Origin of the sequence: Actinosynnema pretiosum, assembly GCF_024171695.1 — a bacterium.
Taxonomy (GTDB): domain Bacteria; phylum Actinomycetota; class Actinomycetes; order Mycobacteriales; family Pseudonocardiaceae; genus Actinosynnema; species Actinosynnema pretiosum.
In genome coordinates this window covers 228,339-285,322 of record NZ_JAMTCF010000004.1, presented here as the reverse complement: position 1 = coordinate 285,322, position 56,984 = coordinate 228,339, and the positions used below count along the sequence as shown (strand labels likewise).

Annotated in this window: 57 protein-coding genes (2 of these 57 cut by a window edge); 15 read left to right on the top strand and 42 right to left on the bottom strand. The window is 73.2% G+C overall.

What is annotated here, in order from left to right:
- Positions 1-959 carry the 5' portion of a DNA polymerase IV gene (locus LV78_RS10450; RefSeq protein ID WP_253844646.1) on the bottom strand. It extends 334 nt beyond the left edge of the window, so only the first 959 of its 1,293 coding nucleotides appear in the window; the start codon lies at positions 957-959; the stop codon falls past the left edge of the window.
- 48 nt (positions 960-1,007) lie between these two features.
- Positions 1,008-2,102, bottom strand: coding sequence for an amidohydrolase family protein (locus tag LV78_RS10445; RefSeq protein ID WP_253844645.1), 1,095 nt, complete (start codon positions 2,100-2,102; stop codon positions 1,008-1,010).
- A gap of 38 nt (positions 2,103-2,140) precedes the next feature.
- On the opposite strand from LV78_RS10445, the gene LV78_RS10440 reads away from it, so the two are divergent.
- Positions 2,141-3,469 (top strand): type I glutamate--ammonia ligase, encoded by a 1,329-nt coding sequence (locus LV78_RS10440; RefSeq protein WP_253844644.1) that lies wholly within the window; start codon positions 2,141-2,143, stop codon positions 3,467-3,469.
- A 19-nt stretch (positions 3,470-3,488) separates the two neighbouring features.
- Here LV78_RS10440 and shbA read toward each other — a convergent pair whose 3' ends face one another.
- The gene (gene shbA / locus LV78_RS10435; RefSeq protein ID WP_253844643.1) at positions 3,489-4,082 is read right to left on the bottom strand and encodes an RNA polymerase sigma factor ShbA; all 594 of its coding nucleotides are present in this window, start codon (positions 4,080-4,082) and stop codon (positions 3,489-3,491) included.
- A gap of 10 nt (positions 4,083-4,092) precedes the next feature.
- Positions 4,093-4,824: a class I SAM-dependent methyltransferase gene (locus LV78_RS10430; RefSeq protein ID WP_253844642.1), complete on the bottom strand. Its 732-nt coding sequence runs from the start codon at positions 4,822-4,824 to the stop codon at positions 4,093-4,095.
- A gap of 34 nt (positions 4,825-4,858) precedes the next feature.
- Between LV78_RS10430 and LV78_RS10425 the strand changes: the two genes are divergently transcribed.
- From LV78_RS10425 to LV78_RS10415, 3 genes are read left to right on the top strand one after another with little or no spacing between them, the layout of a single operon-like run.
- Positions 4,859-5,695 (top strand): ParA family protein, encoded by an 837-nt coding sequence (locus LV78_RS10425; RefSeq protein ID WP_253844641.1) that lies wholly within the window; start codon positions 4,859-4,861, stop codon positions 5,693-5,695.
- A gap of 12 nt (positions 5,696-5,707) precedes the next feature.
- The gene (locus LV78_RS10420) at positions 5,708-6,505 is read left to right on the top strand and encodes a DNA-formamidopyrimidine glycosylase family protein (protein ID WP_253844640.1); all 798 of its coding nucleotides are present in this window, start codon (positions 5,708-5,710) and stop codon (positions 6,503-6,505) included.
- Between the two features lie 10 nt (positions 6,506-6,515).
- Entirely contained in the window at positions 6,516-7,544 is a 1,029-nt protein-coding gene (locus LV78_RS10415) for a quinone-dependent dihydroorotate dehydrogenase (RefSeq protein ID WP_253844639.1), read from the top strand.
- Between the two features lie 6 nt (positions 7,545-7,550).
- On the opposite strand, the gene LV78_RS10410 is transcribed toward LV78_RS10415, so the two are convergent.
- Positions 7,551-8,201, bottom strand: a complete 651-nt coding sequence (locus LV78_RS10410; protein WP_118947697.1) for a TetR/AcrR family transcriptional regulator — start codon at positions 8,199-8,201, stop codon at positions 7,551-7,553.
- Between the two features lie 103 nt (positions 8,202-8,304).
- On the opposite strand from LV78_RS10410, the gene LV78_RS10405 reads away from it, so the two are divergent.
- Entirely contained in the window at positions 8,305-9,018 is a 714-nt protein-coding gene (locus LV78_RS10405; protein ID WP_253844638.1) for an SDR family NAD(P)-dependent oxidoreductase, read from the top strand.
- 36 nt (positions 9,019-9,054) lie between these two features.
- Here LV78_RS10405 and LV78_RS10400 read toward each other — a convergent pair whose 3' ends face one another.
- The 7 genes from LV78_RS10400 to rimO all read right to left on the bottom strand — a co-directional run bounded on the left by LV78_RS10400 (position 9,055) and on the right by rimO (position 16,078).
- The gene (locus tag LV78_RS10400) at positions 9,055-10,302 is read right to left on the bottom strand and encodes a uracil-xanthine permease family protein (RefSeq protein ID WP_253844637.1); all 1,248 of its coding nucleotides are present in this window, start codon (positions 10,300-10,302) and stop codon (positions 9,055-9,057) included.
- Positions 10,303-10,799: 497 nt separating this feature from the next.
- Positions 10,800-11,588 carry a phage shock envelope stress response protein PspM gene (gene pspM, locus LV78_RS10395; protein WP_253844636.1) on the bottom strand — a complete coding sequence of 263 codons (789 nt, stop codon included), beginning with the start codon at positions 11,586-11,588 and terminating at the stop codon, positions 10,800-10,802.
- A gap of 14 nt (positions 11,589-11,602) precedes the next feature.
- Positions 11,603-12,469, bottom strand: a complete 867-nt coding sequence (locus LV78_RS10390; protein ID WP_096496489.1) for a PspA/IM30 family protein — start codon at positions 12,467-12,469, stop codon at positions 11,603-11,605.
- A 287-nt stretch (positions 12,470-12,756) separates the two neighbouring features.
- Complete coding sequence (locus LV78_RS10385) at positions 12,757-13,173, bottom strand: helix-turn-helix domain-containing protein (protein WP_253844635.1); 417 nt, start codon at positions 13,171-13,173, stop codon at positions 12,757-12,759.
- Between the two features lie 165 nt (positions 13,174-13,338).
- Positions 13,339-13,824, bottom strand: a complete 486-nt coding sequence (locus LV78_RS10380; protein ID WP_253844941.1) for a CinA family protein — start codon at positions 13,822-13,824, stop codon at positions 13,339-13,341.
- A 263-nt stretch (positions 13,825-14,087) separates the two neighbouring features.
- Positions 14,088-14,621: a CDP-diacylglycerol--glycerol-3-phosphate 3-phosphatidyltransferase gene (gene pgsA, locus LV78_RS10375; protein ID WP_253844939.1), complete on the bottom strand. Its 534-nt coding sequence runs from the start codon at positions 14,619-14,621 to the stop codon at positions 14,088-14,090.
- 47 nt (positions 14,622-14,668) lie between these two features.
- Positions 14,669-16,078, bottom strand: coding sequence for a 30S ribosomal protein S12 methylthiotransferase RimO (gene rimO, locus LV78_RS10370; protein ID WP_372494844.1), 1,410 nt, complete (start codon positions 16,076-16,078; stop codon positions 14,669-14,671).
- 259 nt (positions 16,079-16,337) lie between these two features.
- On the opposite strand from rimO, the gene LV78_RS10365 reads away from it, so the two are divergent.
- The 3 genes from LV78_RS10365 to LV78_RS10355 all read left to right on the top strand — a co-directional run bounded on the left by LV78_RS10365 (position 16,338) and on the right by LV78_RS10355 (position 18,442).
- Positions 16,338-16,838 (top strand): amino-acid N-acetyltransferase, encoded by a 501-nt coding sequence (locus tag LV78_RS10365; RefSeq protein ID WP_015804499.1) that lies wholly within the window; start codon positions 16,338-16,340, stop codon positions 16,836-16,838.
- Positions 16,839-16,962: 124 nt separating this feature from the next.
- Complete coding sequence (locus LV78_RS10360; RefSeq protein ID WP_253844634.1) at positions 16,963-17,817, top strand: MerR family transcriptional regulator; 855 nt, start codon at positions 16,963-16,965, stop codon at positions 17,815-17,817.
- 169 nt (positions 17,818-17,986) lie between these two features.
- The gene (locus tag LV78_RS10355; RefSeq protein ID WP_253844633.1) at positions 17,987-18,442 is read left to right on the top strand and encodes a phospholipase; all 456 of its coding nucleotides are present in this window, start codon (positions 17,987-17,989) and stop codon (positions 18,440-18,442) included.
- A gap of 9 nt (positions 18,443-18,451) precedes the next feature.
- Here LV78_RS10355 and LV78_RS10350 read toward each other — a convergent pair whose 3' ends face one another.
- Positions 18,452-21,013, bottom strand: a complete 2,562-nt coding sequence (locus tag LV78_RS10350; protein ID WP_253844632.1) for a DNA translocase FtsK — start codon at positions 21,011-21,013, stop codon at positions 18,452-18,454.
- A gap of 132 nt (positions 21,014-21,145) precedes the next feature.
- Between LV78_RS10350 and LV78_RS10345 the strand changes: the two genes are divergently transcribed.
- The gene (locus tag LV78_RS10345; protein ID WP_253844631.1) at positions 21,146-21,952 is read left to right on the top strand and encodes a lysophospholipid acyltransferase family protein; all 807 of its coding nucleotides are present in this window, start codon (positions 21,146-21,148) and stop codon (positions 21,950-21,952) included.
- A 78-nt stretch (positions 21,953-22,030) separates the two neighbouring features.
- On the opposite strand, the gene LV78_RS10340 is transcribed toward LV78_RS10345, so the two are convergent.
- The 6 genes from LV78_RS10340 to thyX form a co-directional block, all read right to left on the bottom strand.
- On the bottom strand, positions 22,031-23,710 hold the full coding sequence (locus LV78_RS10340) for a ribonuclease J (protein ID WP_308208696.1): 1,680 nt from the start codon (positions 23,708-23,710) through the stop codon (positions 22,031-22,033).
- The gene (dapA, locus tag LV78_RS10335) at positions 23,707-24,603 is read right to left on the bottom strand and encodes a 4-hydroxy-tetrahydrodipicolinate synthase (RefSeq protein ID WP_253844630.1); all 897 of its coding nucleotides are present in this window, start codon (positions 24,601-24,603) and stop codon (positions 23,707-23,709) included. Before dapA ends, LV78_RS10340 begins: the two co-directional genes overlap by 4 nt.
- Positions 24,604-24,640: 37 nt before the next feature.
- Positions 24,641-25,261 carry a TIGR03085 family metal-binding protein gene (locus LV78_RS10330; RefSeq protein WP_253844629.1) on the bottom strand — a complete coding sequence of 207 codons (621 nt, stop codon included), beginning with the start codon at positions 25,259-25,261 and terminating at the stop codon, positions 24,641-24,643.
- 70 nt (positions 25,262-25,331) lie between these two features.
- Entirely contained in the window at positions 25,332-26,795 is a 1,464-nt protein-coding gene (locus LV78_RS10325; protein ID WP_253844628.1) for a serine/threonine-protein kinase, read from the bottom strand.
- A gap of 81 nt (positions 26,796-26,876) precedes the next feature.
- Positions 26,877-27,266, bottom strand: coding sequence for an ACT domain-containing protein (locus LV78_RS10320; protein ID WP_253844627.1), 390 nt, complete (start codon positions 27,264-27,266; stop codon positions 26,877-26,879).
- Positions 27,263-28,015 (bottom strand): FAD-dependent thymidylate synthase, encoded by a 753-nt coding sequence (thyX, locus tag LV78_RS10315; RefSeq protein ID WP_253844626.1) that lies wholly within the window; start codon positions 28,013-28,015, stop codon positions 27,263-27,265. The genes LV78_RS10320 and thyX overlap by 4 nt, the downstream gene beginning before the upstream one ends.
- Before the next feature lie 166 nt (positions 28,016-28,181).
- Between thyX and LV78_RS10310 the strand changes: the two genes are divergently transcribed.
- On the top strand, positions 28,182-28,739 hold the full coding sequence (locus LV78_RS10310; RefSeq protein WP_253844625.1) for a toxin-antitoxin system HicB family antitoxin: 558 nt from the start codon (positions 28,182-28,184) through the stop codon (positions 28,737-28,739).
- 21 nt (positions 28,740-28,760) lie between these two features.
- On the top strand, positions 28,761-29,663 hold the full coding sequence (locus LV78_RS41530; RefSeq protein ID WP_253844624.1) for a DUF4097 family beta strand repeat-containing protein: 903 nt from the start codon (positions 28,761-28,763) through the stop codon (positions 29,661-29,663).
- Positions 29,664-30,322: 659 nt separating this feature from the next.
- Here the strand turns inward: LV78_RS41530 and LV78_RS10300 are convergent.
- From LV78_RS10300 to LV78_RS10290, 3 genes are all read right to left on the bottom strand, one after another.
- The gene (locus LV78_RS10300) at positions 30,323-30,901 is read right to left on the bottom strand and encodes a TetR/AcrR family transcriptional regulator (protein ID WP_253844623.1); all 579 of its coding nucleotides are present in this window, start codon (positions 30,899-30,901) and stop codon (positions 30,323-30,325) included.
- 1,792 nt (positions 30,902-32,693) lie between these two features.
- Entirely contained in the window at positions 32,694-33,692 is a 999-nt protein-coding gene (locus LV78_RS10295) for an aldo/keto reductase (protein ID WP_253844622.1), read from the bottom strand.
- 75 nt (positions 33,693-33,767) lie between these two features.
- Positions 33,768-34,988, bottom strand: coding sequence for a winged helix-turn-helix domain-containing protein (locus LV78_RS10290; RefSeq protein ID WP_301306311.1), 1,221 nt, complete (start codon positions 34,986-34,988; stop codon positions 33,768-33,770).
- Positions 34,989-35,043: 55 nt separating this feature from the next.
- On the opposite strand from LV78_RS10290, the gene LV78_RS10285 reads away from it, so the two are divergent.
- Positions 35,044-35,610, top strand: a complete 567-nt coding sequence (locus tag LV78_RS10285; protein ID WP_253844620.1) for a GNAT family N-acetyltransferase — start codon at positions 35,044-35,046, stop codon at positions 35,608-35,610.
- A 10-nt stretch (positions 35,611-35,620) separates the two neighbouring features.
- Positions 35,621-36,121, top strand: a complete 501-nt coding sequence (locus LV78_RS10280) for a hypothetical protein (RefSeq protein WP_253844619.1) — start codon at positions 35,621-35,623, stop codon at positions 36,119-36,121.
- 102 nt (positions 36,122-36,223) lie between these two features.
- Here the strand turns inward: LV78_RS10280 and LV78_RS10275 are convergent, their stop codons facing one another.
- The 18 genes from LV78_RS10275 to rimP all read right to left on the bottom strand — a co-directional run bounded on the left by LV78_RS10275 (position 36,224) and on the right by rimP (position 54,770).
- Positions 36,224-36,676: a DUF485 domain-containing protein gene (locus LV78_RS10275; protein ID WP_253844618.1), complete on the bottom strand. Its 453-nt coding sequence runs from the start codon at positions 36,674-36,676 to the stop codon at positions 36,224-36,226.
- Positions 36,673-37,440, bottom strand: coding sequence for a 4-hydroxy-tetrahydrodipicolinate reductase (dapB, locus tag LV78_RS10270; RefSeq protein WP_301306227.1), 768 nt, complete (start codon positions 37,438-37,440; stop codon positions 36,673-36,675). The genes LV78_RS10275 and dapB overlap by 4 nt, the downstream gene beginning before the upstream one ends.
- Entirely contained in the window at positions 37,437-38,753 is a 1,317-nt protein-coding gene (locus tag LV78_RS10265) for a M16 family metallopeptidase (protein WP_372494843.1), read from the bottom strand. The genes dapB and LV78_RS10265 overlap by 4 nt, the downstream gene beginning before the upstream one ends.
- Positions 38,754-38,818: 65 nt before the next feature.
- Positions 38,819-41,077: a polyribonucleotide nucleotidyltransferase gene (locus LV78_RS10260; RefSeq protein ID WP_253844617.1), complete on the bottom strand. Its 2,259-nt coding sequence runs from the start codon at positions 41,075-41,077 to the stop codon at positions 38,819-38,821.
- 245 nt (positions 41,078-41,322) lie between these two features.
- Positions 41,323-41,592, bottom strand: coding sequence for a 30S ribosomal protein S15 (rpsO, locus tag LV78_RS10255; protein ID WP_096498046.1), 270 nt, complete (start codon positions 41,590-41,592; stop codon positions 41,323-41,325).
- Between the two features lie 125 nt (positions 41,593-41,717).
- Positions 41,718-42,179: a 2'-5' RNA ligase family protein gene (locus LV78_RS10250; RefSeq protein WP_015804521.1), complete on the bottom strand. Its 462-nt coding sequence runs from the start codon at positions 42,177-42,179 to the stop codon at positions 41,718-41,720.
- Entirely contained in the window at positions 42,176-42,655 is a 480-nt protein-coding gene (locus LV78_RS10245) for a helix-turn-helix domain-containing protein (RefSeq protein ID WP_015804522.1), read from the bottom strand. Before LV78_RS10245 ends, LV78_RS10250 begins: the two co-directional genes overlap by 4 nt.
- Positions 42,656-42,755: 100 nt before the next feature.
- Positions 42,756-43,688 carry a bifunctional riboflavin kinase/FAD synthetase gene (locus LV78_RS10240; protein ID WP_253844616.1) on the bottom strand — a complete coding sequence of 311 codons (933 nt, stop codon included), beginning with the start codon at positions 43,686-43,688 and terminating at the stop codon, positions 42,756-42,758.
- Between the two features lie 365 nt (positions 43,689-44,053).
- On the bottom strand, positions 44,054-44,953 hold the full coding sequence (gene truB, locus LV78_RS10235) for a tRNA pseudouridine(55) synthase TruB (protein ID WP_308208695.1): 900 nt from the start codon (positions 44,951-44,953) through the stop codon (positions 44,054-44,056).
- A 70-nt stretch (positions 44,954-45,023) separates the two neighbouring features.
- A complete protein-coding gene (locus LV78_RS10230) occupies positions 45,024-46,343 on the bottom strand; it encodes an MFS transporter (RefSeq protein ID WP_253844615.1) in 1,320 nt (439 codons plus the stop codon).
- Between the two features lie 91 nt (positions 46,344-46,434).
- Entirely contained in the window at positions 46,435-47,739 is a 1,305-nt protein-coding gene (locus tag LV78_RS10225; protein ID WP_253844614.1) for an MATE family efflux transporter, read from the bottom strand.
- Between the two features lie 61 nt (positions 47,740-47,800).
- Positions 47,801-48,808, bottom strand: coding sequence for a DHH family phosphoesterase (locus LV78_RS10220; RefSeq protein WP_253844613.1), 1,008 nt, complete (start codon positions 48,806-48,808; stop codon positions 47,801-47,803).
- 10 nt (positions 48,809-48,818) lie between these two features.
- Complete coding sequence (gene rbfA / locus LV78_RS10215; protein WP_015804528.1) at positions 48,819-49,268, bottom strand: 30S ribosome-binding factor RbfA; 450 nt, start codon at positions 49,266-49,268, stop codon at positions 48,819-48,821.
- A 19-nt stretch (positions 49,269-49,287) separates the two neighbouring features.
- Positions 49,288-49,584 carry a DUF503 domain-containing protein gene (locus tag LV78_RS10210; protein WP_015804529.1) on the bottom strand — a complete coding sequence of 99 codons (297 nt, stop codon included), beginning with the start codon at positions 49,582-49,584 and terminating at the stop codon, positions 49,288-49,290.
- A 98-nt stretch (positions 49,585-49,682) separates the two neighbouring features.
- Positions 49,683-52,781 (bottom strand): translation initiation factor IF-2, encoded by a 3,099-nt coding sequence (gene infB / locus LV78_RS10205; RefSeq protein ID WP_253844612.1) that lies wholly within the window; start codon positions 52,779-52,781, stop codon positions 49,683-49,685.
- 60 nt (positions 52,782-52,841) lie between these two features.
- Positions 52,842-53,108: a YlxR family protein gene (locus LV78_RS10200; protein ID WP_253844929.1), complete on the bottom strand. Its 267-nt coding sequence runs from the start codon at positions 53,106-53,108 to the stop codon at positions 52,842-52,844.
- Between the two features lie 127 nt (positions 53,109-53,235).
- Positions 53,236-54,249: a transcription termination factor NusA gene (nusA, locus tag LV78_RS10195; RefSeq protein WP_253844611.1), complete on the bottom strand. Its 1,014-nt coding sequence runs from the start codon at positions 54,247-54,249 to the stop codon at positions 53,236-53,238.
- Complete coding sequence (gene rimP / locus LV78_RS10190) at positions 54,246-54,770, bottom strand: ribosome maturation factor RimP (RefSeq protein WP_015804532.1); 525 nt, start codon at positions 54,768-54,770, stop codon at positions 54,246-54,248. Before rimP ends, nusA begins: the two co-directional genes overlap by 4 nt.
- 155 nt (positions 54,771-54,925) lie before the next feature.
- On the opposite strand from rimP, the gene LV78_RS10185 reads away from it, so the two are divergent.
- Both LV78_RS10185 and LV78_RS10180 read left to right on the top strand, forming a co-directional pair.
- Entirely contained in the window at positions 54,926-55,363 is a 438-nt protein-coding gene (locus LV78_RS10185) for a hypothetical protein (protein WP_253844610.1), read from the top strand.
- Positions 55,360-55,800: a ferritin-like domain-containing protein gene (locus tag LV78_RS10180; protein WP_253844609.1), complete on the top strand. Its 441-nt coding sequence runs from the start codon at positions 55,360-55,362 to the stop codon at positions 55,798-55,800. The genes LV78_RS10185 and LV78_RS10180 overlap by 4 nt, the downstream gene beginning before the upstream one ends.
- A gap of 201 nt (positions 55,801-56,001) precedes the next feature.
- Here LV78_RS10180 and LV78_RS10175 read toward each other — a convergent pair whose 3' ends face one another.
- Entirely contained in the window at positions 56,002-56,772 is a 771-nt protein-coding gene (locus LV78_RS10175; RefSeq protein WP_253844608.1) for a hypothetical protein, read from the bottom strand.
- A gap of 187 nt (positions 56,773-56,959) precedes the next feature.
- On the bottom strand, positions 56,960-56,984 hold the final stretch of the coding sequence (locus LV78_RS10170; protein WP_253844607.1) for an aminotransferase class V-fold PLP-dependent enzyme. Its footprint extends 977 nt past the window's final position; the window shows 25 of its 1,002 coding nt (coding positions 978-1,002); its start codon lies beyond the right edge, outside the window — the gene reads right to left on this strand; the stop codon is at positions 56,960-56,962.

The following is a 56,984-nucleotide window of genomic DNA, read 5'->3' as shown; positions in this document are numbered from 1 at the left end:
AAGTCCGCGAACCGCACCTTGATCGACACCGTCCTGCCGCGCAGGCCCTTCGCGCGCAGCGACGCCGCCGTCCGCTCGGACAGGCGCAGCAGCTCCAGCTTCAGCACCGCGCGGTCGAAGTGGTCGACCTCGAAGGTCTCCTCTGCGCCGATCGACTTCTCCCTGGTGTACGGCACCACCGGGCGGTCGTCGTGGCCGCGTGCCAAGGCGTAGAGGTGTTCGGCCAGCGCCACGCCGACCGCCTTGCGCAGCCTCAGCAGCGGGGCCGCCGCCACGTCCCCGACCGTCTCCAGCCCCAACCGGTCCAACTGCTCGGCGGTGCGCTTGCCCACGCCCCACAGCGCCCCCACCGGCAGCGGGTGCAGGAACTCCAGCGACCGGTCCTTCGGCACCACCATCAGGCCGTCCGGCTTGCACATGCCCGAGGACAGCTTCGCCAGGAACTTCGTCGACGCCACCCCGACCGAGCAGGTGATGCCGTGCTCCCGCTCCACGTCGACCCGCACGCGCGCGGCGATCTCGGCGGGCGTGGCCTTGAGCCTGCGCAGCGCGCCGCCGACGTCCAGGAACGCCTCGTCCAGGCTCAGCGGCTCGACCAGCGGCGTGACCTGCCGGAACAGCTCCATGACGCCGCGCGAGACGTCCTGGTACTTGGTGAAGTCCGGCGGCAGGAACACCGCGTGCGGCGCGAGCCGCTTGGCGTGCGCGGTGGGCATGGCGGAGCGGACGCCGTACTCGCGCGCCAGGTAGTTCGCCGACGCCACGACGCCCCGGTGCGCGGTGCCGCCGACCACGACCGGCAGGCGCGCCAGCTCGGGCCGGTCGCGGATCTCGACCGACGCGTAGAAGGCGTCCATGTCCACGTGCAGCATCCGGCAGCCCGCGTCGTCCGGGACGTCCCCCTCGCGCACGCGGAACCGCTCGACCAGCCCCTTGGGCAGGTTGGCGCTGCGCCCCACCGGATCCCCTCCGCACAACCCCTGAGACTCGAACTGCTGTTCGACAGATTAGTCGATCCGGTAGACGCGGCGCGCGTTGCCACCGCTCATCATCCGGGTGATCCGCAGGGCGTCTTCATCCGAAAGAGCACCGCTGGTGAGCTTGCCCCGCAGGACCTCCGACAGCCCTCGCCGGAACAGCAGCGCGCCCAGGTGGTGCAGCTCCGCCAGCGCGCAGGCGTCCGACGAGTAGAGGAACTTCCCGAACGGCACCAGCTCCAGGGCCTCGGCGAGCACCGCGGCGGCCCGGTCGCCCACCCCGTGCGTGGCCAGCCCGAGATCGGCGTGGACGTGCGGGAACACCTGGGCGAGGTACCCGGCGGTCCGGTGGAACGGGTAGTTGTGCAGCAGCAGCACCGGGACCCCGAGCGGCTGGACCGCCCGCAGCAGCGGGGTGAGCAGCGCCGGATCGGCCCGGTGCAGGTCGAGGTCCGAGTCCCCGTAGCCGACGTGGAACTGCACCGGCAGCCCGCGCTCCAGCGCCTCCCACACCAGGAACCGGGACAGCACCGGGTCCGCGCACCGCCCGGAACCCGAGGCCGACCAGCGCGAAGCGGCCCGCGCCACCTCGGCGTCCGACGGCCGCGCGGGGTCGAGGTCGAGCCCCACCCGGTAGGCCGCGATCGACTTGGCCGCCACCGACCGGGAGCGCTCCAGCGCCGAGCGCACCCGGTCCGGGAACCCCGCCGCCGTCCCCTCCCCCACCACCAGCTCGGCCAACCGCTCCAGCCGCAGCACGTCCAGCGAGCGCCCCCCGAACGCCGAGGGGTCGACCAGCTCGCCGGGCAGCCCGGCGTCGACCAGGAACACCTCCACCCCGGCCGCCCCGATCAACCGCCGGTTGACCTCGTCGGCCCCCAGCTCGGCCCGCCGCTCCAGGTAGGCGTCCGGGGAGGCGTGCGCCGGGAGGTCCAGCACGGGCGCGCACCACCGCCGCACCGCGAACCCCACCGCCGTGTCGAACAGGCTCGTCCCCGGCGCCGCGACCGGGGCCTCCGTCAGGCGCGCCTCGAACGCGGCCCGGTCCAGCTCCCCGCCGAGCACCCCGTGGCAGTGGTGGTCGATCAATGGGGTGGTGTCGACCACCGCCAACGGCGTTTCCACTTGTCGCACCCTAGCCGCGCCCGGTAGCCAACGCCGTCATGGACGCAGCCGAGCGGGAGCACCGCAGGGACCGCGCTTCGGGCGTGGTGGACGAGCTGGGCAGGCGCGGCGTGGTCGCGGTGGCGATCACCTGGGTGGACCACAGCGGCATCACGCGGGTGAAGTCGGTCCCGGTGGCCCGCCTGCCGTGGGCCGCCGCCGAGGGCCTGGGGTCGGCCGAGGTGTTCGACGCCTTCCTGCTGGACGACAGCATCGTGCCGTGCAGGCACGCGGGCGGCCCGGACGGCGACCTGCGGCTGCACCCGGACCTGGACCGCCTGGTGGTGCTGGCCGGTCAGCCGGGCTGGGCCTGGGCGCCCGCCGACCGGCACGCCCAGACGGGTGAGCGGCACCCGCAGGACGAGCGCGGTTTCGCGCGGGTGATGACCGAGCGGCTCGCCGAGCGGGGGTACCGGGTCAAGGCCGGGTTCGAGGTCGAGTGGGTGCTCGCCGAGCGCTCCGACGACTTCAGCCCCGTCACGACCGCCCCCGCCTACGGCCACGCCAGGCAGGTCGAGCTGTCCGACTACGCGGCCGAGCTGCTGTCGGCGCTGGCCGAGCAGCGGGTGGACGTGCTCCAGTTCCACCCCGAGTACGCGCCGGGCCAGTTCGAGCTGTCCACCGCGCCGGAGGAGCCGGTGCACGCGGCGGACACGGCGGTGCTGGTGCGCGAGACCGTGCGCGCCGTGTCGGCCAGGCACGGGATGCGGGTGTCGTTCTCGCCGAAGGTGGTCGCGGGCGGCGTCGGCAACGGCGGGCACCTGCACACGAGCCTGTGGCGGGACGGCCGCTCGCTGCTGTCCGGCGGCGACGGCCGGTTCGGGCTCGCGCCGGAGGCGGAGGCGTTCTACGCGGGGGTGCTGCGCAGGCTGCCCGCGCTGTGCGCGATCGGCGCGCCGTCGGTGGCCAGCTACCTGCGGCTGGTGCCGTCGCACTGGTCAGGCCCGTTCGCGGCGTGGGGCCTGGAGAACCGGGAGGCGGCGATGCGGCTGGTGGCGGGCCGGTCGGTGGAGGTCAAGTGCTTCGACCTGACCGCCAACCCGTACCTGCTGCTCGGCGCGGTGCTCGCGGCTGGCGCGGCGGGGCTGGCCGAGGGCGGCTCCCTGCCGGAACCGGTGGTCGGCAACCCGGCGGGTCACCCGGACGCGCTGCGGTTGCCGACCTCGCTGGGCGAGGCCGTCGCGGCGTTCGAGGCGGACGGGGCGCTCGCCGAGGCCATGGGCCGCGAGTTCGCGGCGACGGTGGCCGACGTGCGGCGCGGGGAGATCGCCCTGTTCGAGGACGTCGACGAGGACGAGGTGGTGCGGCGGACGCGCTGGCGGCACTGAGGCCGCCAGCGCGCTCCCGTCACACCCGGTGCGGCTGGCGCACGATCTTCTGCAGCTTCGCGAGCGCCCGGTGCTGCGCGACCCGCACCGCGCCGGGCGTGGAGTTGACCGCCTGAGCGGTCTCCTCCGCCGACAGGCCCACCACGACCCGCAGCACCAGGATCTCCCGCTGCTTGTCCGGCAGGACGCGCAGCAGCCGAGCCATCCGGTCGGACAGCTCGCCGTGCAGCGCCCTGGTCTCCGGGCCCGCGTCGGTCGAGACCGAGTCGGGCAGCTCCGGCACCGGTTCCGCCCGGTTGCGGGCGGCGGCCCGGTGCGCGTCCGCGACCTTGTGCGCGGCGATGCCGTACACGAAGGCCAGGAACGGTCTGCCCTGGTCCCGGTAGCTGGGCAGCGCCGTCAGCACCGCCAGGCACACCTCCTGCGCAACGTCGTCGGCGGACGCGAACGTCCGCTCCTGCCTGCCCACCCTCGCGCGGCAGTAGCGCACCACGACCGGGCGAACCACCGCCAGCAGTTCGCGCACGGCAGCCCTGTCCCCCGCTGCCGCTGCCCGAACCTGCTCGGGGTCGAACCGCCCGTCGACCCCTAACGCGCCGGTGACTCCGTCCATCTCACCCCACTCACCCCGTGCGGCGAGCCAGCACGTGCAACCGCGCGGCCACGTCCCGCAGGGGGGATCGCGTCGCGGCGGCCAGTTCCAGCTCTGCCAACGCCTCAGCCGCGCCGGGATTCGCCTCCAGCACGGCGCCGGGCACCAGATCTGCGACGACCCCGTGCCCCTGGAGAATTTCTACCGCCAGTCCGGCCGATGAGACCAGGGTCTCAAGACCTGTCACGTCGAACCGGCGCAGGAGCGGGTCGCGGGTCCCGGCGAGCTGACCGCCCTCGTCGTCCAGGAGCTTGCGGGCGTCCACGATCCGGCCGCCGATGGCCCGGTGCAGCACGGCGGCGTAGCGGTTGGCCACCAGCACCGAGACCGCCCCGCCGGGCGCCGCGGCGGCGGCGAGGGCGGCGAGCGCGGTGGCCGCGTCGTCCACGACCTCCAGCAGCCCGTGGCCGAGCACCAGGTCGGCGGCCCCGTCGCTGACCAGCTCGCCGAGCGCGTCGGTGTCGCCCTGCACGGCGACCACCCGGTCGGCGACGCCCGCCTCGGCGGCGCGCCGGGTCAGCGTGGCGAGCGCGTCGGGGCTCGGGTCCACCACGGTGACCGCGCAGCCCGCGGCGGCCAGCTGGACGGCCCACACCCCGGTGCCGCCGCCGACGTCCAGGACCCTGGGGGGCTCGCCGCCCCGCCGGTGCCTCGCGGCGGTCAACTCGGTGTCGAGCACCCTCTGTACGGCGTCCGGTCGCATGGCACAGAAGCCTAAGGGCCGTAGGCTGCACCTTGTGCATACGGTCGCGGTGCTCAGCCTCAAAGGTGGAGTGGGGAAGACGACGGTCGCGCTGGGTCTCGCGTCGGCCGCGCTCAGGCGCGGGGTGCGGACGCTGGTCATCGACCTCGACCCGCAGTGCAACGCCACCTCCACCCTGGAACCGGGGGAGTCCTCGGCCAGCGTCTACGACGTGCTCAAGGAACCGGCCCCGGAGACCGTGCGGGCAGCCATCGCGCCGTCGGCGTGGGGCGACGGGGTCGACGTGCTCTCCGGTTCGGAGGACGCGGAGCTGCTGAACCACCCCGATCCGGGTGAAAAGCGGTTGGGTCGGCTGCGCCAGGCGCTGGAGGTCGTCGAGGACGACTACCAGCTGGTGCTGCTGGACTGCCCGCCGTCGCTGGGGCAGCTGACCCGCTCGGCGCTGGTGGCGGCGGACCGGGCGCTGCTGGTGACCGAGCCGACGATGTTCGCCGTCGCGGGCGTGCAGCGCGCGTTCGAGGCGGTGCAGTCCGAGCGGGAGCACAACGACGAGCTCCAGCCGCTGGGCGTGGTGGTCAACCGGGTGCGCCCGCGCTCGCACGAGCACCAGTTCCGCATCGAGGAGCTGCGCGACATCTTCGGGCCGCTGGTGATGCCGGTGGCGCTGCCGGACCGGCTCGCGGTGCAGCAGGCCCAGGGGGCTTGCATGCCGATCCACGAGTGGGGGACGCCGGGCGCGCGCGAGGTGGCGCTGGCGTTCAACCTGCTGCTGGCGCGGGTGCTGCGGGTGAGCCGGAGCAGGCGCAAGGCCTCGCACCGGGACTTCGACGAGGACGAGATCCAGGAAGCGCACGAGGCGGTGGACGCGTGAGCCGCGCCCGACGTGCCCGAGGGTGACACGGTCTTCCTCGCCGGTCGGCGGTTGGCCGAGGCGCTGACCGGCCGGGTGCTGCTGCGCGGTCAGCTGCGGCACCCGAGGCTGGCGACGGCGGACCTGGCCGGGCGCGAGGTGCTGGGCGTGCGGTCGGTGGGCAAGCACCTGTTCACCCGGTTCAGCGGTGGGCTCAGCCTGCGCAGCCACTTCCGGATGGACGGGGCGTGGCACCTGTACCGGCCGGGTGAGCGCTGGCGCCGTCCCGGCCACCAGGCGCGGGCGGTGTTCGAGGTGCCGGACCGGCAGGCGGTCGGGTTCGCGCTGCACGACCTGGAGCTGCTGCCGACCGCCGACGAGCACCGGCTGGTCGGCCACCTGGGCCCGGACCTGCTGGCCGACGACTGGGACGACGCCGCCGAGGCCGAGGCGGTGCGCCGGTTGGTCGCGGAGCCCAAGCGGGAGCTGGGGCTGGCGCTGCTGGACCAGCGGGTGCTCGCGGGCGTCGGGAACCTGTACAAGGCCGAGGTGTGCTTCCTGCTGGGCGTCTCGCCGTGGTCGCCGGTGTCGGCGGTGGACCCGGTGGAGACCGTGCGGCTGTGCCGGAGGTTGCTGCTGGCCAACGCGTGGCGGCCGGAGCAGTCCACGACCGGGTCGCTGCGGCGCGGGCAGCAGCACTGGGTGTTCGAGCGGACCGGGCGGCCGTGCGCGCGCTGCGGGACGCGGGTGCGGGTCGGCGGCCAGGGCGCCGGGGTGCTGGAGCGGGTGGCCTACTGGTGCCCGCGCTGCCAACCGGGTCCGATCGCCTAGAGTTGCGGCCGTGATCTACCGGAACGTGGTGCGCAAGGCGTTGTTCTCCCTGCACGACGGGGACGCGGAGCGGGTCCACGAGACCACGCTGGACCTGGCGTCGAAGGTCTCCCCGCTGGCCGCCAGGGTCAACCTGGGCGTGCGCGGGCCGGGGCTGGCGCGCACGGTGTTCGGGGTGCGCTTCCCCAACCCGGTGGGTCTGGCGGCCGGGCTGGACAAGAACGGCAGGGCGCTGCCCGCGTGGGCCGCGCTGGGGTTCGGGTTCGTCGAGGTCGGCACGGTCACCGCGAAGGCCCAGCCGGGCAACCCGCTGCCGAGGCTGTTCCGGCTGCGCGGCAGCGAGGCGATCATCAACCGGATGGGCTTCAACAACGAGGGCGCCCAGGCGCTGGCCGACCGGTTGGAGGCGCTGGGGCCGCTGCCGGTGCCGCTGGGGATCAGCCTGGGCAAGTCGAAGGTGACGCCCGTCGAGGAGGCCGAGGAGGACTACCGGCTCTCGCTGCGGGCGCTGCACCGGCACGGCGACTACTTCGCGGTCAACATCAGCTCGCCGAACACGCCGGGCCTGCGCGCGCTCCAGGACCGGGCCGCGCTGGACCGGCTGCTGTCGGCGCTGAACGCGGAGATGGCCGAGCTGGGCGCGCGCAAGCCGCTGCTGGTCAAGATCGCCCCGGACCTGACCGAGGCGGCGATCGGCGAGCTGCTGGAGGTGTGCGAGGCGCACGGCGTCGACGGGCTGATCGCCACGAACACCACGCTGTCGCGGGACGGCGTGGTGGCGCGGGACGCGCACCTGACCGAGCAGGCCGGTGGGCTCAGCGGCAGGCCGCTGGCGGCGCGGGCGCGCGAGGTGGTGCGGTTCGTCAGCCGGGAGACCGGCGGGAAGCTGCCGATCGTCGGGGTGGGCGGCATCGCGTCGGCGGACGACGCGAAGCGGATGCTGGACGCGGGCGCGAGCCTGCTCCAGGTGTACACCGGGTTCATCTACGAGGGCCCCGGCCTGGTGCGGCGGATCAACCGGTCGCTGCTGGGCGGGTAGCGGGGTTCACCTCCGGGTGGAGGCGCGCGCGGTGACCGCGTCGAGCTGCGCGGCGGTGAGCGCGGGCACGGGCAGCGGGTGGGCGGCGTCGGCGCGCAGGCCGTCGAGCAGCACCGCGAGCAGGCGGCGCCACACGTCGTCGGCGATGCCCGCCGTGGCCTCCACGACCCTGGCCACGCACAGGAACACCACGGCGACGTCCGAGGGGGCGAAGTCGGCGCGCAGCGCGCCCGAGGCGCGGGCCCGCTCGACGATGTCGGCGGCGTTGAGGTTCTGCGCGTGGCACAGCTCGCCGAGGCGCTCGGCGGCGCCGTAGCGGCCGGTCAGGACGTCGGCGAACACCGGTTGCGAGGCCTGGAGGCCGCACATGCCCTCCAGGTAGGCCGCGAAGGACTCCCAGGGGTCGTCCAGGGCGCGCGCGGCGTCCACCACCGAGGTGAGCTGCCCGGCGACCAGTTCGGGCACGACGGCGTCGACGAGCGCCTCGCGCGTGCCGAACCGGTTGTAGAGGGTGCCCGCGCTGACGCCCGCGCGCTGGGCGATCTCCTCCAGCGGCGCGCCGAGGCCGCGCTCGCGGAACACCTCGGCCGCCGCTCCCAGCAGTTTCTCCAGGTTGCGGCGCGCGTCCTTGCGCAGCGTCCTGCCCTGCTCGGCCATGCCACCTCCCGAGAGAACTTGACACCACTGTCAACTTGTTGCAGGGTTGACCTCGCAAGAAGTTGACAGTGACATCAAGTTATCGACCCGTACGGGGGATGATATGCGCAAGGTGATCGCCGTGTTCGGCGCGGGAACCGGGCTCGGCGCGGCCGTGGCCAGGCGGTTCGGCCGCGAGGGGTACCGGGTGGCGCTGGTGGCCCGGCGCAGGGCCCCGCTGGACGCGCTGGTGGCGGAGCTGGCCGGGCGGGGCGTCGAGGCCGAGGCCTTCACCGCCGACCTGTCCGACCACCGGGCCGCGCCCGAGCTGGTGGAGACCATCCGGGAGAGGATGGGCCGCATCGACGTGGTCGAGTACGCGCCGATCGGCGTGGACTTCGCGATGACGCCCGCCGCCGAGCTGACCACCGACCAGGTGCTCTCGCAGGTCGCGCTGTTCACGCTCACCCCGGTCGCGCTGGTCGGGGCCGTGCTGCCGGAGCTGCTGGAGCGCGGCGACGGCGCGGTGCTGATCGGCCAGGGCATGTCCGCCGCGCACCCGGTGCCGGGGCTGAGCGGGGTGAGCCTGGGCATGGCCGCGACCCGCAACTACGTCCACTCCCTGCACGGCGAGCTGGCCGGGCGGGGCGTCTACGCGGGCACCCTCACCATCGGCGCGATGATCGCGGGCAGCGCCGCGCACGAGCTGGTGACCTCCGGCGAGCTGGGCGGCCTGCCGAAGGACGTGCCCACCGCCGACCCGGACGTGCTCGCGGAGCTGTACTGGGAGATGCTCGCCGCCCGCACCGAGGCCGAGCGGGAGTACCCGGCGCGCTGAGGCCGCCGGTCGGGGGCCCTCGGTCTGGAACTCCGGTCAGGCGCCCGCGCGGACGGCCCAGAGCCTGCGCAGCAGCGGGTGCAGGATGACCACCAGCAGCGAGCCCCACACCAGCCCGCCCAGCTCCAGGTCGCCGACGGCGATGGTCAGGTCGCCGACCCCGGCGACCAGCGCCGCCCCGCCGACCAGCGCGTTGGCCGGGTTGGTCAGGTCCACCCGGTTGTCCTGCCAGATCCGCACGCCGACCACGGCGATCAGGCCGAACAGCACCAGGGTCGCCCCGCCCAGCGCGCCGGGCGGGATGGTGGACAGCAGTGCCAGCGCCTTCGGGCAGAACGACAGGGCGATCGCCGCGGCGGCGGTGACCGCGTAGGCGGCCGTGGAGAACACCCGCGTCACCCCCATGACGCCGATGTTCTCCGAGTAGGTGGTGGTGCCGACGCCGCCGCCGAGACCGGCCAGCGTCGTGGACAGGCCGTTGGCGATGACCGCGTCGCCGACGCTGCCGTCCAGGTCGCGGCCGGACAGGGCGGCGATCGCCTTGACGTGGCCGATGTTCTCGGCCACCAGCACGATGACCACCGGCAGGAACAGCAGCACCACGGACGGGCGGACCTCGGGCGCGTGCGCCTCGGGCAGCCCCCACCAGGCGGCCTCGGCCACGGCGGAGGTGTCCACGACGCCCATCAGCAGGCCGAGGCCCCACCCGGCGAGCACGCCGAGCAGGACCGAGAACCGGAAGAACGCCCGGCGGCCGAGCACCCCGCACAGCATGATCACGCCGAGGGTGACCCCGGCGATGACCGGCTGCTGGGAGAACGCGCCGGTGGAGGCCTTGGACAGGTTCAGGCCGATCAGGATGACCACGGCGCCGGTGACGGCGGGCGGCATGATCGAGTCGAGGGTGCGCACGCCCAGCGCCTTGATCGCGACGCCGACGACCACGACCAGCAGGCCGGTGGCGAGCACGCCGCCGAGCTGGGCCGGGACGCCTTCGAGCCGGGCGGCCTGGAGCGGGGCGATGAACGCGAAGGAGGAGCCGACGTAGCCGGGCACCCGGTTCCGGGTGATCATCAGGAACAGCAGGGTGCCGACGCCGGAGAACAGCAGGGTGGTGCCGACCGGCAGGCCGGTGGTCGCGGGGACGAAGACGGTGGCGCCGATCATGGCCACGAAGTGCTGCGCGCCGAACCCGAGGGTCAGCGGCCAACTGGGCCGCTCCTCCGGGGCGATGGTGTCACCCTCCGTGACCCGACCGTCGCCGCGCACAGTCCACAACGCCACGTCCGCTGGACCTCCCGACCGCTTCGCGCTCCACCTTCGCCCGCTCGCGCCGGACCTGGCGATCCTGCCACGCCACGTAGTGGGCAACGCTATATAACAGTCTGATAATCACACGATTGCAGCATGGTCCGCCAGACCCCGCGCGACGCACCGCAATGCTCGCTGCGCGAAGTGGTGCAACGGAGCGTGGCGATCGGGCGCTACCCGGCGCGGGGGCTGGCGCGTCCACCACCGTCGGGAACAGACCCCCGCTCCGGTGACGCTCCGGAGCCGCACAACACGAAGGGCACTCACAAAAGCGCTGTTCACGGCACCCCGCCGCCCGCCACGCGGCCCCCGCCGCCCACCGCCGGGAACCCGACCTGGTGATCACCCCACCGGCCGATCAGGTCCCCCGGACGGCCGAGCCGGACCACGGCGGCCGGTGATCTACTTCACACACGACAACGCCCCCGGCCGGAGCCAGGGGCGAAGGGTGGAGCGAGGTCGGGTCGGGATCAGCCGGACAGCTCCCGCAGCCCGGACGCGAGACCGGCCAGGTGGTCGGTCGCCTCGTCCAGCACGGCGCTCGGGTCGGCCGCCGCGCTCTCCGCGAGCACGTTGCCCGCCGCGCCGACCAGCCCGCAGTAGCCGTCGACGCCCTCGTCCAGCTGGGCCCGCAGCTTGCGCACGCCCTCCACCAGCGGCGCGCGCTGGAGCGGAGGGGCCGTGTCGCGGGCCCGCTCGACCGCCTGGAGCTGCTGCGAGACCGCCCGGATGGCCGAGGCCGCCTCCCGGCCCGTCTCACGGGCCTGCTCGACGGACTCGGTCGGCACCGAGGTGATCCGGCTGGAGTCGAGCTGCACCAGCAGCTCGGCCAGCGCGTCCTCGGCCTCCGCGAGCCGCTCCATCGGGTACCGGGCCGCCGACGCCTTCGCGGGCAGCGGGGGCCTCGGCGGCGGGGCGGTGTTCGCCAGCGCGGTCCGCTCGGCGTCGATGGCGCGCATCTTCACCCCGGACCGGACGGCCAGCACCGCGCCGCCCGTGGCGCCCAGCGCGCCGACGACCCCGGCCGCGACCGGGACGGCGCCGACCACGGCCAGCACCCCGAGCACGGAGAACACCGCGAGGATGATCGCCCAGACGGTGAGCGCCCGGCTGGAGCGGCGGTAGCGCCGGTCCAGACGGGCCCTCGGGTCGTTCCACGCGGTGAAGCGGCGCTTCACCTGGTCCGCGACCTGCCCCTGCTGCGCGTTGAAGAGCTCGACCAGCTCACCCGGAACGAGCTTGCGGTTGGCGGGAAGCATCGCGGATCACCCCATCAGCTCTGGGCGGGCGGGTTCTGCGGGAGCTGCTGCGTGGCCTGCTGCGGCTGGGACTGCGCCTGCTGCACCCGCTGCTGGATCTCCTGCTGGATGTTGGCGGCGGCGGAGTTGGGCTTCGCGGTGATCTCGCCCGCCGTCGCGCCACCGCCCATGGAGGCGCGGATCTGGTCGAGGCGCGAGATGCCCGCCATCTGCGTGGTGGAGCGCTGCACCTCCATCATGCGGCCCTGCACCGAGTTCTGCGCCAGCTCCGCCGAGCCGAGGGCGGTGGTGTACCGCTTCTCGATCTTGTCGCGGACCTCGTCCAGGGACGGGGTGCTGCTGGGCGCGGCGAGCTCGGTCATCTGCCGCAGCGAGTGCGAGACCTGCTCCTGCATCTTGGCCTGCTCCAGCTGGCTGAGCAGCTTGGTGCGCTCGGCGAGCTTGCCCTGCAGGACCGACGCGTTGTTCTCGACGGCCTGCTTGGCCTGGGTCGCGGCCTGCAGCGACTGGTCGTGCAGCGTCTTCAGGTCCTCGATGCCCTGCTCGGCGGTGACCAGCTGGGTCGCGAACCCGGCGGCGGCCTCCTCGAACTGCGCGGCGCGCTGCTCGTCGCCCTTGGCGCGGGCCTCGTCGGACAGCACGAGCGCCTGGCGCGCGGAGGCCTGGAGCTTCTCGACCTCACCGAGCTGCCGGTTGAGCTTCATCTCCAGCTGCCGCTGGTTGCCGATCACCGCTGCGGCCTGCTGGGAGAGCGCCTGGTGCTGCCGCTGCGCCTCCTCGATGGCCTGCTGGATCTGCACCTTCGGGTCGGCGTGCTCGTCGATCTTCGACGAAAAAGCCGCCATGAAGTACTTCCATGCCTTCACGAAAGGGTTGGCCATCTCCTACGCCTGCCTTCTCCGCACTTTCCTGGCTCGCGCTCGTGATTGGCAACGACCCGGTGCCGGTGTTGGTTCCATCGTGTCAGTTGTGCAGCCGTGCTTCCACCGACCCGGCGGAATATCCGGGATCACCCCGAGTACCCCCGAGAGGCGCGTCAGACGGCACGGCCATCCTGCCTGGCAGCCGCCCCCCGCGTTGCAGGTACCCCGCAAGCGGTTGTCAACTCGTTGCAGGCCAACGCGCCGAACCGGCGTTCCGGTTCGGCGCGGGCGGTGGAGCACGGGTATCAGGCGGCCACCACGGAACCGCGCGGCTTGCTGATCGCGGTCGGCAGCCGGTGCGTGAGCACGGGTTGCAGGCGCAGGTCGGACAGGTCGTTGCCGACCACCGCGGGCACCAGGGTGCCCGCCTCGAGCCCGGCGCGAGCGGGCTCGCGCTTCCCCAGCTCGGCGGACTTGGCCACCTTGTCGACGGCGCCGATGTCCGTGGCGACCAGGTGCAGCAGTTCGGACAGGGGCAGTTCGAGCGCGTCGCAGATCGCGGCGAGCAGCTCGCTCGACGCCTCCTTGCGCCCCCGCTCGACCTCGGACAGGTATCCGAGGCTCACGCGCGCGGTCCTGGAGACCTCGCGCAGCGTGCGGCGTTGTGTGGTGCGGGCATGGCGGAGCCGATCACCGATCGCCTCGCGCAGCAGCACGGTCATCGCGCGCCTCCTTCCGGCCGGCCGTGCCACCACGTTACCGATCCACCCCGACGGCGGGCAGTGACTTCCTGGCACGTCCTCCAACAGCGAACGGGTGAATACCCCGCGAAGTTCCCGTCCAAGCGGGAGCGCGCGCGGGGAATCACCCAGCTCAGCTCACCCAGCTCACCCTACCGGGACGAGCAGCCGCGCACGCAGCGATTCCAGCGCGGTGATCACCGACGCGACCCGCACGCGGTGACGATCACCACTGAGGGTGACCGAGGACACTTCCACCGAGGTGCCCCCTACGGGTGAGACCCCGGCGACCCCGATGTGCACGACCCCCGGCGGCACGCCGTCCTGCGGGTCGGGACCGGCCACCCCGGTGAGGCCGAGGCCCCAGGTGGCCCCGCAGCGCTCGCGGGCGCCGGAGGCGAGCTGGGCGGCCACCTCGGGGTGGACCGCGCCGTGCTCGGCCAGCAGCTCGGCGGACACCCCGGCCAGCGAGCGCTTGAGCTCGGTGGCGTAGACGACCAGGCCGCCGCGCAGGACCGCGCTCGCGCCGGGCACGCCCGCCAGCAGCGCGCAGACCGCGCCCGCCGTGAGCGACTCGGCCGTCGCGACCGTCTCGCCCCTGGCCCGCAGCAGACCGACGACCTCGACGGCCAGCGGGTCCGGGCCGCCGCCCGCGAGGGCCTGCGCGACCCGGTCGACCGGGTCGGCGGCGGGGCCGTCAGCGGGGATTCCGCCGGGCACGCCCGCGGAGCGGGCATCGGCCGCGCCGGGGGGAACGTCGGCGGGGACGCCGGACGCGGCCGAAACCGCACCGCTGCGGTTTCCCGCAACGGCGTCCCCCTCCGGGGTGGTGCGTCGCGCTCCCCCGGAGGTTCCCCCGTTCGTGCCCGCAGGGCCCGGTCCGACTCCCCCGGCGCTCACGCCCCGGCCACCGCGCGCTTGCCGCGCGCCCGCAGCCGCACCGCGCGCACCACGTAGTCCACGCCCGTGACGACGGTCAGCAGCACCGCGAGCCCCATGGTCACCTGGGCGACCAGCTGACCCCAGCCCGGCAGCGGCAGCACGTAGAAGCCGATGGCGAAGATCTGCACCAGGGTCTTGGCCTTGCCACCCCGGCTGGCCGGGATCACCCCGTGCCGGATGACCCAGAAGCGCAGCAGGGTCACCCCGATCTCGCGCACCGCGATCACCACCGTGACCCACCAGGCGAGGTCCCCGAGCATGCTCAGGCCCACCAGGGCGGCCCCGGTGAGGGCCTTGTCCGCGATCGGGTCGGCGATCTTGCCGAAGTCCGTGATGAGCCCGTACTTGCGGGCCAGGTTGCCGTCGACGTGGTCGGTCACCGAGGCCACCACGAACACCGCGAAGGCGGCGAGTCGCCACTGCGTGTCGTGACCGCTGCCCGCGAACAGCGCGAGCAGGAACACCGGCACGAGCACCAGACGGGACATCGTCAGCACGTTGGCGATGTTCAGCACCGGCACGCGCGCGGGTTCGGTCACCTCGGCAGCACCTCGATCGCGGTGACGACCAGGTCGACGCCCTCGGCGGCGTCAACCCGGCAGCGGACCAGGTCGCCGACGGCCAGACCGTCGGCGTTGGCGATCACGCACTCGCCGTCGACCTCGGGGGCCTGGTGGGCGGCGCGACCGGTGCAGTCGGTCTCGTCGTCCTCCTCGTGCTCGACGAGCACGACGACCTCCTCGCCGACGCGGTCCTCGGCGCGCTGCGCGGTCAGCTCCTCGACCAGCGCGGAGATCCGGGCCACCCGCTCGGCGACGGTGTCGGCGTCGTGCTTGTCGGCGAGGCCCTCGGCCTCGGTGCCGTCCTCGTCCGAGTAGCCGAAGATGCCGACCGCGTCGAGCCGGGCCTCGGTGAGGAAGCGCTCCAGCTCGGCCACGTCGGCCTCGGTCTCGCCGGGGAAGCCGACGATGAAGTTGCTGCGGATGCCCGCCTGGGGGGCGAGCTCGCGGATCTGCCCCACCAGCGCGAGGAACGACTCGGTGGAGCCGAACCGGCGCATCCGGCGCAGCACGGCCTCGCTGGAGTGCTGGAAGGACATGTCGAAGTAGTCGGCCACGCCGGGCGTGGTCGCGATGGCCTTGACCAGCGACGGCTTGGTCTCGGCGGGCTGGAGGTAGGACACCCGCACCCGGTCCACGCCCTCGATCGCGGCGAGCCTGGGCAGCAGCTGCTCCAGCGCGCCCAGCTCGCGGGGCAGGTCCTTGGCGTAGGAGGTGGAGTTCTCGCTGACCAGGAACAGCTCGCGCACGCCCTGCTCGGCCAGCCACATGGCCTCGGCGACGATCTCGTCGGGGTGGCGGGAGACGAACGCGCCCCGGAACGACGGGATCGCGCAGAACGAGCAGCGCCGGTCGCAGCCGGAGGCGATCTTCAGCGGGGCGACCGGGGCGTCGTCCAGGCGGGTGCGCAGCACGCGCGGGCCCCAGCCGTGGCCGGGCACCTGGACCTCCTGCGCCTTCTCCTGGCGCTTGACCGGGGTGATCGGCAGCAGCGTGCGCCGGTCGACCGGCTTGTGCGACTCCAGGGCCTTGCCCGCGAGCACGTCGTCGAGCCGGTCGGCCAGGTCGCCGTAGTGGTCGAAGCCCAGCACCGCGTTGGCCTCGGGCAGGCTCTCGGCCAGCTCCGCGCCGTACCGCTCGGCCATGCAGCCGACCGCGACGACCTTCGCGCCGGAGTCGGAGGCGGCGAGCAGGGTGTCCACCGAGTCCTTCTTGGCGGACTCGACGAAGCCGCAGGTGTTGACGACGACGACGTCGGCCTCGTCGTCGACCAGCTCCCACCCGCCCGCGGTCAGCCTGCCGGCTAGCTCCTCGGAGTCGACTTCGTTGCGGGCGCACCCGAGGGTCAGCATGGCGACGCGCTTGGACGTGGTGGGGGAAGGCACGGTGCTCAGGGTAACCGCCCTCGGGAGCGCGCCTTGACCTGCTGGCCCCGCGAACCCCGCTCGGCGCCCGCGTCCGGCCGGGGTCCTCGCGCGGAGCCGGGGCGGTGACGGCGCGTCCCCGGCGTCACCGCTCAGCAGCTCACCCGAAGAGGCGAACCGCCCGACGGCGACCACACCGGGTCCGCGCCGCAGGCCGCGCGTCCCAGCGGATGAGCACCGCGTGCCCGCCCCGGCGTTCGGGGGACTACTTTCTTGCACCGTGAACGACCCGATCAACGTGCGGCGGGCCAGGACCGGCGACGTGCGCGCGATGAAGGCCCTCATCGACCAGTACGCGGGCAAGGTGCTGCTGTCCAAGCCGCTGGTCACGCTGTTCGAGGACATCCAGGAGTTCTGGGTGGCCGAGGAGGGCGGCGTGGTGCTGGGCTGCGGCGCGCTGCACGTGCTGTGGGAGGACCTGGCCGAGATCCGCACGGTCGCGGTGTCCCCCGCCGCCGTGGGGCGCGGCATCGGTCACCGGGTGGTGGCCAGGCTGCTCGACACCGCGCGCGAGCTGCAGCTGGCGCGGGTGTTCGTGCTCACCTTCGAGACCTCGTTCTTCGGCAGGCACGGGTTCGTGGAGATCGAGGGCACGCCGGTGTCGCCGGAGGTCTACGAGGAGATCATGCGGTCGGCCGACGAGGGCGTCGCGGAGTTCCTGGACCTGTCGTACGTCAAGCCGAACACCCTGGGCAACACCCGGATGCTCGTGCACCTGTGACCGTCCGGCGCGCCGTCCCGGTCGGGGCGGGCGCGGCCGGGTTCACCCGGATTCCACCGAAGACTGTTCGAGTTGCAACTAGAACAGCATTGACTCCACTAGTGCGTCCGCTGAGGATGGCCGGGTGGAGCAGTTGACCGTGGACGAACTGGCGGTGCGGGTCGGCCTGCCCGGCAGCACCATCCGGATGTACCAGACCAAGGGCGTGCTGCACCCCCCGCGCAAGGCGGGGCGCGTCGCCCACTACGACGACACGCACATCGAGCGGCTCACCCTGGTGCAGCGGCTCCAGTCGCGCGGCTTCTCGCTGCCCGCCATCGCCGAGCTGGTCGCGGCGCGGGCGCGTGGCGCGACGGTCGCCTCCGTGCTCGGGCTCGGCGACACCGAGGGCCCGGACGACTGGGTCCGCGTCCGGCTGCGCGATGCCGGGAAGCTCATGCCGCTCGGCGACCTGCGGCCCGCGCTGCTGCGCCGCGCCGTCGAGGTCGGCCTGGTGCGCTGGCGGTTCGGCTGGCCGCACGTGCGCCGGTGGGCGCTGGAGTCCGGCACCCGGCTCGCGGACCTGGCGATCCCCAGCGACGAGGTGCTCGACCACTTCGCGGGCCTGCGCCGATCCACCGACGCCATCGCCGGTCAGTTCGTCGAGCTGTTCGAGCGCAGGCTGTGGCCGACGCTGGAGGGCCCGGCCAACCAGGAGGACCAGCTCGACCGCATCCGCGAGCTGCTGGTCGAGCTGACCTACACGGCGGAGACCGTCGTGGTGGGCGCGCTGCGCGAGTCGGTGCGGGACGCGGCCGAGGAGTTCGCCCAGCGGCACGGCCTGGTGCCCTCCGGCGACTTCCGCCCGGCGTGGGCCGACGAGCCGGTGTCGATCGCGGAGAACCTGGTGCGCCGCCCCGGCGACGAGGGCGTCCCGGACGACCCGGAGATCACCCGGTTCCTGGCGGGCGAGGACGAGGACGACGACACCCGCCGCTGAGGCGGGCCGGTGCGGCGCTCCGGGTGGTGTCCCGTGGGGCGCCGCCCGGACACCGAGCGCGATCGGAGCAGCGCTCACCCAGCCGCACGGGTGACTTTCCCCGGTGGCGGGCCGGGCGCGGGGTAGGACGGTGAGCGGCACCCATCCGCCTCACCCCTGGAGCGCACCCGTGCCGACCAACCGGACGCACGCCGTCCTCATCCCGCTGCTCGCCGTCCTCGCCCTGCTGCTGGGCCCGGTCACCGCCACGGCGCAGGCCGACCCGAGGGCGCGCACCGACGACTACCTGTTCAGCCGCAGCCTGGCCGACTTCACCGCGCTGCGCTCGGCCGCCCGGCCGGGCGACGGCCTGGTCTGGGACTCCGACGGCTGCACCCTCGCCCCCGAGCACCCGCTCGGGTACGACTTCCAGCCCGCCTGCGAGCGGCACGACTTCGGCTACCGCAACTACTCCGGGCAGGGCCGGTTCACCGAGGACGCCCGGCGCCGCCTCGACGAGCTGTTCCACGCCGACCTGCTCGGCCGGTGCTCGGGCAAGTGGGCGTGCAGGCGCATCGCCGACGGGTACTACTTCGCGGTGCGCCAGTTCGGGAAGCTCGTCGGCGGTCGCGAGACCATCGGCTGAGCGCCCCGCTCACCCCTCGTCGGTCCCGGTCGGGGGCCCGCCGCCGTTGATCAGCTCCACGGCGGTGGCCAGCTCGTCCGGCTTGAGCAGCACGTCGCGGGCCTTCGAGCCCTCGGTCGGGCCGACGATGCCCCTGGTCTCCAGCAGGTCCATGAGCCTGCCCGCCTTGGCGAACCCGACCCGCAGCTTGCGCTGGAGCATGGACGTCGACCCGAACTGCGAGGTCACGATCAGCTCGGCGGCCTGGAGGAGCAGGTCGAGGTCGTCGCCGATGTCGGCGTCGATCTCCTTCTTCTCCGCCTTGCCCGAGCTGGTGACGCCGTCGGTGTACTCCGGCTGCGCCTGGCGCTTGGTGAACTCGACGATCTCCGAGATCTCCTCGTCGCCGACGAACGCGCCCTGGATGCGGCGGGGCTTGCCCGCGCCCATCGGCAGGAACAGCCCGTCGCCCATGCCGATCAGCTTCTCGGCGCCGGGCTGGTCGAGGATGACCCGCGAGTCGGTGAGCGAGGAGGTCGCGAACGCGAGCCGCGACGGCACGTTCGTCTTGATCAGGCCGGTGACCACGTCCACCGAGGGCCGCTGGGTGGCCAGCACCAGGTGGATGCCCGCCGCTCGGGCCTTCTGGGTGATCCGGACGATCGCGTCCTCGACGTCGCGCGGCGCGGTCATCATCAGGTCGGCCAGCTCGTCGACGATCGCCATGATGTACGGGTACGGCTGGTACTCGCGCTCGCTGCCGGGCGGCGCGGTGATCTGCCCGGTGCGCACCTTGCGGTTGAAGTCGTCGATGTGCCGCACCCGGTTGACCTGCATGTCCTGGTAGCGCTGCTCCATCTCCTCCACCAGCCAGGCCAGCGCGGCGGCGGCCTTCTTCGGCTGGGTGATGATGGGCGTGATCAGGTGCGGGATGCCCTCGTACGGGGTCAGCTCGACCATCTTCGGGTCGATCAGGATCATCCTGACCTCGCTGGGGGTGGCCCTGGCCAGCAGCGAGACCAGCATCGAGTTGACGAAGCTGGACTTGCCGGAGCCGGTGGAGCCCGCGACCAGCAGGTGCGGCATCTTCGTCAGGTTCGCGGTGACGAAGTGGCCCTCGATGTCCTTGCCGAGGCCCACCACCATCGGGTGGTCGTCGTTGACCGCCGAGGACGCGCGCAGCACGTCGCCCAGGCGCACCATCTCGCGGTCGCTGTTGGGCACCTCGATGCCCACGGCGGACTTGCCGGGGATGGGCGCGAGCAGCCGCACGTTGTCGGTGGCGACGGCGTAGGCGATGTTCTTGGTCAGCGCGGTGATCTTCTCGACCTTCACGCCGGGGCCGAGCTCGACCTCGTAGCGGGTGACCGTCGGGCCCCTGGTGAAGCCGGTGACGTGCGCGTCGATGGAGAACTGGTCGAGCACGCCGGTGATGGCCTCGATCATGATGTCGTTGGCCTTGCTGCGCACCATCGGCGCGTCGCCGTCCTTGAGGATGGTCGGCGGCGGCAGCTGGTACGGGCCCTCGACGGCGCGCACGGCGGCCAGGCTGGACGAGGGCAGGCCCTCGGCGGGCGCGTTCGCCTTCGGCTCGACCTTCGGCTTGCGCGGCTTGGGCGCCTGCGCGGCGGGCGGCGGCACGGGCTCGAACGGCGGCTCGTCGTCCGGCGGCGGGACGTCGGCGCCCTCGGCCGCCGCGTCCAGCTCGGCGGCGGGCTGCTTGCGGCGGGAGGGCTTGCGCAGCTTCGCGGTGGGCGCGGGCTTGGGGGCGGGCTCGTCGTACGGGTCGTCGTCGTAGGGCTCGTCGTAGTGGTCGTCGCGGCCGTAGCCGTCGTCGAACCCGTCGAAGCCCTCCGGCTCGCGCGCGGAGAACCGGCCGCTGAACTTCGCGGGCAGGTCGCGCATGGTGACGTCGGTGAGCAGCAGCAGGCCCTGCACGAAGATCAGCACGAGCACGGGGCCCGCGATCCACGGCGTGAGCCCCTGGGCGAGGAACCCGCCCGCGAGGTAGCCGAGCGCGCCACCGGCCTCCTGGCGGCCCGCCGAGTCCGCAGGCAGCCCCCCGATCAGGTGGAACATGCCGAGGAAGCCGATCGCGACGAGCAGGGTGCCGCCGAGGTAGCGGGGCCTGGCCTCGCGGTTGGCGTCGGTGCGCATGAGGGTGATGCCGATGCCGAGCAGCACCACCGGCAGGAGCATCGCGGGCGCGCCGATCGTGCTGCGCACCGACGAGTCCACCCACTCGCCGACCGGCCCGGCCGCCTGCCACCACACGCCCGCGCCGGTGATCACGGCGAGCGAGATCAGGACCATGCCGAACCCGTCGCGGCGGTGCGTCGCGGCCTGGTTGCCGCTCTCCGGGCCGCGCACCAGCCCGCCGACCGAGCGGCTGATGCCCCGCCAGGCCGCGCCGAAGACCGTGGGGGCCTTCTTCTTCCTGGGCGCGACCCTGCGCCCCTGCGGCCTGCGCGGGGCGGCGGGCTTGGCCGCCTGCTTGCGCGGCGCCGGGCGGCCTCCAGCCGCCCTCGGCTTCGCCCCGCCACCGCCTCGGGTCGAACCCTTGCGCGAAGTCCCAGTAGTCCGGCCAGCCATGTTCGCTACGTTATCCCCCTGCGCACCACGTGCCCCAGGAGTTGCCGGGGGACGTGAGGTGTGCTTCCTCGATGACCATGGTTGCCCGGATCGCGGTGCGGCCACACCTCGACACGCCGTAGCCTGCCCGCTGTGACTCAACCTGCGCCCACTCCGCCGCTGTGGCGCCTGCTGACCGCCATGGACCGGGCCTTCGTCGGCCTGAGCGGCAGCCTCCGGGTGACCGGGAGCATCCCGGCCCGGCTGCGCGGCAGGCCGCTGCTGCTGGCCTCGAACCACATCGGCAACCTGGACCCGTTCATCCTGGTCGCCGCCTGCCACAAGATCGGCGTCGCGCCCCGGTTCCTGATCGCGGGCGGGCTGCTGGACGTCCCCGTCGCGGGCGCGCTGCTCAAGGCATCCGGGCACCTGCGGGTGGACCGGGCCTCCGCCGCGGTCGGCGACGCCTACGGCCGCACGGTCGAGGCGCTCAAGGCGGGCGCCGACCCGGTCGCGCTGTACCCGGAGGGCCGGATCAGCCAGGACCCCGGCCTGTGGCCGGAGCGCGGCAAGACCGGCGCGGCGCGGCTGGCGCTCAGCGGCGGCATCCCGGTGGTGCCGGTGAGCCAGTGGGGCGCGCACGAGGCGGTGTGCTGGGGCGGGCTGACCGTGGACCGCGCGTCGGACCTGCTGCCCTACGTGACCTCGTACCTGCAGGGCGTGCGGAGGCGGCCGGAGTACCGGGTGCACTTCGGGGAGCCGGTGGACCTGTCCGACCTGACCGACGGCGCGCCCGGCCACGCCCGGCGCGCGCACGAGCGGATCATGCGGGCGATCACGTCGGGCCTGGCGCCGCTGCGGGCCGACGAGCCCGACGTGCCGCGGCACCGGGACCCGACCCGGCCGACCACCGGCAGCAGCCCGTGGCGACCCGCGCCCGCGACCGGCGCCTCGTCCTGAGCCGCGGCGCCCCCTGAACGCGCGGGCGGGGGCCGGGGAGACCCCGACCCCCGCCCGACGCGGAAGAACCCCTCGGTCCTAGACCGGGATGATCGTCGGCACGATCATGGGCCTGCGCCGGTAGGTCTCGGCGACCCAGCGCCCGACCACCCGGCGCACCGCCTGCGCGATGCGGTGCGAGTCGGTGATGTTCTCGGCCTCGGTGCGCGACAGCTCCATCTCCACCAGCGAGACGGCCTTGTCCAGCGCCTTCGGGTCGTCGGAGAAGCCGCGACCGGACACGGTCGGCGGGGCCACCGCGCGGCCCGTGCTGGAGTCGATGGCGACCGTGATCGCGATGAAGCCGCCCTCGCCCAGGACAAGGCGGTCGGACAGCGTCGACTCGCCGACGTCGCCGACCGAGAGGCCGTCCACGTAGACGTTGCCGACCACGACCCGGCCGCTGATGGCGGCCTTGCCGTCGATCATGTCCACGACGACGCCGTCCTCGGCGATGACGACCCGCTCCTCGTTGACGCCCGTGGCCACCGCCAGCGCGGCGTTCGCGCGCAGGTGCCGCCACTCGCCGTGCACCGGCATGACGTTGCTGGGGCGCACCGCGTTGTAGAGGAACAGCAGCTCGCCCGCGGGCGAGTGGCCGGACACGTGCACCTTGGCGTTGCCCTGGTGCACGACCGTGGCGCCCAGCCGGGACAGGCCGTTGACCACGCCGAACACCGCGTTCTCGTTGCCGGGGATCAGCGAGCTGGCCAGCACGATCGTGTCACCCGCGCGGATGGAGATCTGGCGGTGCTCGCCGCGCGCCATCCTGGACAGCGCCGACAGCGGCTCGCCCTGGGAGCCGGTGGAGACGAACAGGACCTGGTCCTCGGGCATCCGCATGGCCTCGTCGATGTCGACGAACAGCCCGTCCGGCACGTGCAGCAGGCCCAGCTCGGCGGCGATGCCCATGTTGCGCACCATCGAGCGGCCCACCAGCGCGACCCTGCGCTTGTAGCGCACGGCCACGTCCAGCACCTGCTGCACGCGGTGCACGTGCGAGGCGAAGCAGGCCACGATGACGCGCTGCTCGGCCTTGCGGATGACGTTCTCCAGCACCGGGCCGATCTCGCGCTCGGGCACCACGAAACCGGGCACCTCGGCGTTGGTGGAGTCGACCAGGAACAGGTCGACGCCCTCGTCGCCGAGCCGGGAGAACCCGGCCAGGTCGGTGAGCCTGCCGTCGAGCGGCAGCTGGTCGAGCTTGATGTCGCCGGTGTGCAGCACCAGCCCGGCGGAGGTGCGGATGGCCACGGCCAGCGCGTCCGGGATGGAGTGGTTGACCGCGAAGAACTCCAGCTCGAACGGGCCCGCGTCGCGGCGCTCGCCCTCGACGACCTCGATGAGCTTGGGGTTCTGGCGGTGCTCGCGGCACTTGGCGGCCAGCAGCGCGAGGGTGAAGCGCGAGCCCACCACGGGCAGGTCGGGGCGCAGCTTGAGCAGGAACGGCACGGCGCCGATGTGGTCCTCGTGGCCGTGCGTGAGCACGATGGCCTCGATGTCGTCCAGCCGGTCCTCGATCGCCCGGAAGTCCGGGAGGATGAGGTCCACGCCGGGCTGGTCGTCCTCGGGGAAGAGGACGCCGCAGTCGACGACGAGCAGCCTGCCTGCGTGCTCGAACACCGTCATGTTGCGGCCGACCTCGCCGATTCCGCCCAGTGCGACGACGCGCAGCGCACCGTCGGGCAGCGCGGGCGGGGGTGAGCTCGGATTGATCACGCGTTGACTCCCAGTTCGGCCTTCACGGCCTCGATGTCCTCGTCGGTGGCGGGTACCAGCGGCAACCTTGGGTCGCCCACGTCGATCCCGCGCAAACGCAGGCCCGCCTTGCTGTAGGTGACGCCGGGCATCCGGCCGAACGGCCGCAGGAGCGGCAGGATCGACTGGTGCAGCTCGCGAGCGCGCACGACCTCGCCCGACTCGAAGGCGTCGATCATCGCACGCAGCGGGCCCGAGGCGAAGTGCGACACGACGCTGACCGCGCCGACGGCGCCGACGGCGAGCCACGCCAGGTTCAGCGGGTCGTCGCCGGAGTAGTAGGCCAGGTCGGTCTCGGCGATGACCCGGCTGCCCGCGTGCAGGTCGCCCTTGGCGTCCTTGACCGCCAGGACCCTCGGGTGCTCGGCGAGCCGCAGGATCGTGTCGACCTCCAGCGGCACGACCGACCTGGGCGGGATGTCGTAGAGCATCACGGGCAGGTCGGTCGCGTCGGCCACGGTGGTGAGGTGGGCCGCGATCCCCGCCTGGGTGGGGCGGGAGTAGTACGGCGTCACCAGGAGCAGGCCGTGCGCGCCCGCCTTCTGGGCGGCGGTGGCCAGCTCGACGCTGTGCGCGGTGTTGTAGGTGCCCGCGCCCGTGACGACGGTGGCGCGGTCGCCGACCGCCTCCACGACCGCCCTGACCAGGGCTTCCTTCTCCGCGTCGGTGGTGGTGGGGCTCTCCCCCGTGGTGCCGTTGACGACCAGTCCGTCGTTGCCCTGCTCGACCAGGTGCTCCGCGAGTTGCTGCGCCTTGGCCAGGTCGAGGGCCCCGTCGGCGTCGAACGGGGTCACCATCGCGGTGAGCAGGCGGCCGAAGGGGCGGCCGGGTGAGGCGGTAGGGCATCCGGTCATGGCTGAACGCTACCGCGTCACCCTCAGCGAGCAGCCGCTACGTGCTCCGGTTGAGCGAGCGGACCGCCTCGACGGCCGAGGGGTCGCCCTCGTAGGTCACCCGGACGGCGTCCCGGCCGAAGCAGAGCAGGGTCAGCTCGGCGGGCTCGCCGGTGATCGTGACCGGCGTCGGACCGGCCTTCGCGGTGATCGTCTGGCCGCTGGTGCGGCGCAGCACGACGCCCACGGGGCTCTTGCGGTGGTTGAGCTTCGCGACGGGCGGCAGGGCCCGCCACAGGTCGGCGTCGCGGACGACGTCGGCGGGGCGCGGCTCCCAGCCGTCGAGCGCGCGGCGCACGTCCTCGTGGTGGACGAAGAACTCCAGCGCGTTGACCTTCTCGTCGAGCAGCGCGAACGGCGACCACTTGGGCGGGCCCTCGCGGACCAGGTCGACCAGCTCGGCCCACGGCTTGGCCGCGTAGTCGTCCTGGACCTTCTGGTTGTGCCCCGCGAGCGGCTTGACGAACACGCCCGCCGCGGCGTCCGGCCTGCGCTCGCGCAGCACCAGGTGCGCGGCGAGGTCCTTGGCGCGCCACGGGTCGCACAGCGTGGGCGCGTCCGGCCCCACCTCGGTGAACAGCTCCGCCAGCAGTCGGCGTTCGTCCTGAGCTAGACCCATGGGGCCCAACCTACCCGCCGGGGGCCGACCCGTGTTGACAGCGCCTACTTACCGGGGTCCGCTCGCGCGGCTACCGCTCGACGAGCTTCTCGGTGAGCTGGCTGCTGTCCTTGTTCCAGAGCACGCAGAAGACCTCGCGGGAGGTCTTCGTGTCCGAGTACTCCTTGCGCCAGTTCGGCGCGGTCGGCACGACCGGCGCGTAGACCAGCGCGGACTTGTCGGTGGCCGTGACCAGGCTGGAGGCGAAGCTGAGCGAGCAGAACTCGTTGGCGAAGGCGTGCAGCTGCGCCTCGCCGGGGTAGATCAGGTCGTCGGCGCTGCCGAACGGGTTGCTGCTGGCGAACACCTGGATGCTGTGGTTGTCCTCGCAGCTGGCGCTGTTGACCTTGACCGTGGGGCCGAGGAAGTTGTCGCCGCAGTAGCCGCTGCTGAGGCCGAAGTCGGGCAGGGTGCCGCCGGAGCCGAACGTGACCACCGGCTGGAGGCCCTCGGGCGGGGACTCGGTGAAGGCGGCGCGACCGGCGAAGACTCCCCCGGTGAACACCAGCAGCGCCGCCGCGGCGGCCCCGCCGACGGCCAGGTTGCGCAGCCACGGCCTGGCCGGGGGCCTGACCTGCCGGGTCGGCGCCTGCGCGTGCTGGGTGTAGCTCATCGTGCCGCCGGGGTGCTGCGGGACGCCGCCGGGCGGGGTGGGCTGGGCGGCGGCGCGCTCCAGCATGGCGCGGGCCTGCTGGCCGCTCAGGCGGGCGGCCGGGTCGGTCATCAGCAGGCCGGTGATCACCGCGCCGAGCGCGCCGTGCGCCCTGGTCAGGCGGGGCGGCTCGCTCATGATCGCGTGCAGGGTGGAGGCGGTGGTGGAGCGCTCGTACGGGTTGACGCCCTCGACGGCGAAGCACAGCGTCGCGCCGAGCGACCACAGGTCGGCGGCGGGCGCGGCCTCGTGGCCGTGGATGCGCTCGGGGGCCATGTAGGCGGGCGAGCCGATGAGGCTGCCGCTGGTGGTCAGGCGCGGGTCGTCCACGGCCTGGGCGATGCCGAAGTCGGCCAGCTTGACCCGGCCGTTCGCGGTGATCATGAGGTTGCCGGGCTTGACGTCCCGGTGCACGATCCCGGCCTGGTGGGCGGTCTCCAGCGCGGACAGCGCCTGCAGCGCGATCGAGGTGACCCGGTCCTGCGGCATCGGGCCGTGCTGCGCGACCAGCGCCGACAGCGTGGTGGCCTCGACCAGCTCCATCACGATGTAGGTCATGCCGTTCTCGGCGACGACGTCGAACACCGTGACGATGGCCGGGTCGCTGAGCCTGCCCGCCGTGCGGGCCTCGCGCAGCACCCGCTCCTCCAGGACGCGGCGCTCCTCGTGGGCGATGCCGTCCGGGAGGTGCAGCTCCTTGATGGCGACCTGGCGGCCGATCACGTTGTCCTGCGCGCGCCAGACCACGCCCATGCCGCCCCTGCCGAGCTCGGCGAGCAGGGTGTAGCGGCCCGCGATGACCCGCGGCTGCCGCGCTGGGGGCGTGCTCTGCTGACCAGTCACCGTGGTACTACTCCTCGTGACACCGCTGACCCGACCGGGCGGCCGAACGCTACTTCAGACCACCGGCGGACGGTCGCGGTTTCACGGATTCGTGATTTCGTGCCCGGCGGCGGACAGCGCGCGCGTGGCACGCCCCAGGTCGCCATCTTTGACCAGCAGGTGGTCGGTGTCGAAAGTGGACAGCGCGAACAACGTCACACCGGCGGCGGCCAGCTCCCCGGACAGGGCGGCCATGATGCCGGTGAGGGTGAACGCCAGCGGCCCGCGCACGGTCAGCAACCGCCACCCGGACTGGGCGTCCGCCGACTCGGGGGCGTGCTCGGTCGGGCAGACGATGGACAGCTCGTCCGGCGTGCGGGTGACCGAGACGAAGCCCGGCAGGTCCAGCAGACCGGGCGGCACGGGGGCGTCGGCGGGCAGCCGGACGACGCTGTGGTCGCCCGGCCGCACGTCCACGACGAGCCGCCTCACCCCTCCGCCACCAGCGGGCTGGAGGCGACCTCGGTGCCGTCGGCGAGCGAGGTGATGGCGAAGTCCGCGAAGGCGCCGGGGGCGGCCTTCTGCAGGTGGCGCAGGCACTCGATGGCCAGAGCGCGGATCTCCACGTCGGCGTGCTCGGTGGCGCGCATCGCGATGAAGTGGCGCCAGGCGCGGTAGTTGCCGGTCACCACGAGGCGGGTCTCGGTCGCGTTGGGCAGCACGGCGCGGGCGGCCTGGCGGGCCTGCTTGCGGCGCAGGGTCGCGCTGGGCACGTCGGAGAACTTCTCCTCCAGGCCCTTGAGCAGGTCGTTGTAGGCGGCGACGCTGGCCTCGGCGGCGGCGAGGAAGCGGGCGTGCAGCTCGGGGTCGTTCGCGATGACCTCGGGCTCGACCATCGCGGCGTCGCGCTCGGGCACGTAGCGCTGGGAGAGCTGCGAGTACGAGAAGTGGCGGTGGCGGATCAGCTCGTGGGTGAGCGAGCGCGAGATGCCGGTGAGGTAGAAGCTGACCGAGCCGTGCTCCAGGACGGACAGGTGGCCGACCTCGATGATGTGGCGCAGGTAGGCCTCGTTGGTCGCGGTGGCCGGGTTCGGCTTGGACCAGGACTGGTAGCACGCGCGGCCCGCGAACTCGGCGAGCGCCTCGCCGCCCTCGGCGTCGGTCGACCACGGGACGTCAGACGGGGGGAAGAACTCCGTCTTCGCGATCAACTGCACGTGCGGGGACACCGTTTGAGCCATGAGGCGAAACCTTAGAGCACTGCGGGAGCGTCTCCGGCTGGGATGCGGTGGTCGCCCCCGTGTTGTGGGCCTCAGTCGCCGCCCGATCGGATGATGTCGCGGTGGCGGCAACATCGACATCATCAGGTTCCTTGACTGCCGTCACTTGTGGTGTCATCTTGGTGTCATGGACCTTTCGCCGTACATCTCCGCCCTGCGGGAAGACCTGACGACAGCCGCGTCCGCCGGTGACGAGAACACCCGGCGCAGCGCGGCCGTGCTCGCCGCGGCGCTGGAGCCCGCCGCCCGACTGGCGATCATGAACGCCCTGTCCGATCTGGCCGCCGAGGTCACCGCCTCGCTCGACGGGCCGGTGGTCGAGGTCCGGCTGGACGGGCGGGACGTGAAGGTCGTCGTGTCCGGCACCGGGCCCGCGCAGGAGGAGCGCGAGCCGGAGCCGCAGGAGGCGCCCCGGCCGATGAGCGGGGACGCCACCCGGATCACGCTGCGGCTGCTGGACGAGCTGAAGTCCAAGGCCGAGCAGGTCGCGGCGGCGCAGGGGATGTCGCTGAACACGTTCGTCGCGCAGGCCGTGCAGGGCGCGGTCGGCGGCAGGCGCGGGTTCGGCGGCGGCGGCAGGCGCGAGTGGCACGGCGGTGGTGACAACCGGGGGCAGTCGTCGCAGTCGTCCTCGCACTCGTCGTCGCAGTCGTCGACGCGGGTGCGCGGCTGGGTGCAGGGCTGACGGGGACTAGGGGGATCGGTCGTGGGTAGCGAGTCCGAAGTGGTGCGCAGGCAGGCGTTCGACGTGACGGGGCCCGTCGAGGTCGACGTGGCGCTCGTGTCGGGGCGGGTGCTGGTGCACCTGGTCGACGAGGAGGCGGTGGACGTGGAGCTGCGCCACGAGCCGTCCGGGGGCGATGGTTGGACCGACGGGCTGAACGGCCTGCTGAGCTGGGTGGGCGACCAGTTCGCGGGTGGCAAGGGCGGTCCGGCGGGCGGGTCCGGCGGGGTGGCGGAGGCGGTGCGCGACGCGCGCCTGGAGCTGACCGGGAACCGCCTGGTCATCCGCTCGTCGAAGGCCCTGCCGCTGCGCGCGGTGCCGATCAGCGTGGCCGTGCGCGCCCCGAAGGGGTCGAGCGTGCTGGTGAAGTCGGGTTCGGCGAACGTCGCGATCACCGGCGGCGCGGGCCGCCTGGACATCAACACCGGGACCGGCGACGTGACCGCGGACAGCGCCGACTCCGCGTCGCAGGTGACGTCGGGCTCCGGCAAGGTCCGCCTGGGCCCGATGCTGGGCGGCGTGAAGGCGCGCAACGGCAGCGGCGACGTCGAGGTGGCGGCGGTGAGCGGCAGCTCCGAGGTGCACACGGCGACCGGCGACGTGTGGCTGGGCGCGGTGCAGAGCGACGTGCAGGTGCGCACGGGCGGCGGCGACGTGACCGTGGCCGACGCGGCGTCGGGCCGGATCACGCTGGGCACGGGGTCGGGCGACGTGCGCGTGGGCGTGCGCCAGGGCGTGGCGGCGGAGGTGGACCTGGCGTCGACCTCGGGCACGGCCCGCAGCGAGCTGGAGGTCTCGACCAACCGCCCGGCGCAGGCGCCGGACCTGGTGATCACGGGCCGGACGAGCAGGGGGAACGCCCTGGTGACGACGGCTGCGGGCTGACAACCGGGGGTGGTGACACCCGAGTGTGATCAGACTGGAGCGGCGGAAGCGCCGGAGGGCCAGTAGGTTCGTGGTGGGGCGCGCACGTCCAGGGGGAGGTGCGCGCCCCTTCGCGTGTCCGGGTGGTGCTGCGTATGACCGGGTGGCGTTACACGAACGGTGGGTGACACACCGGGTCGGGGGACGCTGGGACGGGGACGCTGCGTCGGGTGGCGAGATCGGGACGCGACGGCAGGCGAGTGGGGCACCGGGCCGGCTGATGGCGATGGCGACGGCGACAGGAGCGGCGACGGCGACGGAGCACAATGAGACACCACCGCCGGACTAGAGCGGTACGTGGGCGAAAAGACCAGACCGAGGCAGGGATTTACGCCCAGGACCGGGATCTAGAGCTAGCCGGGAACCTGCGCCTAGGACCGAGGGCTTAACCGAGACCAGGAGCCGGGCCGAGACCTAAAGCGGAGCCGAGGCCCGAGGCCGAGAGCTTGGAGCGAGCTGGGCCGGGGCGAGGGCTGGGGCTGGGGCTGGGGCTGGGGCGAGCTGGTGCCGGAGCGAGCCGGTCCGGGCCAGGGCTGGGCCGCGCCGAGCCGGGCTGCGCCGCGCCGGACTAAGCAGGGGCCGGGTCAGACCTGGGATCGGAAGCGGGGCCGGGATCGGGGTCAGGGGTGGTCCGGGACGCTTAGGCCTGACACCACCAGTGACACCACTGCGGTGAAGGCCACGTCGATGGTCGGGGCTTTCCAGTCGGCGGCGTAGATCGGGTCGTGGAAGCGGTTGGTGGCGTCGAAGACCGCCCGCGCCGCCACCTTGGAGTCGCGCGGGGCGAAGTCGCCGGACTCGATGCCGTCGGCGATGATCTTTGCCAGGTCGCTCTCCAGGCCGGTCACGTGGTCGTCGACCACCGCGAGGTTCTCCCGCATGAGGGTGGCGAAGGTGTCGAACAGCTCGGGGTCCTCGCGGACCTTCTGGCGCTTGATCTCGAACAGCGTCGAGAGCCAGTCCCGCAGCCGCTGCTCGGCAGGCGCGTCGGTGTGGGCGACGTCGGCCAGACCCTCGTGCCAGCGCTCCAACCACCGGCGCGCCACCGCCTCCCGCAGCGCGGCCTTGGTCGGGAAGTGGCGGTACACGCTGCCGTGGCTCACGCCCAGCGCCCTGGCAACGTCCACCACGGTCGCCTTGGCCGGACCGTAGCGCCGCAGCACGTCCTCGGTGGTGCCGAGGATCAACTCCGCGGTCAACGCGCCTTCCGCCACACCAGCCTCCTCCTGCGCACAACCCCGTGCGTGAACCATGCCCCGCCGCACCTGGCTTCACCAAACCAGACGCACGCGATCACACCGGCCCCACACCGAGCCGGACGCGCCCCACCACTGGCGGGACCCGCACCGGAGATATCCCCGACAGCGTCCCGACACCGGCCGCGCGAGCACGATGAACAGGCACCCCGGCATCGGCCGCACGAGCACGGTGAACAGGCATCTCGACGCCGCCCGACCGGTTTTTCAGCGCCACGAGGAGCAAGTCGTTGGCGCTCGAAGGCTCGGCGCGGCGGACTGGCGGCGGCACGGCAGTCGGAGCGGGACGACCGTAGGGGCAGGACGACAGTCGAAGGGGACGACAGTCGGTAGTGGGGCGAAAGTCGGTGGGGGCGGCAATCGGCAGGGGGACGGCAATCGGCGCTGGGGTGACCGTCGGCGGTGGCTGCCAGCTGCCGGGCCACTGTCAGCCGCCGCACCACGGGCGGCAATTGGGGGTGGGGCGACCGTCTGCGGTGGGGTGGCAATCGGTGACGGCACGGCAGTCGGCGGTGGGCAGGCGTTTGCGAGTGGTGGGGTGAGCGGGGTTATGAGGTCAGGTCGTGGTGGTGGCTTGGCGGATCGCGACCACCACCCTCTCCGCGATCAACTGGTGCAGGTTGGACGTGGAGCTCTCCAAGAGGTCGGTGTCACACGCGGGCTGAGCGCAGGTGCGCCGTTGCCCGAGATCAGCAGGACCTTGACGACCCGGTCCGGTAGGTGGTGGGCCGTGGGCAGGACGTACGGGTTCCCGGCGGTCCTCACCACCACCGGGAACTCGGTGAGATCGAGGCGGTCTGCCAGGCGGGTAGCTGACCAGGCGTGATACGGAAAGCCGTGCCCTGATCTGCTCGGCCAAGCCGTGTTGGTCTGCGGTGGCCACTCGACCACACCAACCCCGCCCGACTGACCCGCGACCACCACGTCTCGCGCGCCACCGCCTACCGCTCCCCCGCGAGTTCTCGCCGTCCGGCGGACTGGGACCCCGAACTGGCCGCGCCCCTCGTTCGGGTGAAGGCGCACAGCGCCGCGCACGTGGCCTTGAACGGGACGCTGTTCCGCAGCGACCACCGCCACGGCGAGACCGGCATGAACCGGCACAAGCAGGTCATCGACGCCTGGTATTCAGGTAAGACCCGATGCCACGGCGGCGTGATCACCGCAGTCACCAACCCCGGCGGCTTACCGATCCAGGTCGGTCCCGTGGAGCCGGGGCAGGTGCACGACCCGGCTGTCGACCGACGCCACCTGCCTGGCCCTGGCCCGAGTGGCTGCCGGGCTCGACCTGCCCACCTTTGCCGAACAGGGATATTTCAATGCCGGGCACGGGGGTGATCACCCCGAATCGCACCCCACGCAGGTGCTAGGCCGAACCCGAGTTGAGCGTGTGCCAGAAATCCACGACCTGCTCCTACGCCGCCTGCGTGGGCAGGGCGAACGCGGGTTCACGTTGTTGGTCGGACGGTGGAACGCATTGCGCCCGTGCCACCGCAAGCACCGCAAACCCACCCTCATCGTCACCGCCGCACTGGCCTGCGCCCACTGTGAACACGGCTGGAGCACCGACCAGACACCTTGCTTGTGACCACCTCACCTGTTGTGGCGGTATGAGCAGTCCACTTGGCTGAGAGACCCCACCAATGTGGAATCTGCGGTCGCTTTCAAGAGCCGCCCACCGGCACCTCAGCGGTAGCACCCCCAGGGGGCGTGGCCAGGCCCGCGCATGGGACTACGGTCAGCGTTCGCTGTCCATGTGGGCCAGCATCTGTTCCGGGTAGCGGGCGCCCGCCACCTCCTGCGGCGGGACCGCCGACTCGATCTCGGCCAGGTCCGCCTCCGTCAGGTGGACGTCCGGCGCGGCCAGGGCCTCGGCCAGGCGGGTTCGGGTGCGGGCTCCCACCAGGGGGATCACGTCCTCGCCCCTGGACAGGGTCCAGGCGATCGCCAACTGGGCCACGGTGGCGCCCTTAGACTCGGCCACCGCGCGCAGGGCCTCCACCAGGGCCAGGTTCTTCGCCAGGTTGTCGCCCTGGAAGCGGGGGCTGTGGGTGCGGAAGTCGGCCTGGGTCGTTTCGCGGGTGGGGTTCCAGTGGCCGGACAGGAGGCCCCTGCCCAGGACGCCGTACGCGGTGACGCCGATGCCCAGCTCCCTGGCCGTGGGCAGGATCTCCGCCTCCGGGCCCCTGGACAGCAGGGAGTACTCGATCTGGAGGTCCACGATCGGGTGGACGGCGTGGGCCTTGCGGAGGGTTTCCGCGCCCACCTCGGACAGGCCGATGTGGCGCACCCTGCCCTTGCGGACCTCCTCCGCGACGGCGCCCACGGTCTCCTCGATCGGCACGTTCGGGTCGAGCCGGGCCGGGCGGTAGACGTCGATGTGGTCCACGCCCAGGCGCTGGAGGCTGTACGCCAGGTAGTTCGCCACGGCCTCCGGCCTGCCGTCGTTGCCGTGCCAGCCGCCGTCCGGGTCGCGGAAGGCGCCGAACTTGACGCTCAGCAGCACGTCCTCGCGGCGCCTTCCGCGCAGCGCGTCGCGGATCAGCAGCTCGTTCGCGCCCATGCCGTAGAAGTCGCCGGTGTCCAGCAGGGTCACGCCCGCGTCGAGCGCGGCGTGGATGGTGGCCACGCCCTCGCGCTCGTCCGGCGGGCCGTACATGTCGGACATGCCCATGCAGCCCAGGCCCAGCGGGTACGTGGACGGTCCGGTGCTGCCCAGCTTGCGTGAAGGGGTCATGGGGAGAGTATGGGGTAGTGGGCTGACAGATTTCAACATCTGTCAGCCCACTTTTTTTGGTTTCACTCCACGGGGTTACGAGGCGGCGAGAACTCCCAGCTCAGCGGCCAGGTCGCCGCGCTCCCCCACCCGTACGCCGGACAACCCGAGCCACCCCGCCATGCACCTCAGCTCCGCCGCCAGCTCCACGGCCACCCGCCCGCGCTCCACCCCCGGCTCCGCGTACGAGCCCTGCACCAGCAGCACCCCCGCCGCCCGGTCCGCCTTCAGGTCGACCCGCGCGACCAGCCGCCCGTCCAGCAGGAACGGGAACACGTAGTACCCGTGCACCCGCTTCGCCTCCGGCACGTAGATCTCGATGCGGTACCGGAACCCGAAGATCCGCTCGGTGCGCGCCCGCTCCCACACCAGCGGGTCGAACGGGCACAGCAGCGCCCGACCCGCCACCTTCCTGGGCGTCACCGCGCCCACGTGCCGGTACGCGGGCGCCGCCCAGCCCTCCACCGCCACCGGCTCCAGCTCCCCCGCCTCGACCAGCTCGGCCACCGCCTGCCTGCTGCGCGCGGGCGGCAGCCGGTAGTAGTCCCGGAGCTCGGTCTCGGTCCCCACGCCCAGCGCGCTCGCGGCCCGCGCCACCAGCCCGCGCGCCCCCTCCTCGGGCCCGACCTGACGCCCGAGCACCTCGGCGGGCACCACCCGCTCGGTCAGGTCGTACAGCCGCTCGAACCCGCGCCGGGTCCCCGTGGCCAGCCGCCCCATCGCGAACAGGTACTCGCACATCCACTTCACCTCGGACCGGTCCCACCACGGCCCGCGCTGCCGCTTCTCCGGCCCGACCAGCGCCCGCTCGACCGCCCCGGCCCCGATCGGCCCCGACTCGGCGATCACCGCCAGGATGTCCGCCACCAGCTCGGGCGAGTCCTCGACGAGCTTGTCGTACCTGGCCCACCACCCCCTCTTCTTCGCGCCGGAGTGCACCAGCGGCCAGTCCTCCACCGGGACCAGGCTGGCCTCGTGCGCCCACGCCTCGACCAGCAGCCGGGGCTTGCGCGCGCTGGGCGCCCACGCCGCGTCGTCGAGCAACCCGACCGGGTAATCCCCCAACCTGCTGAACACGGGCATGTAGTGCGCCCGCACCGCCACGTTGACCGAGTCGAGCTGGAGCAGCTTGGTCCGGCCGAGCACCCGCTGCAGGTGCCTGCGCGTGGGCGCCGCCGGTCGGGGGTCGGCGAAGCCCTGCGCCGCCAGTGCGGTCAGGCGTGCGGTGTCCGCGCTCATCGTCTGCACCCGGCGCATCGTGCCGGCGGGGGCCGACAAATCGACCTGCGGGCTGATCACTAGGGTGCCCGGCATGGCCGAAGCAGCGGTGCGCCCCGCGACGACCGACGACGTGCCGGAGATCGCCCGCGTCCACCGCGACACCTGGCGGACCGGGTTCGCCAAGATCCTCCCCGCCGAGGTGCTGGACGGCATCGACGTCGCCGAGACCGCCGCGGTCTGGGCCGAGGCGGTGGACCGGGGCCAGGTGCTGGTGGCGGTGGAGGGCGACTGGCTCGTCGGGTTCTGCGCGGTCGGCCTGGCCCCGCCGGAGGAGCTGGCGAGCGCGGAGGGCGTCGTCCCGGACGACGCGGCCACCACGGCGCTGGTGTCGGCGCTGCTGGTCGAGCCCCGCTGGGGGCGGCGCGGGCACGGCGGCAGGCTGCTGGCCCGCGCGTGCGAGCTGCTGGTCGCGGACGGCGCGACCAGGGGCGTCGCCTGGGTCCCCGAGGCGAACCTGCCCCTGGTCTCGTTCTACGCCAAGCGCGGCTGGGGCGCGGACGGCACGGTGCGCACCTTGGACGCCTCCGGCCGCCCGGTCAGGGAGCTGCGGCTGTCCGGCTCGCCAAACCTGGACGAGGAAGTCGTTACCGGTCTGTAGTCTGGGCGTGGTGCTGGGGTGGTTGCTGCTGACTTTCGGCGTCGCGGTCGGTTCCGCGCTGATGCCGCTGATCAGCGTCGAGCTGTTCGTCATCGGGCTGGTGACGCAGCAGCCGGACATCTCGTGGTGGTGGATCGCCCTGGCCGTCGCACCCGGTCAGGTGCTGGGCAAGCTGGTGTACTTCCTGGCCGCCAGGGGCTCGCTGCACCTGCCCGCGTTCCTCAAGCCCGCCGAGCGCCCCGACCGGCCGGTGAAGCCGTGGCGGGTGAGGTGGCGGGCGCGGTTGGAGGCGGTGCGGGCGCGCTGCCACCGGCACCCGCGCTGGATGTTCGGCACGCACGCGGTCAGCTCGCTGTTCGGGCTGCCGCCGTTCATGTTCAGCACGGTCCTCGCCGGGCTGGCAGGCATGTCCACCGCGCTGTTCCTGGCCACGGGCGTGGTCGGCCGGTTCGTGCGGTTCAGCGTGCTGGCCGCCTCCCCCGCCGCCCTCGCGGGCTTCCTGCACCACTGAGCCGCCGCTGACGGGCCGCCGTCGAGCCACCGCTGCACCGGCCCGTGACAGCGCGAAGCCCCGACCGGGTCAGGATCGACCCGATCGGGGCACGAGCGCGAACTACTTCGTGGTGACGTCCTGGTACAGCCCGATGGCCGTGCGCATGGTGTCGCGCGCCCGCCCCCGGTCACCGGCCAGGTCGTAGGCCTGGGCCAGCAGGAACCACCGCCGCCAGTCCTCCGGCGCGGCCTCGACGTCGGCCTTCCGCCGGTCGAACCACTCGTCGGCGGCCTCCCGCTCGACCCGCCCGGACGGCATCCGGGGCAGCTCGGACAGGTCGGGCAGCGCGCCCTCCTCGTCCAGCTCCCGCGCCATCGCCTCGGTGGCGAACCCGAACCTCAGGTTCGACCACACCACCCAGACCCCGATCACCGGCATGATCAGCACGCCGACGCCGAGCGCGATCCCGACCGGCTCGCCGCTGCCCAGCAGCGCGATCGCGCGCCCGCCCAGCAGGACGAAGTAGACCACCAGCGCGGCGATGGCGATCATCGCCGCGGTGCGGGCCTTCACAGGTCCAGGTACTTGTCGAGTCCGACCGACAGGCCGGGGTGGTCGAACACCGACCGCACGCCCAGCAGGACGCCCGGCATGAACGAGGACCGGTGCAGCGAGTCGTGCCGCAGGGTCAGCGTCTCGCCCTCGGTGCCGAACACGACCTCCTGGTGGGCGATCATCCCGGCGATCCGCAGCGAGTGCACCCGCACCCCGTCGACCTGCGCCCCGCGCGCCCCGTCCAGCTCCTGGGTGGTGGCGTCGGGCATCGCGCCGACCCCGGCGGCCTCGCGCGCCCGCGCGATGAGCTGCGCGGTGTGCGCGGCCGTGCCCGACGGCGCGTCGGCCTTGCGCGGGTGGTGCAGCTCGATGACCTCGGCCGAGTCGTAGTACTTCGCGGCCAGCTCGGCGAACCGCATGGTCAGCACCGCGCCGATCGCGAAGTTCGGCGCGAACAGCACGCCGGTGCGCGGCTCGTCGCCGAGCCACCCGGCGATCTCGGCGAGCCTGGTCGGGTCGAGCCCGGAGGTGCCGACGACGGCGTGGACGCCGTTCTCGACGCAGAACCGGACGTTCGCCATGACCGCGTCGGGGTGGGTGAAGTCGACCGCGACCTCGACCCCGGCGTCGGTGAGCGCGGACAGCGGGTCGTCCGGGCCGAGCTCGGCCGCGACGACCAGGTCGTCCGCCGCGCCGACGGCCTTGACGACCTCGCCGCCCATCCGGCCCCGTGCCCCGATCACGCCGACCCTGATGGGGTCGGCGGCAGAACGCTGACTCAAGAGATCACCTCGTGCACCTGGTGCGGCAAGTCCTCGATCGAATCGTAGGGACCGACCACGGCGGCGGCGACGGGGCGTCGCAGCAGCTCGGCGGCCAGCTCCGCGACCTCGGCCGAGGTCACCGCGTCGACCCGCTCCAGGGTCTGCTCGACGGACAGGTAGTCGCCGTAGTTCAGCTCGCCCTTGCCGACGCGGGACATCCGGGAGCCGGTGTCCTCCAGCCCCAGCACCATCGCCCCGCGCAGCTGCCCCTTGGCCCTGGCGATCTCGGCGTCGGTGAGCCCGTTCGCCACGACCTCGGCCAGCACGTCCCGGATCACGCCCGCCACGTCGCCGAGCCGGTCGGGCTGGCAGCCCGCGTAGACCGACCACGTGCCGGTGTCCGCGTAGGACCCGACGGACGAGTACACCTGGTACGCCAGCCCGCGCCGCTCCCTGACCTCCTGGAACAGCCGCGAGCTCATGCCGCCGCCGAGCGCCGCGTTCAGCACGTTGAGCGCGAACCGCCGCTCGTCGTGCCGGTCGAGCGCCCGCACGCCCAGCATGAGGTGCGCCTGCTCGGTGTCGTCGCTGTGCAGCACCAGCCGGTCGACCGGGTCGACGCGCACCTCGCCGCCGCGCGGGGGCGCGGGCGTGCCGGGCACGTCCAGCAGCCGCTCGCCGACCCGCTCGCGGGCCAGCTCCAGCACCCGCTCGTGGTCGACGTTGCCCGCCGCCGAGAGCACCATGCTGGGCAGCGAGTAGTTGCCCCGGTAGAACGCGTACAGCGCGTCGCGGTCCATGTCCGTGATGGACTGCTCGCTGCCCAGCACGGAGCGGCCGAGCTCGTGGCCGCCCATGAGGGCTTCGAGGAACGCGTCGTGCAGCAGGTCCTCGGGGTCGTCGTCGCGCATGGCGATCTCCTCCAGGACCACACCGCGCTCGGTCTCGAAGTCGCGCGGCTCGCACAGCGCGTCGAAGACCACGTCGCACACCAGGTCGACCGCCAGCGGCAGGTCGGAGTCCAGGACGTGCGCGTAGTAGCAGGTGTGCTCCTTGGCGGTGAACGCGTTCAGCTCGCCGCCGACGGCGTCGATCTCCTCGGCGATGGCCGCCGCCGTGCGCCGCGCGGTCCCCTTGAACAGCAGGTGCTCCAGGTAGTGCGCCGCGCCCGCGACCTCGGGGGCCTCGTCGCGCGAGCCGACCTGCACCCAGAGCCCCACGGCGGCCGAGCGCGCGCCGGGGATGTGCTCGGTGATCACCCTCAGCCCGGACGGGAGCAGGGTGCGCCGCACCACCACGCCCGACGGGCTCTCCTCCAGCAGCTCGGTCACACCCCGCCCAAGCGGACGGCCGCGGTCGCCAGAGGCGCCCGCGGCCGTCCTGATGACGCGCTCGGTCACTGGTCCGAAGACTCCGAGGACTCCACCGTCTCCGCCGCCGCGGTCTCCGCGGTCGGGGCGTCGGCGGCGGCCTTGTCGGCGCCCTCCTCCTCGGCCACCAGCACCAGGCTGATCTTGCCGCGCTGGTCGATGTCCGCGATCTCGACGCGGAGCTTGTCGCCGACCTTGACGACGTCCTCGACCTTGCCGATGCGCTTGCCGTTGCCCAGCTTGGAGATGTGGATCAGGCCGTCCTTGCCCGGCAGCAGGGAGACGAACGCGCCGAACGCCGCGGTCTTGACCACGGTGCCCAGGAAGCGCTCGCCGACCTTCGGCAGCTGCGGGTTCGCGATGGCGTTGATCAGGCCGATGGCGGCCTCTGCGGACGGGCCGTCCGCCGCACCGACGTAGATCGTGCCGTCGTCCTCGATGGAGATGTCGGCGCCGGTCTGCTCGGTGATCGAGTTGATCATCTTGCCCTTGGGCCCGATGACCTCGCCGATCTTGTCGGTCGGGATCTTGACCGACGTGACGCGCGGCGCGAACGGGCTCATCTCGTCCGGGACGTCGATGGCCTCGGCCATGACCTCCAGGATCGCCAGGCGCGCGTCGCGGGCCTGGGACAGCGCCGACGCCAGGACCTCGGACGGGATGCCGTCGAGCTTGGTGTCGAGCTGGAGCGCGGTCACGAACTGCTTGGTGCCCGCGACCTTGAAGTCCATGTCGCCGAACGCGTCCTCGGCGCCGAGGATGTCGGTCAGCGCGACGTACTCGGTCTTGCCGTCGACCTCGTCGGAGACCAGGCCCATGGCGATGCCCGACACCGGCGCCTTCAGCGGGACGCCCGCGTTGAGCAGCGACATCGTGGACGCGCAGACCGAGCCCATGGACGTGGAGCCGTTGGACCCCAGCGCCTCGGAGACCTGGCGGATCGCGTACGGGAACTCGTCGCGCTTGGGCAGCACCGGCATCAGCGCCCGCTCCGCCAGCGCGCCGTGGCCGATCTCGCGGCGCTTGGGCGAGCCGACCCGACCGGTCTCACCGGTGGAGTAGGGCGGGAAGTTGTAGTGGTGCAGGTACCGCTTGTGCGTCTCCGGGGAGAGCGAGTCGATCTGCTGCTCCATGCGGAGCATGTTCAGCGTGGTGACGCCCAGGATCTGGGTCTCGCCGCGCTCGAACAGGGCCGAGCCGTGCGTCCTGGGGATGATCGCGACCTCGGCGCCGAGCGACCGGATGTCGGTCAGGCCGCGGCCGTCGATGCGGACCTTGTCGCGCAGGATGCGCTGGCGCACGAGCTTCTTGGTCAGCGAGCGGAACGCGGCGCCGACCTCCTTCTCGCGGCCCTCGAACTGCGCGGCCAGCTTCTCCAGCACCGACGCCTTGACCTCGTCGATGCGACCCTCGCGCTCCTGCTTGCCCGCGATGGTCAGCGCCTGGGCCAGGTCGCCCGCGCCCGCGGCCTCGACGGCCTCGAACGCGTCGGCCTGGTAGGCCGGGAAGGTCGGGAACTCGCCGGTCGCCTTGGCGGCGACCTGCGCGAGCTGGGCCTGCGCCTCGCACAGCACCTTGATGAACGGCTTGGAGGCCTCGAGACCGGCGGCCACGACCTCCTCGGTCGGGGCCTGGGCGCCCTCGCCGATCAGGTCGATGACCTTCTCGGTGGCCTCGGCCTCGACCATCATGATCGCGACGTCGTCACCGACGACGCGGCCGGCGACGACCATGTCGAAGACGGCCTTCTCCAGCTGCTCGTGGGTCGGGAACGCGACCCACTGGCCCTCGATCAGCGCCACGCGGACGCCGCCGATGGGGCCGGAGAACGGCAGGCCCGCGAGCTGCGTCGACGCGGACGCGGCGTTGATCGCCACGACGTCGTACAGGTCGGCCGGGTTCAGGCTCATCACCGTGATGACGACCTGGATCTCGTTGCGCAGGCCGTCCACGAAGGACGGGCGCAGCGGGCGGTCGATCAGACGGCAGGTCAGGATCGCGTCCGTGGACGGGCGGCCCTCGCGGCGGAAGAACGAGCCGGGGATGCGACCCGCGGCGTACATGCGCTCCTCGACGTCCACCGTCAGCGGGAAGAAGTCGAAGTGCTCCTTCGGCGCCTTGGAGGCGGTGGTCGCCGAGAGCAGCATGGTCTCGTCGTCCAGGTACGCGACGACGCTGCCAGCCGCCTGGCGGGCCAGGTGGCCGGTCTCGAACCGGATGGTGCGGGTGCCGAACCGACCGTTGTCGATCACGGCTGAAGTCTCGTGGACCTCGATGTCCGTCATATGCGAACTCCTCGTCTGCGGGTCGCAGCGCCCTGTGGCGCGGGATCGCGGTTCGGACGAGGCCGGTCTTCGATCGAAGTCCCCTGGTCGCTTCCTGCTCCCAGGGGGCCACTACCGAGGACCGGCGAACAGTCGTCCCGTGCGCGTGCGTGCGTCCCCACGTTGTCTACAGCGTGTGCTCTGTTGTCTTGTTCAAACTACGCCGAAGGGGAGTGACCGGCCCGGTCACTCCCCTTCGGCGCGGATCACCTGCGCAGGCCGAGGCGCTGGATCAGCGTCCGGTAGCGCGCGATGTCCGACTTCTTCAGGTAGTCGAGCAGGCGGCGGCGACGGCCGACCAGCAGCAGCAGACCACGACGCGAGTGGTGGTCGTGCTTGTGCTTCTTCAGGTGCTCGGTCAGGTCGGAGATGCGCTTGCTGAGCAGCGCGACCTGCGCCTCGGCCGAACCGGTGTCCGTGTCGTGGACGCCGTACTCGGTGAGGATGGTCTTCTTCTGCTCGGTGGTCAGTGCCACTTCGTGATGCTCCTCTATCGCCTGGAAATCGGTGCCGTGGAGCCCCGGCTGAGCGGGGTAGGCGGTACTGGCCGCCACGGACCGCAGCCAGACCCAACGTGATAGGTTACCAGCAGTTGTGGCCACTAAGCCGAAGGCGTGGCCAATTGCACCCGTTCGAGAACGGTGTAGCCCACTCCCAGCTCGCTCCGGACCAGCGCGACCTCGCTCGCGGTCCACTCCGCGCCGGTGAAGTCCAGCCTCGGGAACCGCTTGGCGCGCCGCGACCGCGCGACCGTGACGTGCGCCTGCCAGTCCGGGAGCGCGCCCGCCGCCTTGGCAAGCGGCTCCACCGCGCCCTCGACGCCGATCCACAGCACGCCGGGGAAGTGCCCGCACCCGCTGAACCGCACCGACGGCGCGGACATTCCCTCGAACGGGTCAAGCTTGCCCGCCGGGTCCGCCTCGCCGTGGAAGCACAGCGTGATGTGCCACCGCTCGGACGGGGACCAGCGCAGCTCCGGGTAGCCGGGCCGCACCTCGGCCAGCGCCCGCTCCAGCTCCGCCACCGCCTCGGGCGGCGGGAACAGGGCGGTGAACAGCCTCAACGGGCCCGGCCCGCCCTGCGCAGCAGGTCCGCCAGCGCCGGGAAGTCCTCGCCCAGCACGTCGGCCGCCTGGAACAGCTCGCGGCGGTCGGCGATCCGGCGCAGGTACGGCAGCAGCGCCGTCTCGTCGTCGGCCCCGTTGACCGGCAGCGAGTCGCGGCTCACCGTCGGCTTGGAGTCGCGCACCTCGTCCAGCGCGCGCTGGAGCGCCTCGGGCGCGCCGGTGGCCACGTCCGGGGTGAGGACCTTGCGCTCCAGCATGATCATCCGGGCGAGCACGGCCGGGTTGCCGATCTTCGCGCGCCGACCGCTCATCACCTGGCTGAGCATCGGCGCGCTGATCCCCAGCACCTCGGCGAGCTGAGCCTGGGAGACGTTGAAGGCCACCACCAGCCTGCGCACCCGGTCACCGAGGGGCTCCCCGTACCACTCCCGCTGCAGAGCGAGGTTGCGCTGGACGATCTTGTGGTCCTCCACGTTCGCTCTCGCCCTCCCGGTACCACCCGATGTCGTGAACGTATCCTGCCAAACCCGCGACCCGGACGAGACCGGTTCCGCTGACCTGGTCAGATGTCGATCAGGCGTCCGGGAGCTGGACGCGCGCGTCCGCCACGTCCCGGTGCATCTGCTCGACGAGCGCCTCGACGCCGTCGAACTTCACCATCCCGCGCAGCCGGGCGACGAAGTCGAGCGCCACGGTCTGGCCGTACAGGTCGTCGTCGAAGTCGAGCACGTACGCCTCGACCCGGCGCTCCTTGCCGGAGAAGGTGGGGTTGGTGCCCACGGACACGGCCGCGCGCATCGTCGGGTGCCCGTCGCGGACGAACCAGCAGGCGTACACGCCGTCGGCGGGCACCGCGGCGGACTCGGGCAGCGACATGTTCGCGGTGGGGAAGCCGAGGTCGCGCCCCCGGCCGTCACCGCGCACCACGACGCCCTCCAGGCGGTGCGGCCTGCCGAGCGCGGTCGCGGCGGCTGCCACGTCGCCCGCGTCGATGCACGCCCTGGTGTAGGTGGAGGAGTAGGTAACCCCGTCGTCGGACAACAGATCCGCTCCCTCGGTCACGAAACCGAACCTCTGCCCCAGCTCCCGCAGCAGCCCGACGTTGCCCGCCGCCCTGCTGCCGAAGGTGAAGTTGCGGCCCACGACGACCGCTGCCACGTGCAGCCGGTCGACGAGGACCTCGTGGACGAACTCGTCGGCGGGCATCCTGGACAGCTCGGGGGTGAAGGGCACGACGCAGAAGACGTCGACGCCCAGCGCCTCCACGAGCTCGGCGCGCCTGCGCAGGTCGGTGAGCTTGGCCGGGTGGCTGCCCGGCCGCACGACCTCGGCCGGGTGCGGGTCGAAGGTCATGACGACCGACGGCAGGCCGCGCTCGGCCGCCGTCTCCACCGCGCGCCGGATGAGGGCCTGGTGGCCGCGGTGCACGCCGTCGAACGAGCCGACGGTCAGCACGCAGCGCCCCCACCCTCCGGGGATCTGGTCCAGTCCTCGCCACCGCTGCACGGGGAGCAGCCTACGGGCAGCGGTGGCGCGCGCCGCGCGCGCTGTCCCCCGTCCGGTGATCACCGGAGGTCCGAACGGGAGCGTCGGCGGGGCGCGCGGCTCGCGGACGCGCACGTCAGCGCGGGTGATCATGGTGAGCGGTCGGGGCGCGGGCGCTCTTCGGGCTCGGGGCGCGCCGGGTGCGGGGTGACGCGCGTCATGCCCGGCGGTGCGGGGCGCGGATCACCCGAGCGGGGTCACCTGCGCGGGGCGGGTGTTGCCGGACAACGGGAACCGCGGTGACCGCGCGCAGCGGTCCGGGCGCGGGACCCCCGGAGGTGGACCGGCAGGGCGCTCCGGCCGGTCCACCGAGGACGGTGCGGCGGTCAGCCCGCGGGCGTGAGCACGACGACCGGCTTGGCCAGCTCGCCCTCGTCCTTCGCCAGCGCCACCGCGTGGCCGTCCGGGCCGAACACGCCGTAGGTGCCCTCCAGCCCGCCCGCGCGCAGGCGCTGGCCGTGCGACAGGGCGACGACCTCGCTGGGGGTGATCTCGCGGCGCGGGAACGCCGCCGACACCGAGGCGTCCAGGTCCAGCGACAGGCCGGGCGCGTCGGCGAGCTGCTCCAGCGTCCTGGCCACCCGCAGGTCGAACGGGCCGACCCTGGTGCGGCGCAGCGCGGCCAGGTGGCCGCCGACGCCGAGGTCGGCGCCCAGGTCGCGGGCCAGCGCGCGCACGTACGTGCCGGAGGAGCACTCGACCATGACGTCCAGCTCGGTCGCGTCGGCCTCGCGGCGGATCGACAGCACGTCGAACCGGTGCACGGTGACCGGGCGCGGCGGCAGCTCGACCTCCTCGCCCGCGCGGACGCGGGCGTAGGCGCGCTTGCCGTCGACCTTCACGGCGCTGACGGCGCTGGGCACCTGCTGGATGGCGCCGGTGAGCTTGGCGACGCCCGCGCGGATCGCGTCCTCGGGCACGGAGGTGGAGTCCGCCGTGGACAGCACCTCGCCCTCGGCGTCGTCGGTGGTGGTGGAGGCGCCGAGGCGGATGGTGGACAGGTAGGCCTTGCTGTCGAGCGCGAGGTGCCCGAGCAGCTTGGTGGCGCGCTCGACGCCGAGGACGAGCACGCCGGTGGCCATCGGGTCGAGCGTGCCCGCGTGGCCGACCTTGCGGGTGCCGAGGATGCGGCGCACCTTGGCGACCACGTCGTGGGAGGTCATGCCGTCGGGCTTGTCGACGACGACGAGGCCGGGCGGAACAGCGGGGCGGGGAGATGCGGACACGGCGGGACATCCTATTTGCCGCCCGCGCGCCCGCCCCGCCGGTGTGCGGGACGGGCCCTCGAACGGGTGATCAGGCGGCCAGGCGCATGTCGAAGCGGCCCCTGCGGATCTGCACGGGCACCTCCTCGCCCCGGTCCTCGGCGGCGAACACGGCGGCGCGGGCCCGGCGCCACCACACGACCGTGCGCCAGGTGCCGAGCACCAGCACGGCGGCGGCGGGCAGCAGCGCCACCCGGTAGGCCTGGGCGGGCGGCAGGGACGACATCGCGTCCAGCAGCACGCCGATGACCAGGGCCATGACCGTGATCGCGGCGAACCCGCCGACGTTCGCGACGCCGGTCGCGGTGCTCACCCGGTGCAGCGGGTTGTAGTCCCTGACCAGCGCGAACGCCACGCTCGACGCGGGACCGCCCAGCGCGAGCAGGCCGAACGCGACGGGGAGCAGCGGCTGCGGCAGCACCCCGCCCGGCCAGCCGAGCAGCACCGCCCAGGCGCCCAGCGCGACGGCCAGGTACCCGCCGACGAGCGGCATCCGCCACTCCGGGTTGCGGGCGATCACCCCGCCGAGCACCGGCCCCGAGACCAGGCCGACCACGACCATCACGCTCAGCACGGCCGACGCGCTCGCCGCGGGCATCCCCTGCGCCTCGACCAGGTACGGGTAGCCCCACAGCAGGCTCAGCAGCATGGGGGTGGACATGGTGGTGAAGTGGACCCAGAAGCCGAGCCGGGTGCCGGGCACGCGCCAGGCCTCGGCGACCTTGCGCCCGACCACGCGCAGCCGCACCCGCTCCGGTTCCGGCTGCGCCACGCCCTCCGGGGTCTCCCGCACCTTCAGCGCCACCACGGCCGCGTAACCGGCGGTGACCGCGCCCGCGACCAGGAACGTGGTCGTCCAGCCGATGCCGTCGAGCATGAGGGTCAGCGGCACGGTGGCCGCCAGGTTGCCGATCGCGCCGAGCGCCGAGGACAGCGACATCACCACGGTGAACCGGCGCGGCGGGAAGTGCGCGGCGGCCAGGCGCAGCACGCTCACCCAGGTCATGGCGTCGCCGATGCCGAGCACGGCGCGCGCGGCGAGGCCGAGCGGGTAGGAGTGCGCGAGGGCGAACAGGGACTGGCCGAGGCCCATGACGAGCGCGGCGGCGACCAGCACCCGGCGCGGCCCGAACCGGTCGACCAGCAGGCCGGTGGGGATCTGCATGGCCGCGTACAGGCCGATCTGCAGCACGGTGAACGCGCCGAGCGCGGTGGACCCGACGGCGAACCGCTCCCCCGCCTCCAGGCTGGCGACGCCCAGCGAGGTGCGGTGGAACAGGGCCGCGACGTAGACGACGACGGCGGTGGACCAGATCAGCCACGCGTGGCGCGTGGCGCGATCGACCGGCAAGACCTCACAACTCCTCGGGCGGGACGGATGTCGACACTCCTTCCATCGACAACCATTGTTTACCGTTAACAATTCCGCCGGGCAACGCTCGTCACATGGCCGCGCCGGGAACCGCCCACCTGCCGGAGCGGGTCCGCAGCACCACCGCCACCAGGCGTAGCGCCATGAACGCGGACAGCCCCGTCCAGATCCCCGAGAGGCCCCACCCGAAGGCCAGGCTCAGCCAGATCAGCGGCAGGAACCCGGCGGCGGCCGACAGCAGCGTCGCGGTGCGCAGGAACGCCGCGTCGCCCGCGCCCAGCAGCACCCCGTCGAGCGCGAACACCACCCCGGCGACCGGCTGGAGCGCGACGAAGAACCACCAGGCGTTCGGGATCTCCCCCAGCACGCCCGCGTCCCCGGTGAACAGGCCGGGGATCACCCCGGACAGCGCGGCGAACAGCACCCCCAGGCACGCGCCGAACACCAGCCCGTACCCGGTGACCTGCCGCGCGAAGCCCTTCGCGTCCTCGCGCCGGTCCGCGCCGAGGAACGCGCCCACGATCGACTGGGCGGCGATGGCCAGCGAGTCCAGCACGAGCGCCAGGAACGTCCACAGCTGGAGCACCACCTGGTGCGCGCCGACGGCGGCGACCGAGGTGCGGGCGGCCACCGACGCCGCCGACAGGAAGCACGCCTGGAACGCCAGGCTGCGCAGCACCAGGTCGCGGCCCATGCCGAGCTGGGCGCGCATCAGCGCGGGCACCGGGCGCAGCGGCACCCCCTCCACCGCCAGCGCGCGCAGGAACAGCCCGGCGGACAGCAGCTGGGCGACCACGTTGGCCACCGCCGAACCCTCAAGGCCCCACCCGGCGGTGTGCACCAGCAGCGGGCACAGCACCGCCGACACCGCGTTGCCGAACAGCACGTACCGCAGCGGCCTGCGGGTGTCCTGGACCCCGCGCATCCAGCCGTTGCCCGCCATCGTCACGAGCACCATCGGCGCGCCGAAGAGGGCGATCCGCAGCCACGACACCGCCTCGGCCGCGACGACCTCGTCGCCGACCAGCAGGCGCGCGGCGGGCCCGGCGAGCAGCTGCCCCAGCACGATCACCAGCGCGCCCACGGCCAGCGCCAGCCAGGTCGCCTGCACGCCCTCGGCCACCGCCTCCGCGCGGCGACCGGCGCCGAACAGCCGGGCGGTGCGGGCGGTGGTGCCGTAGGACAGGAACGTCAGCTGCGTGGCGACCTGGGTGAACAGGACGCCGCCCAGCGCCAGGCCTGCCAGCGGCAGCGCGCCCAGGTGGCCGACGACGGCCGTGTCCACCAGGACGTAGAGCGGCTCCGCCGCCAGCACCACCAGCGCGGGCGCGGCCAGCCCGACCACCCTGCGCGCCGGAACCCGTTCGACCACCACTGCACCCCCATGCTCGACCGGGATCAGCCAAGCACAGGGGGAGGTGGATTCCGGACGGTCCTTACCGGAGGTCGCGCGGCTCGCCCGCCGCGCCCACCACGGTGTCCAGCGCCTGCCGCAGCCGCTCCAGCACGTCCTCGGCGCGCCCGGTGGCGGTGAACCCGGCGGCCAGCCGGTGCCCTCCCCCGCCGAGCAGCTGCGCGACCTCGCGCACGTCCACCCGGCTCACCGCGCGCAGCGACCCCGACCAGCGGTCCGGCCGCAGCTCCTTGAGCACGGCGGCGACCTCGGCCTCGGTGGTGGTGCGCACCAGGTCCACGACGCTCTCGACCTCCTCGGAGCGCAGCCCGGCCGCGTCCTCCAGGGTCACCACCGCGTGCACCAGGCCAAGCCCCCCGGCGGCCGTCGGCTCCAGCCGGGCCCGCCCGAGCACCCCGGCGAGCATCGCCAGGTAGCCGAACGGGTGCGAGTCCATCAGGGAGCGGGCGAGCGCCTCGCCGTCCACGCCGGTCGCGATCAGCCGCGCGGCCACCAGGTGGGTGGACTCGGTGGCGTGCCGGAACGAGCGGGTGTCGGTGACCAGGCCCGCGTAGACGCAGCGGGCCACCGGCTCGTCCAGCTCCACGCCCAGCTCGTCGAGCACGCGCAGCACCACCACGGCGGTGGCCTCGGCGCGGTCGTCGATGACGTTGATCGTGCCGTAGCCGGGGTTGGACACGTGGTGGTCGATGACCACGACGTGCTCGGCGGTGGTGACGCGGTCGCCGAGGTGGCCGAGCCTGCCCACGCTGCCGCTGTCCAGGGCCACGAGCACCTCGGGGCGCTCGGGCACCTGCGACGGCGGCACCAGCAGGCCCGCCACGTCCAGCCCTGCCAACGAGCGGGGCACCTCGGCGGGTTCGGAGAAGGACACCCTGACGGTCGCGCCGCGCCGGTGCAGCGCCAGGCCGAGGGCCAGGGCGCTGCCCAGCGCGTCGGCGTCCGGGTTGACGTGCCCGAGCAGCGTGACGTCTCGGGCCCGCTCCAGCACGCGTGCGGCTGCGGCGACGGCCGCGTTCAGGTCATCCACGACCAGAACGCTAGTCGGACTCCTCGACCTCACGCGCGGCCTTGTACGGATCGGCTTCGCCCGCGGGCTTCGCGTCGGAGGCGATTCGCGCCACCTCGGCGTCCAGCTCGCGGGCCTTGGCCAGCAGTTCGTCCATCTTCCGCGCCTCGTCGGGCACGGTGTCGGTGACGAAGGTCAGGGTCGGCGTGAACCGCACCCCGGTCTGCTGGCCGACCATGCTGCGCAGCACGCCCTTGGCCTTCTCCAGGGCCGCTGCGGCGCCCGCGAGGTCGGGCTCGGAGTCGAGCTTCTCGCCCAGCACCGTGTAGTACACCGTCGCGTCGTGCAGGTCGCCGGTCACCTTCGTGTCGGTGATCGTGACCCTGGCCAGCCTGGGGTCCTTGACCTGGTGCTCCAGCGCGGACGCGACGATCTGCGAGATCCGCTTGGCCAGCTTGCGAGCCCGTGCCTGGTCGGCCACGGCGCTCCCTCCTCTTCCGCTACACGTCCTCCGGCCCGACCAGCCTGTGGCGGGCGGAGAGCAGTTCCAGTTCGGGGCGTCCCGCGACGAGCCGCTCGCAGGCGGCGAGGACATCCCTGACATGCTCCGCGTCGGCGGCGACGACCGCCACTCCGATCAGAGCGCGCCGGTGCAGGTCGAGGTGGCCCGCCTCGGAGGCGGACACCTCGAACTTGCGCTTCAGCTCGGCCACGACGGGCCGAACCACGGATCGCTTCTGCTTGAGCGAGTGCACGTCGCCCAGCAGCAGGTCGAGCTCGAGTGCTCCTACGTACAAGTGTCAGACCGCTGTTTATCCACTGCGGCGGGTGCGCTATGGGACTGGCTGAACGGGACACGGGGCCACCACCAGGGCGGCCCCGTGTCCCGGATCGATCAGGCGCGCGGCTTCTCGCGCATCTCGAACGTCTCGATCACGTCGCCGATCTTCAGATCGCCGTAGTTGCCGAGCGTCAGACCGCACTCGTAGCCCTCGCGGACCTCGGTCGCGTCGTCTTTGAACCGCCGCAGCGAGCTGATCGGCAGGCTCTCCTGGATGACGTTGTTGTCGCGCAGCAGGCGGGCACGGGCGTTGCGGCGGATCTCGCCCGAGAGGACGAGGCAACCGGCGATCGTGCCGACCTTGGAGGACTTGAAGACCTCGCGGACCTCCGCGCGGCCCAGCTGGACCTCTTCGTACTCCGGCTTGAGCATGCCCTTGAGGGCCTGCTCGATCTCGTCGATCGCCTGGTAGATCACCGTGTAGTAGCGGACGTCGACGCCCTCGCGGTTGGCCAGCTCGGTGGCCTTGCCCTCGGCCCGGACGTTGAAGCCCAGGACGATGGCGGAACCCGCGACGGCGAGGTTGATGTCGCCCTCGGTGATGCCACCGACGCCTCGGTGGATGACCCGCAGCTCGACGTCGTCGCCGACCTCGATCTTCATCAGGGCGTCTTCCAGTGCCTCGACGGTACCGGAGTTGTCACCCTTGATGATCAGCGTGAGCTGGCTGGTCTCCTTCAGCGCGGCGTCCAGGTCCTCCAGGCTGACGCGCTTGCGGCGGGCCGCGTTGAGCGCGTTCCGCGTGCGGGCCTGGCGGCGCTCGGCGATCTGCCTGGCGACCCGGTCCTCCTCGACCACGAGGAAGGTGTCACCCGCCCTCGGGACCGAGGTCAGACCGATGACCAGCACCGGCCGCGACGGGTACGCCTCGGTGACGTCGTCGCCGTGCTCGTCCACCATGCGGCGGACGCGGCCGTACGCGTCGCCGGCGACGATCGAGTCGCCGACCCGCAGCGTGCCGCGCTGCACCAGCACCGTGGCGACCGGACCGCGACCGCGGTCCAGGTGCGCCTCGATCGCGACGCCCTGGGCCTCCATGCCGGGGTTGGCGCGCAGGTCCAGCGAGGCGTCCGCGGTCAGCAGGATCGCCTCCAGCAGGCCGTCGATGTTGACGCCCTGCTTCGCCGAGATGTCGACGAACATGGTGTCGCCGCCGTACTCCTCGGCGACCAGCCCGTACTCGGTGAGCTGCTGGCGGATCTTGGCGGGGTTGGCCCCCTCCTTGTCGATCTTGTTGACCGCGACCACGATCGGGGCGTTCGCCGCCTGCGCGTGGTTGATCGCCTCGACCGTCTGCGGCATGACGCCGTCGTCCGCCGCCACCACGATGACCGCGATGTCGGTGGAGTTCGCGCCACGGGCACGCATGGCGGTGAACGCCTCGTGACCCGGCGTGTCGATGAAGGTGATGAGTCGGGGGTTGCCCTCCAGCTCGGTCTCCACCTGGTACGCGCCGATGTGCTGCGTGATACCGCCCGCTTCACCCTCCGCGACCTTGGTCTTGCGGATGGTGTCGAGCAGGCGGGTCTTGCCGTGGTCGACGTGACCCATGACGGTGACGACCGGGGGCCTGATGGCCAGGTCGTCCTCGCCGCCGGCGTCCTCGCCGTAGGTGATGTCGAACGTCTCGAGCAGCTCGCGGTCCTCCTCCTCGGGGGACACGACCTGCACGACGTAGTTCATCTCGGAGCCGAGCAGCTCCAGGATCTCGTCGGAGACGGACTGCGTCGCGGTGACCATCTCGCCGAGGTGGAACAGCACCTGCACCAGCGAGGCCGGGTTGGCGTTGATCTTGTCGGCGAAGTCGGTCAGCGAGGCGCCACGAGGCAGCCGGATGGTCTCGCCGCTGCCCTTGGGCAGGCGGACGCCACCAACCGAAGGCGCCTGCATGTTGTCCATGTACTCCTGGCGCTTCTGGCGCTTGGACTTGCGCCCACGACGCGCCGGACCGCCGGGACGGCCGAAGGCGCCCGCCGTGCCACCGCGACCACCGGGGCCACCGCCACCGGGACGACCGCGGAAGCCGCCACCGCCACCACCGGCCGGGGCGCCACCGCCACCGCCGGGGCGGAAGCCGCCACCGCCGCCGCCACCACCGGGACCGCCGCCGCCGGGGCGGAAGCCGCCACCGCCGCCACCGCCACCGGGGCCGCCGCGGAAGCCACCGCCACCGCCGCCGCCACCGCGGAAGCCACCGCCGCCGCCACCGGGGCCGCGACCGCCGCCACCGGGACCGCCGCCGGGACGACCACCGCCGCCGCCACCGGGGCGGGGCGCGGCCGACCGGCCCGGCATCATGCCGGGGTTCGGGCGGGGAGGCATGTTGCCGGGGTTCGGGCGCGGGCCGCCGGAACCGGCGGAACCGCCGGGACGGGGACCGGCCGGACGCGGGCCGCCGGGACGCGGGTCACCGGGCTTGGTGCCGCGATCGCCGCGGTCGCCGCGCTCGCCGCCACCGGGACCGCCCTGCGGGCGCGGGGCCTGCGGGCGGGGAGCCGGGGCGCCGCCGCCGACGCCGAACGGGTTGTTGCCGGGACGGGGACCGCGCGGACCCTGAGGCTTGGGGGCCTGGGGACGCGGCGGGACCACCGAGGGGCTGTCAGCGGCAGCCGCGGGCTGCTGCTGCTGGGGCTGCTGGCGCGGGCCGGGCCTGGGGCCGGGGCGCGGGCCGGACGGGCGCGGACCCTGCGGGCGCTCGGCGGCCGGAGCCGACGGGGCCTTGGGGGCCTGCTGGGCCGGGGCGGCCGGAGCCGAGGGGGCCTGCGCGGCCGGGGCGGCGGGAGCCGCCGGGGCCTGCGGGGCCGGTTCGGCCGCAGCGGGCTTCGGGGTCTGCGGCTTGGGCGCCTGGGGGCGCGGGCCGGGCACGGGGCGCGGACCGGGCTTGCCCATGGGCATCGAGGGACGCGGGGCCTCGGAGCCGCCCTGGGGGGCGGACGGGGCCTGCGGCTTGGGAGCCGAGGGACGGGCGCCGGAAGACGGCTTCTTGCCCTCGCCCTTGGCGTGCGCGTCGCGCAGTCGTCGCGCCACCGGCGCCTCGACGGTGCTGGACGCGGACTTCACGTACTCGCCCTGACTGGCGAGCGTGGTCATCAGTTCCTTGCTCGTGACACCGAGCTCTTTGGCGAGCTCGTGCACGCGGGCCTTGCCTGCCACTGCACTCCTCTGCTGATGAGGCCGGCGGCAGCCCGTCGACCTCGTCTCAACGTCGCGCGTTCATGTCTTCAGCTTCACGGCTGACTCATGACGGGTCGACCTGCTTCCTTGACTTGCTGCCGGCCGCGAGGCGATCCCGCGGCCGTACTGTCCGAACTGCTCCAAGTGTGCGCGAACGCCCTCGGTGTCGAGCTCGCCCGTGACCTTCAAGGCCCTGGGAAACGCTCGACGCTTCTCGGCGGTGCGGAGGCAGTTCGGATCGGGGTGCAACCACGCCCCCCGCCCCGGCAGCCTCCGACGTGGGTCCGGGGCGAGAGCCCCGGCCACGGCGACCACGCGCAGCAGCTCGGAATACGACGTCCGAGCACGGCATCCTACACATGTGCGGACTGGGCCGTCGTGCTCGTTCACCGGTCCCTGACGTCGAACCACTGGCTAGTCTATCCCCTGATTGTCATTCAGCCGAACCGGATGCCGCGGAGTCGTTCTGAACAGCCTCCGCGTCGCTCCGGATGTCGATGCGCCACCCGGTCAGCCTGGCGGCCAACCGGGCGTTCTGCCCCTCCTTGCCGATGGCGAGGGAGAGCTGGAAGTCGGGCACCACGACGCGGGCGGTCTTGGCCCGCTCGTCGAGGACCCGCACCGAGACGACCTTCGCAGGTGAGAGCGCGTTCCCGACGAAGGTCGCCGGGTCGTCCGAGTGGTCGATGATATCGATCTTCTCGCCCGCGAGCTCGCTCATGACGTTGCGCACGCGCGCGCCCATCGGGCCGATGCAGGCGCCCTTGGCGTTCACGCCGGACACCGTCGTGCGCACCGCGATCTTCGAGCGGTGACCTGCCTCACGCGCCACCGCGGGGATCTCCACGGTGCCGTCCGCGATCTCCGGGACCTCCAGCGCGAAGAGCCTGCGCACGAGGTTCGGGTGGGTGCGGGACAGGGTGATCTGCGGGCCGCGCGCGCTGCGCGACACGCCGACGACGTAGCACTTGATGCGGGCGCCGTGCTTGTACTCCTCGCCGGGCACCTGCTCGGCGGGCGGCAGCACGCCCTCGGTGTCGCCGACCTGCACGACGACCATGCCGCGCGCGTTGGCGCGGGCGTCGCGCTGGACGACGCCGCCGATGATCTCGCCCTCCTTGGCGGAGAACTCGCCGAAGGTGCGCTCGTGCTCGGCGTCGCGCAGGCGCTGCAGGATGACCTGGCGCGCCGTGGTCGCGGCGATCCGGCCGAACCCCTCGGGCGTGTCGTCCCACTCCTCGGTGACCGCGCCGTCCGGGCCCAGGTCCTGCGCGAGCACGCGCACGGCGCCGGACTTCCGGTCGATCTCCACCCGCGAGTGCGGGTGGTGGCCGTCGGTGTGCTTGTACGCGGTCAGAAGCGCGGTCTCGATGGCTTCCAGAACGGTGTCGAAGGGGATGTCCTTGTCCCGCTCGATCGCCCTGAGAGCGGCGATGTCGACGTTCACTCCGACTCCTCCTTCGAACCCCGGTCGCCCAGGAGCGCGAGCTCCTCGACCGGGGGTTGCTTGAACTCGACCTCGACGACGGCTCGCTCGATCGCGCTGTACTCGACGCGGCGCAGCTCGCCCTTCACCAGGAGCACGACACCGGTGTCGTCGCAGTCGCCGACTCGGCCGAACCACTCGACCTGCTCGGGCTGCTTGACCTTGACCAGCCGCAGCCTGGCGCGCAGCCAGTGGCGGGGCCGGGTGAGGGGGCGGTCGGCGCCGGGAGAGGTGACCTCAAGCGTGTAAGGACCCGCGATGAGGTGCTCGTTGGCGTCGAGCGCGGCGGACACGGCGCGGCTGGCCTGGGCCACCTCGTCCAGCCCGATGCCCTCGTCGCCGTCGACGACCACCTTCACGAGCCTGCGACGCCCAGCCTGGTTCACGTCGAGCAGTTCCAGGTCGTAGCCGATGGCCTCGACCGCCTCCCGCACGACGGGGGTGAGCTGCGCGGCGAGTTCTCCGCGCGGCGGGCTGGACACGTGGTGACTCCCAGTCTTCCGGGTGCAGGTGAGCTGTGAGCACGACAACCCCGGTCGACGCTGCACTCGCCGGCCGTGGTCGCCCAGACTAGCCTGTCCTGGGCCGTCCGCACGCCCCACGGGCGGTGAGCGGTGGTCTGGCAGGATCGGCGGACGTGATCGGACTCAGCAGGCGCGCCGTGCTGCTCGCCGCGGCCTCGGCGCCGCTGGTGGTGGCGTGCACCTCGACCCCGCCCGCCCCTCCGCCCCCCGACCCGCTGGCCGCGCTGGCCGACGCGGCCCTCAAGGACGCCGCGCTGGCCACAGCCGTGGACGCGCAGGAGACCGCCGCCGCGCGGACCGAGCACGCCACCCGGTTGCGCGCCGAGGTGGAGCGGGCGACACCGAGCACGCCCTCGTCGTCGGCGGCTCCGTCGACGACCTCGTCCGCTCCGCAGGCGCCCGCCGGGGCGACCAGGGAGCAGTTGGCCGCCGCGCTGCAGGCGGCCCAGAAGCAGGCGGCGGACCTGCTGCCGTCGCTGCCCGCGCACCGCGCCGGGCTGGTCGGCGCGGTCGCTGCGGGGTGCGCGAGCTTGGTGGAGGCGTTGGGGTGAGCGACCAGGCGAGCGCGGACGCGGTGCAGGTGGGGCTGGGTGCGGAGCACGCGGCGGTGTGGACGTACGGGCTGGTGAGCGCGTTCCTGCCGAAGGCGCAGGAGACGGCGGTGGCCGAGGGCGCGAACGCGCACCGGGCGCGCCGGGACACCACCGAGCGGTGGTTGCGGGACGCGGGGCAGCAGCCGAAGCCCGCGGCGGCGGCGTACCTGCCGCCGGAGGGCGTGCAGGACGCGGCGTCGTCGATCGCGGCGCTGGTGGCGGTGGAGGCGGACTGCTGCGCGGCGTGGCGCGGGGTGCTGGAGCGCACCGACGACAACGCGCTGCGGACGACGGCGCTGGCGGCGCTGACCGAGTCGGCGGTGCGGGGCACGCGCTGGCGGCGGGCGGCCGGGTTGTCGCCGGTGTCGATCGCGCTGCCGGGCGCGCCGGAGTAGGCGAGGGGGCGGGGCGACCCGCCCCCTTCGCGTTCCCCGGCCGGTTCGCGGGGCCGGGCGGCGGGGCCGGGCGCGTGGCGGAGACCACCCCGGTCCGTGGGACGGGCTCCCGCGCAGTGGGACACGGCAGCGGGACGGTGCAGCGGGACGCGCAGCGGCCGTCCCGGCGCCGGGCCCTCGTGCGGGGCCCGGCGCGGGCGGTCAGCCGAGCGCGGCGGCCAGCCGCAGGGCGTCGGCGGAGATCCGCCGCATCAGGTCGGTGTGCCCGGCCCCGGTGTTGTCGGCCTTGGCGGTGTCCGACTCGACGATGACCACGTCGCGGTCGCTCAGCTTCGAGGCGTAGCCGCCACCGCCGAGCGTGGTGATCCCGTCGACCTTGACCGCGCCGTCCTTGACCAGGTCGTTCACGTTGCCGGTGCCGTCCCGGTTGGTCAGCTCCATCAGGGCGGTCGCGTCCTCGGGGGACTTCATCCTGACCACGGCGACCGAGGTGTAGACCTTCGCCCCGTTGGCGGCGGCCGTCGTGGTGTAGAGCGCCCGGATCAGCTCCTCGCACGGGGTCTTGCCGAAGAAGTCCTTGGCCTGGCCGTAGGCGTGCGAGGCGCACTCGGCGTCCCGGCGCGGGGCCGGGGCCTGGGTGGACGGGGTGAACTCGAACTCGCCCGCGGGCACGACCGGCGCGCTGGACGGGGTCGGCGAGCCGCTGGAGGACTTCGGCCCCTCACCCGACTGGAACATCATCCAGACGAGTCCGGAGACGACCGCGATGCCGACCAGGCCGATGATCCGGACCACCGCTGTGCGCCGCTGGAACGGCACCGCCGACAGGCCGGTCGCGGTGGGCGGGTGGCTGCGCGGGCGCTGCTGCGCGGGCGCGCCGTACCGGGGCGGCGGCGGTGGGGGGAAGCCCTGGTCGTAGCCGCCGTAGGGGGGCGCTCCGCCGGGTCGCGGCGGTCCCTGCGGGCCGGGCACCGGCTCGAACGTGAGGGTGCCCGACGGCGTCTGCTGGGGGGTGGGCGGAACGGGCTGGGGCTGCCCCTGGTCCTGCGGCGGGGGCGGCCCCATCGGCGGCCCAGCCGGGACTCGGGGAATCCGCTGGGTCACCTCTCCAGGTGATTCGGGGGGAACCGACACAGCCGACCACGGTAACGGACGCGGTTCAGGCGAGCGCTCTGAGCACGCGG

What these genes read in the sequence shown, in the direction of transcription:
- LV78_RS10410 (WP_118947697.1), bottom strand. Translation starts at nt 8,201, where the DNA reads ATGGCCGAGCAGGGCAGGACGCTGCGCAAGGACGCGCGCCGCAACCTG.
- LV78_RS10290 (WP_301306311.1), bottom strand. Translation starts at nt 34,988, where the DNA reads ATGCGCCGGGTGCAGACGATGAGCGCGGACACCGCACGCCTGACCGCA.
- LV78_RS10350 (WP_253844632.1), bottom strand. Translation starts at nt 21,013, where the DNA reads ATGGCTGGCCGGACTACTGGGACTTCGCGCAAGGGTTCGACCCGAGGC.
- LV78_RS10330 (WP_253844629.1), bottom strand. Translation starts at nt 25,261, where the DNA reads ATGGGTCTAGCTCAGGACGAACGCCGACTGCTGGCGGAGCTGTTCACC.
- pspM (WP_253844636.1), bottom strand. Translation starts at nt 11,588, where the DNA reads ATGCTTCCCGCCAACCGCAAGCTCGTTCCGGGTGAGCTGGTCGAGCTC.
- pgsA (WP_253844939.1), bottom strand. Translation starts at nt 14,621, where the DNA reads ATGTCCCGTCTGGTGCTCGTGCCGGTGTTCCTGCTCGCGCTGTTCGCG.
- LV78_RS10260 (WP_253844617.1), bottom strand. Translation starts at nt 41,077, where the DNA reads ATGACGGACATCGAGGTCCACGAGACTTCAGCCGTGATCGACAACGGT.
- LV78_RS10295 (WP_253844622.1), bottom strand. Translation starts at nt 33,692, where the DNA reads ATGACCCCTTCACGCAAGCTGGGCAGCACCGGACCGTCCACGTACCCG.
- shbA (WP_253844643.1), bottom strand. Translation starts at nt 4,082, where the DNA reads ATGGACGGAGTCACCGGCGCGTTAGGGGTCGACGGGCGGTTCGACCCC.
- dapA (WP_253844630.1), bottom strand. Translation starts at nt 24,603, where the DNA reads ATGACCGGATGCCCTACCGCCTCACCCGGCCGCCCCTTCGGCCGCCTG.
- LV78_RS10430 (WP_253844642.1), bottom strand. Translation starts at nt 4,824, where the DNA reads ATGCGACCGGACGCCGTACAGAGGGTGCTCGACACCGAGTTGACCGCC.
- LV78_RS10310 (WP_253844625.1), top strand. Translation starts at nt 28,182, where the DNA reads ATGGACCTTTCGCCGTACATCTCCGCCCTGCGGGAAGACCTGACGACA.
- LV78_RS10390 (WP_096496489.1), bottom strand. Translation starts at nt 12,469, where the DNA reads ATGGCCAACCCTTTCGTGAAGGCATGGAAGTACTTCATGGCGGCTTTT.
- LV78_RS10285 (WP_253844620.1), top strand. Translation starts at nt 35,044, where the DNA reads ATGGCCGAAGCAGCGGTGCGCCCCGCGACGACCGACGACGTGCCGGAG.
- thyX (WP_253844626.1), bottom strand. Translation starts at nt 28,015, where the DNA reads ATGGCTCAAACGGTGTCCCCGCACGTGCAGTTGATCGCGAAGACGGAG.
- LV78_RS10440 (WP_253844644.1), top strand. Translation starts at nt 2,141, where the DNA reads ATGGACGCAGCCGAGCGGGAGCACCGCAGGGACCGCGCTTCGGGCGTG.
- LV78_RS10405 (WP_253844638.1), top strand. Translation starts at nt 8,305, where the DNA reads ATGCGCAAGGTGATCGCCGTGTTCGGCGCGGGAACCGGGCTCGGCGCG.
- LV78_RS10385 (WP_253844635.1), bottom strand. Translation starts at nt 13,173, where the DNA reads ATGACCGTGCTGCTGCGCGAGGCGATCGGTGATCGGCTCCGCCATGCC.